Raw genomic sequence first — 48,785 nt, 5'->3', positions numbered from 1 at the left:
GCCGCCACTCCGCGCAGGCGCGCGGTGCTGACCGCGGCGCTCACGGTGGGAGCCCTCCTGCTCCCGGCCGCTACGGCTGCGGGCCCGGCCGCCTTCGCCGCGGACAAGGACCGGGCGCCGCGGCAGATCGAGGTCCGGCCCGAGCCCGGGTCCGGAAGCGTTGAACTCTCCCCCGAAGAACGGGAGAAGCTGCTCGAGTCGGCCGCCGCCGACGGTGCCGCCACCGCCCGCCGGCTGAAGCTCGGCGACCGTGAGAAGCTCGTGCCGAGAGATGTCGTCAAGGACGCGGACGGCACCGTCCACACCCGCTACGAGCGCACCTACGCCGGGCTCCCGGTGCTCGGTGGCGACCTGGTCGTCCACCGCAACGGCGACTTTGGAACCGTCACCAAGGCCACCTCGGCGCGGATCGCTGTGGACACGACCAAGCCCACCGTCACCATCGGCGCTGCCAGGAAGGAGGCACTGGCAGCGGGCAAGGAGAAGGGAACCGCCGAGGCCGCCGTTCCGCGGACCCCCCGCCAAGTCGTCTGGGCGGGCTCCGGCGAACCCGTCCTGGCCTGGGAGACCTTCGTCACCGGCGTCCGGCGGGACGGCACCCCGAGCCGCCTCCAGGTGGTGACCGACGCCGGCACCGGTGAGCAACTGCACAGCGCGGAACAGATCCGCGCCGGTGAGGGCCAGGGCCAGTACAGCGGCCCCGTGCAGATCGGGTCGGTCTACAACGGCACCGCGTACGAGTTGACCGACCCGGCGCGCGGCAACCACCGGACCTACTCGTTCGCCCAGGACAACACGCAGAGCCTGCTCACCGACGACGACGACCACTGGGGCGACGGCACCGCCGCCCACGAGCAGACGGCTGCCGTGGACGCCGCTGTACGGCGCACAGAAGACGTGGGACTTCTACCGGGACCGGTTCGGCCGCAACGGCATCGCCGACGACGGGGTGGGAGCCCGCTCCCGGGTCCACTACGGCAGCGGATACGCCAACGCCTTCTGGGACGACTTGTGCTTCTGCATGACCTACGGTGACGGCATCGGCGACGCCCGGCCCGTGACCTCCATGGACATCGTGGCCCACGAGATGAGCCACGGCGTCACCTACGCCACCGCGAACCTGTCCTACTCGGGCGAGTCGGGCGGCCTCAACGAGGCGACCAGCGACATCATGGCCGCAGCCGTGGAGTTCTACGCGGACAACCCGCTGGACACGCCGGACTACACCGTGGCCGAGCTGATCGACCTGCGCGGCACCGGCCAGCCGATCCGGTACATGGACCGGCCCTCCAAGGACGCCTCCTCGAAGGGGACGTCCCAGGACCACTGGACCTCCGAGACCAGGAAGCTCGACCCCCACTTCAGCTCCGGGGTGGGCAACCACTTCTTCTACCTGCTCGCCGAGGGCAGCGGCCAAAAGACCATCAACGGCATCACGTACGACAGTCCCACCTACGACGGCAACCCGGTCGCCGGCATCGGCATCGAGAACGCCGCCGCCATCTGGTACCGGGCCCTGACGGTCTACATGACCAGCCGCACCGACTACGCGGGCGCCCGCGTCGCCACGCTCCGGGCCGCGGACGACCTGTTCGGCATGGCCGACGGCGCGTACACGGCCGTCGGCAACGCCTGGGCCGCGGTCAACGTCGGCCCCTCGTACGTCAACAACATCGCGGCCGTCGTTCCGCCGGCTCAGAAGTCCGCGGTGGGCCAACCCACCGAACTGCGGATCGACGCGGTCTCGACCCGTCCCGGCGCTCTCGGCTACGCCGCAACCGGCCTGCCCGCCGGACTGGACATCGACACCGCCACCGGGGTCATCAGCGGAACCCCGACGGCGGCGGGCGACTTCTCCACGGTCGTCACCGTCACGAACTCCGCATCGGAGACCCGCGAACTCTCCTTCACCTGGTCCGTGCTGGCCTCCGGCGGGGACTTCTTCACCAATCCGGCCCGGGTCCACATTCCCAACTGGGTCACCGTTGAGTCACCCATCACCGTCACGGGGCGGACCGGCAACGCGCCCGACGACCTCAAGGTGACCGTCGACCTCGTCCACGACTTCATCGGCGGACAGGTGATCAACCTCGTCGCCGAGGACGGCACGGTGATCCTGGTGAGGGACTTCGTCTGGGACGAGGGCACAGAACTCCACGCCACGTTCACCGTGGACGCGTCGGCCGTGCCCGCCAACGGCACGTGGAAGCTGCGCGTCACCGACAACACTCCCGGCATCTTCACCGTCGACCCCGGATACCTGGACGGCTGGAGCCTGACCTTCTGAGACTTCCGTCCACCGCGGCGTGACCTCGAGGAGCCCGCTCGTCCCTCGGCCGGCCGGGCCCCGCCCCGCCGGCCGAGGGCAAGGCGGCACGGTGGCGTCCTGTTTCTCGGAGCGTGCCAGGGCAAGGGCGCCGTCGATGTCCACGGTCACTTGGCCCGTCCGCGCCCGGCGCCGTATCACCGGTCAACAGTTCTACATGCTCATGTTCGCGTACTTCGGCACGGTTCCCGCGGCTCGACGTGGCGGCCCTCGGGGTCCGGCAGGTCTGCCGCTCGGCAGAGGGAAACACGGAGGGTGCCCCGTTTCACGTCGTTGCCGAGCAGGCAGACGGGACCAGGCTGCTGCACGCCCGCCAGAAGATTGAGGTACGGGTCGAGTGACACTCGGAGTCACTGATCACCTGGCCTGTTATTACGCTCATGACCAGGAGAATCACCCGCCGAAGCGGACGACCGGCATCTCGCGAGGTGCAACGGCACTGGCCGATCCGGCGGTGGCGGTCGCCACCGCCACCCACTGTTCGGTTTGAGGGTCATATAGGGCCCAGCGCCTCTCCGGGTGCGGCTGTCAGCTCGAGGGTTTCGAGCACAGCGAGCAGTTGCCGCTCCTCGTAGCGGAAGTGGTTTTCCATGATTGCGGCAATGCCTTCGAGGTGGTGATCGAGCTCCTCGGGCGGTGCGGCGCGGTCGACGGCGTCACGCAGGCTGCCCAGCAGGTGGGCGATCATCGAGTGATCCTGCTCGAGCGAGCGCAGCACCGGGCGCAGCTCCGGGTGCGCAGCTGCGACGGCCGGGAACAGGGTGCGGTCTTCGCTCTGGTGATGGCCGTCGAGAGCCGTGCAGAAGCCATGGCAGTACAACAGCAGCTCACGAGTGGCCGCCTCGCCGGAGGTGCCGTCGGCAAGGGAGTCGCGGGTCACAGACAGTGCTTCTCGCAGTCGGCTGTGCACCCGGCGGAGTTCTTGGCTCCAGGCGACGAGCCTGGTCGTCTCGCGCTCAGTCACGCGAGAGCGAAGGGTGCGACGAACGCATCGTCGGTCTCCTTCGATCCGGCGCCTCCATGCCTGGCACGGTCTGCCACCAGCACGCGACGCTTCCCACACACTACTATGCCCGTTACCGGCCGGCGCCACTGCCGTCCCGCACGCCGAGCGTGGCCCGCTCCGAACAAGCGCCATGGTGAGCCGTGGAGCCGCACCGTTCCTGCTGCTCCGGCAGCCACCACCTCCCCGGGCTTTTCCACTCGCCCGGTCCGGACACAGGTGCCGGCCCAGTCGGCATCTTCTTCCTCGCGCCGACGAATACGGACAGTGTGGTCGAGGCGATGACGGAGTGGTAGAACCGCCCGCTGGACCGCGTCCGCCCGGTCGTGTCCATCGTCTGCGTGCACGTGAGGATCCGCGACGGCCAAGTCGCGAACCGGCCCGTCCACATGGCGCCGGCCGTCGCCGGGGAGGGCGCGAGGGGCTCCCGGCCTGTGGGCCGGTGAGGGGCGAAGTACTGGCAGCAGGTCCTCACCGAACTGGAGAACAGGGGCGTGCGCGATGTTCTGATGCTGGTCCGCGACGGTCCGAAGGAACCGCCTACGGCGGTGAACGACGTGTGGCCCCGGACCGTGATCCGGACGTGCGTCGTTCATCTCCTGCAAAACATTTTCCGTTACGCGGGCAGGCAGGACCGGCAGGAGATGGCCGAGAACCTCAAGCCGATCTGCACGCCGCAGGCCGGGGCCGCCGCGATCGAGCGGTTCGCGAAGTTCCGGGAGGAGTGAGGGCCGGAGTGTCCCGTGGCCGTCCGGCTGTGGGAGAACACCCTACGCGCAGTGCAGCACCATTGCGATGTGTCGGCTTCGTGTCAGTTGCAAGTTGTCGGCCGCTCCCATGGGACGGAGCGTCCGCAGGTGGCCGACCGACATGAAACCGGTCCTCACAATTAGCCTGTGGGTATGTCGGAGCGTGTCATGTCCGGTCGCACGGACGGCCTGATCAGCTTGGTTGCCGCGGAGGCTCTGTGGGCCGATCTGACGGCCGACAGTGCTGTACCGACCTCTTCTGGGGTATTCACCTGTCCTCCTGCCCGTGTCCGGGCGGGGTACGTCCTGCTCGGCGACCACGTGGTGGCGACGGTGAGGGCGAGCGGCGGTCAGTGGAGTGTTGTGGAGGTTGAGGTGCGTCGGGCGGCCGCGGAACTGAACGCGGTGGGGATGGATCGGCAGGACCTGGTTCGCATCGGCCCGTTTCGTGGGGCGCCCGGACAGAAGTGCGACGAGGGAACGACGCTGCGTTGGCGCCGGCGCATCATGGGGGAACTGCAGGAGCCGGGCGGCCCTGAGCCGGCCGCACACCGTGAAGTCGGCCGCCCGTACCATCTGGCGGGGATCGACTGGCGACAGGTGCTCGTGGAGCAGACCCGCGACGGGACACAGCGCACGTGGTGGCTGCCACGTGCTGTGGTCAGGCTGCTGGACGCGGCCGAGCACGCCGAAAAACAGTGGGTGCGAGCCGCGCGGACCCGCCGGGCGAGCGCAGCCGTCACCGACCCGCCCTCCCACCCCCGACGGACCCGAGATGCCGGCGGGCGGCAGACGACGGGTCCCGGCAGCCCCACCGCCTCACTGCGCCCATATCACAGAGAACTGGAAGGCCAGTTGTACTCGGTGCTCAGCAGGAAGCCCGGCACCTCCCGCAAGGTGGCCGAGTGGGCGTGCGCCGTCTGCCGCACCGCGCCCGCCACCGTGCTCGACCACTGCCACGAACACGGTTACGTCCGCGCCCCCCTCTGCCAGTCCTGCAACACACAGGAACGCCCGGACCACCTGTACAGCAACGACATCCGCGTGGCGAACCGCTACACACGCCTCTTCCACACCGACACCGACGACTGGCTCCGCCACTGGCACCGCTGCCCCGGTTGCCGCGCGCGCACCACCCTGCCCCTGCCGCACCTCGCCGCATGGACCGCCCACATAGCCTGCCGGTCACTGCGCCCGACCCACCGTGCCCCCCGCGGGCGCAAGCCCTGCGGTGTCCTGCGCGTGTCCTGGACGGGCAGTCAGAACGCGCCCCGTTCCTGCCTGCTCACTGTCGCCGTCGATTTCTGTCCCTCCGGCGAGCACCGTGTCCTGGCGCACGTCCCCTACCGCGAGGCCGCCGAGCGGTTTCGCGTCTGGTTGGCCGAGACGGCCCCTGCCGTGGCCGCTGCGGCCGGTCCTGACCGCCTGGACGGCCTCCCCGCACAGTTCCGGCCCGTCATCGCGGACACCAGCGGCGAAGACCTGGAACTGTTCTGAGCAGGCACCGCGATTCCGGCCACGTCGATGCGGGTGGTGTCGGCGGATGAGCAATCGAGCCGGCGGGACCGGGCGTCTGAGTCAGGTCATGGTGGGCCGCGCGTCTTCCCTGTGCCCACCGCAGCGGCGCCCTCGGGCTCCGTCGTCACGCTCCCGACGCACGATCCGCTCTCCGGCACGTCGTTCACCTCGTGTACATGCGAGGCCGGGGGCACCGGTCGGTCGGCGGCTGCCGTGCCGGCACGAAGAGGCCCCACTCTCTCGCGGAACCCCCACCCCCTCGCAGAGGAGACCGAGTCCCTGGCCGAACACGATGCCTTCACGGCACACGTGACAGCGACAGAGGAGTGCATCGACCACGTCCTGACCCATCCAGCGGCAGATGACCCGCAACGCGCTGCAGCGCCTCTTCCCCCGCGACGGCCCCACCCTGAGCATGCACGAGTTGAGCACCCGGCTCATCGACTACCCCCGGCTCGGCCTCGATGACCACGACCGCGCCTGTCAGCAGATCCACGTCATCGGGAGCGCTCTGCAGGGCTTGGAGGCCGGCTTAAAAAGCGGACAGGCACCCCTCGGCCACCCGAAGGTGAGCGAGGAGGACCTCACCAGGGCCCGTGACCGCCACCGGTATGCCGAGCAGTACGTCGGTGACCTGCAGGGAAGCCGCAGCCACCCCGCTCGTGCCCAAAGTCCTGACCACGGTGGCCGGTCCTGAGCCCCTGCCCGGCTCGGCGGCCGCGCGCCGTACGGATCGCAGCCCAGTCCCGCCAACGCGCTCAACCGGCCCGCTGAAGGATCACCCCGCCCAGGCGCAGCAGCACGTACAGCCTGCCCACCCGCCCCGGCACAACCCTGCTCTGCTGTTCGGCCCACCTGTCCCGGGCGTCCCCAGTCAGGCAGCCGACGCACGCCTGCTTCCCGGACAGGGCCCGCCCCTCGTCGGTGAGGCGGTCCAAGCAGGTCTCCTCGGTGGCCGTGACGGTCACCTGTTCGAGCGCGGACGCTTCCATGTGCCCGGCGTTGATGACCAGCCCTCCTTCTTGTACGGAGCAATGAAGTAGGTGCCGATGTTCTCGACAGGTGCCTCCTGCGACGGCGCAGCCTTCTTCGAACCCCGTGCCACAAGGCCGGGCCACACGGCGTCCAGCTGCCGCCGGGTGCCGGCTGGATCGGCGAAGGCCGGGGAGTTGTACTTTCTCAGTGGGCTCCCATACCACTTGCACAGGGGGTCAGCAGGGCGGCGGGAGCGGCCACCTTGCGCTCCTCCTCGGTGGCAGCACGCACAAGACGCTCACGGGGCATGCCGAACCCCGCCTCCGCCTTGCTCCCGGCCGAACCGGCGGCCACAACGGCCGCCCGCAGATTTTTTCAGCACGGTTTCTGACCGAAGCACCGCCGCAGAGGGCGAGGCGGGGGCGGGCGTCCAACACGGTGTCCTTCTGCCTCCTCCGCCCGATGAGGCTGCTGGCGACCAGCCGCTCCAGGGGGTTGCGCACAGCGTCGGCGTCACGGACCCGCTCGGGATACTCCCGCTCCAGGTCACTGACGACCTCGCTCGCGGTGCGCGGCTGTCCGCGTGCTTGCCCGGAACGGCCAACGGCAGCTCATCCAGAGGTGGCTCGCCGGTCCTGGCCGTCACCGCCGTCGTCTTCTTCACCGCCGCTTCCTTCGCCACGGCCTTCCTGAGTGCTGCTTTCTTCTCGTCCGTCTTCTTCGTCCTTGTAGGTTGAGCCGCTCCGTTAGCAGTGAGTCCTGCTGGGACTCTGGATTCCATGTTGCGTTACTGAGCTTGTCGGTGTGATGTCGCAAGGCTGACAAACGACGGTTGTCGCGGTATGCCGGAAGTGTGAGGTGTCCGCAAGGCGGTGGCCTGACCGCCGAGCGGCGGGCGTTTCGCGAACGCATCCGCATGGAGGCGGCCGAGATGTTCGCCGAGGGACAGGACAATGCGACGGTGGCGAAGGAACTGCGGGTCAGCGTGCGCTCGGTGCAGCGCTGGCGTCGTTCCTGGCAGGAAGGCGGACGGCAGACCCTGCACTCCAAGGGACCGGCTGCCCGTCCCAGGCTGGACGAGGCCCTGTTCGCGGTTCTGGAGCAGGAGCTGGCCAAGGGGCCGGTCGCCCACGGCCGGCCGGACCAGACCTGGACCCTGGCCAGGATCAAGACGCTGATCGGGCGCCGGTTCCACCGGACCCTCACGCTCCCGGCCATCGCGCGGATGCTCCGGCGCCACGGGTGGAGCCACCAGGTTCCGGCCCGACGGGCACCGGAGCGCGACGAGGACGCGGTCGTCGGCCGGGTGAAGGAGACCCGGCCCCGGGCAAAAGGACCGCGGCGGCGCTCGGCGGCTGGATCCTCTTCGAGGACGAAGCCGGCTTCTCGATGACGCCGCCCACCTCCCGCACCTGGGCAAGGCGCGGGCACACGCCCGTGATCCGAGTACGGGGACGCTCCCAGCGCCGGTTCCCGATCGCCGCCCTGGCCCGCTGCAAGCAGGGCGAACGCTCACGCCTGGTCTTCCGGCCCAAGCGGCACATCGACCACAAACGCGGCGGCCGGCGCAGCTTCACCTGGACCGACTACCGCGACCTGCTGACCGCCGCCCACCAGCAACTCGACGCCCCCTTCGTCCTCATTCGGGACAACCTCAACGTGCACCTGGACACCCGGCTGCGGGCCTTCACCGACACCCACGACTGGATCACCGCCTATCAGCTACCGCCTTACGCACCCGACCTGAACCCGGTCGAAGGCATCTGGTCACCGGTCCGACGCACGGGCCGGAACAACACCGCCTTCACCGACCCCGACCACCTGATGCACGTCCCGCGCCGCACCCTCCGCGAACTCCAGTACCGCAGCGAAACCATCGACGGATGCCTCGCCGCAACCGGACCCACCCTGACGACATCACGCCGACAAGCCCAGTAACGCAGACCTGGAACCTACAACCCTCGCGGCTGGCGTCCCCACTGGCCTCTGGGAACCCGTGTAGAGTGTCCTCATCGACGCGGGGTGGAGCAGCTCGGTAGCTCGCTGGGCTCATAACCCAGAGGTCGCAGGTTCAAATCCTGTCCCCGCTACAAAATGAGAGGGGCCCGGCATCCGCCGGGCCCCTCTCACGTTCCTCCGCCCCAAGAAGTGCGAACCCACCTCGCCGATTCCGCTGAAGGACACGGCCTGACACCTGAGCACCTCTCGGCCGGTGCGATGACCTTGGCGGTCGTGAGCCGTCCCTCCTTCGCAGCACAGCGCATGCGGTGCTCACCGCATCTGCATAAAGTGCCCCTCAGGCCCGCTCGGACAGGACGGCGGGACTTGACGGCCCCGCGCCCGTCGCACGCCGCGCGGGGCCGCCCCGGCGCAGCTGTCCCCCATCCGCCCCGCGGGGAAGACGCCCGGCAACGGTCTTGCCCGCCAGGCCTTCAAAGGGATCGGCAGGCAGTCGGCTGCCGATCCGGCGTACGGCCTCACAAGGCGATCGGTCGATAGGCCGGAACCCGGTCGACTACCTCATCAGCGGACAGCTCCCTCCCCGGCGGCCAGAAGATCAGATCGCCGATACGCCGGACGGACATCCCAGGGCTTCGTCGAGCCTGTCGAGCCGGCCGTCCGCCTCCTCGTCGCAGGTGTGGTCCGCATCCATGATCCGCTGCACCAGCGCCACTGCGTCCGCGCGGCTCATCTGCGCTGCGCTATCGGGCCATTTCACCACAGCCGCTTCAGCAGGATCTGAGGTGTTCCAGTCGGGCTCCCTGATCGCTTGCATGCGGCCTTTCCTCTTCCTCGGTGGCCCTGGTGTGCAGCCCCGACCGGGGTGGTGACCGCATCACCCCGGAGGGGGAGCTTCCGCTGCCCCCAGATCCTCGATCAGGGCAAAGAGCAGTCACATGCCCTGACTATCCACGATTCCCTGAATTCAGGAAACTGTGTACTGTCTTGGTGTGCTGACTGTTGCCTCCGGCATCGAGGTGCTGGCCCGGTTCGGCCGCGCGCTCGCCGACCCGATCCGCTGCCGTATCCTCCTCGCCCTGTGTGATGCCCCCGCTTATCCGGCCGACCTCGCCGACGCTCTCGGCGTCTCGCGAACCCGCCTGTCGAACCACCTGGCATGCCTGCGCGACTGCGGCCTGGTCGTCACCGTCCCCGACGGCCGCCGCACCCGCTACGAGCTCGCAGACGACCGCCTCGGCCACGCCCTGGACGATCTGCGCACCGCGGTGGTCGCCGTCGAGACCGACCGGACCTGCACGGACGCCGACGAGAAGGAGTGCTGCTGACCATGGCCGCGGAGATGTCCATATCCCTTGGCCCCACCCCGGCCCGGCGCGACGCGCTCACCAAGCGGATACGGCTGCTGGTCGCCGTCACGATCACTTACAACGTCATCGAGGCGATCGTCGCCATCACCGCCGGGACGATCGCCTCCTCCACGGCCCTGATCGGCTTCGGTCTGGACTCGGTCATCGAGGTGTCCTCCGCCACGGCGGTGGCCTGGCAGTTCTCCGCCCACGAGCACGCCGTGCGCGAAGCCCGGGAAAGGACCACCCTGCGGATCATCGCCGTCTCCTTCTTCGCGCTCGCCGCGTACGTCACCTTCGACGCCGTCCGCGCCCTGACCGGCACCGGCGAAGCCGAGCGCTCCCTCCCCGGCATCGTGATTGCCGTGCTCTCCCTGGCCGTGATGCCGTTCCTGTCGGCCGCCCAGCGCAAGGCCGGCCGCGAACTCGGCTCCGCCAGCGCGGTCGCCGACTCCCAGCAGACTCTCCTGTGCACCTACCTGTCCGCCGTGCTGCTGGTCGGCCTGGTGCTCAACGCCACGCTCGGCTGGTCCTGGGCCGACCCGCTCGCCGCCCTGATCATCGCCGCCATCGCGGTGAAGGAAGGCCGCGACGCCTGGCAGGGCAAGGGCTGCTGCACAGTCCCCGCCGCGACGGTGCCGTCCACCGGCGCCGACGCGGGCGCGTGCGGCTGCCGCCCCGGCTGCGACTGCTGCTGACCTGCCCGGAATCCGCCGGTTGCCAGCGAATGCAGGCCCGGGAGGTGCGGTGCGCCGTGGGGGTGTGTGGCTTGTCGGGGTGTCGCGTTGGACTCGTGCGACGATGGCTGCGTGACCTCCACCGTGCTGCCGCAGAGCCGCCGCCCCGCCGGGCGGGGACTGCTGCTGCTCGTGCTGCTGGCCGGCGTGCTCGGCATGCACGGTCTTCCCCCCGCCCCGGCACCTGCTCGGGCCGCTGGGCATGCGATGACCGCGCCCCACCACGAGGTGAGCGTGACGGGGCCGGGGGAGGACTGCCTTCACACGGGCGGCAGCTCCGGTCATGCGGAGCACGCGGATGCGGCCTGTGCCGCGAGCGGCATCTCCTCGGCCTACGTTCCGCCGGCGCTGACGGCCACCCCGGCAGTGCCGGGCGCGGCCGACGGGACGGCCGCAACGGTGCCCGAGGGCGCGGTCGGCGGCCGGGCGCCGCCGGACCTGTCCGAACTGCAACTTCTGCGGATCTAGAGAAGCCCACGCGGCCACCGCTTCACCCGATCACGTTCGCGCCGGGAGCGGGCCGTGCCCTTCGGCGTCTCTCGTCCCTCATCCACGCATGTCCGCACAAGGGGTCTGCGCAGCAAGGAGTTGCACCACCATGACCGTCAACCATTCCTTCTTCCGCCGTACCGCCGCCCTGGTCGCCGCCGGATCCGCTGCCGTCGTGCTGGCCGCCTGTGGCGGCAACGGCTCGACCGGCCACAACGGCCACAACAGCGCCTCTTCGTCCGCGGCGCCCTCCGCACCCGCCTCGCAGGGACAGCACAACGCGGCCGACGTCACCTTCGTCAAGGGCATGATTCCTCACCATCGGCAGGCCATCGAGATGGCCTACCTGGCCCCCTCGCGGGCCCAGTCGGCGGAGGTGAAGAAGCTCGCCGCGGACATCAGGAAGGCCCAGGACCCCGAAATCAAGACCCTGTCGGGGTGGCTGGCCTCCTGGGGTGAGCAGGTCCGCGCCGAGGGAGTCATGGATCATTCCGCCCACGGCATGGACGGAATGATGACCGAGCAAGAGATGGAGAAGCTGAAGGACGCCTCGGGCAAGGCGTTCGACACCGCCTTCATGGAAATGATGATCAAGCACCACGAAGGTGCCGTCGCCATGGCCAGGACGGAGAAGGCGCAGGGCTCCTACCCCGAGGCCAAGATGATGGCGGACGCGATCACCACCTCGCAGTCCGCCGAGATCGAGCGGATGAACAAGCTCCTCGGCAAGAGCTGATCCATCTGATCCCGGCCCGGGGCGGCCGTCACCCGCGCCGCCCCGCGCCCTCCCTCTCGGACCCGATGCGATCACCCCTGCCCTCCCACACACGCCACCACATGGCGGCCGCCACGCTCACCGCGGCCGGCCTGCTGCCTGCTTCACCGGCCCGTCGCTCGCATCACCCGCATCACCGGGCGACGTGACGCCGGACCCGGGAACCGGGCGCCTGCACGGCCTGGGCATCGACCCGGCCGACAGCACCGTCCACGCAGCGGGTTGCCACGGCCTTCTCCGCCTGGCCCGCGGCACGGCCCACCGGGTGGCCGGCCGCTGTCAGGACACGACGGGTCTCACCGCCACCGGCCCGAAGACGTTCCTGGCTTCCGGCCACCCCTCACCCACCGGCCCCGACACACGCTTCCCGCACCTGGGCCTGATCCGCTCAACCGACGCCGGTCGCACCTTGCGGACGATCTCCGCCGAAAGCGAGACGGACTTCCACTGCTCCTTCAGGCCGGCACCATCGTGTACGGGTTCGGCAGTAGGAGCAGCCGGGTCCGGGCCAGCCTGGATGGCGGCCGCAGCCGGGACAAACGTGCCGACCAGCCGCTGTTCGACCTCGCCGCACACGTCTTCCGCCTCCAGCAGGTACGGGCGGCCACCGCGCTGGCCTGGCCCGCAGGGAGGACGGCGCCACCACCTTCGCGTCCGCACCCGGCGCCCCGGCCGCGGTGGCGGCGGAGCAGCCCGAGCCCGGCCTGCTCCTGGTCCTCGACGCGGACGGACGCGTCCTGTCCAGCCACGACGGTGGCCCCTGGGAGGAGCAGGCGCTGTCCCGGACCGGACGGCGGAAAGCCGGTGCTGCTGACCGCGGTCACCGCCGACCGCCTGCCGGCGTCCGACAGCGGGCGACGCCGTGTTCCGGTCGGCCGACGCGGGCCGCACCTGAAGCATGCTGCGCCGGCAGACGACGCCAGCGGAACACCACTGGAGGAATACCCCTAGGGGGTATAAAGTCAGTGGTGTGGGCAACCGACAGCGGCCCCTGCGCAGAACGGATCGGGGTTGAGGATCGATGAAGCACAGCATGCACCACCACACCGCGGCGCACGGCCACACCGCCCACCAGGACCATGGTCTGCGTTCCGGCGGTCATCACGGGGGAGCGTCCTGGTCCACGGCGGTGAAGGCGACGCTGCACTGCCTGACCGGGTGCGCCATCGGCGAAATCCTCGGCATGGTCATCGGCACCGCTCTGCTCTGGGGCAACGTCGAGACGATGATCCTCGCGATCAGCCTGGCCTTTCTGTTCGGCTACTCCTTCACCCTGTTCGCCGTCGTGCGCGCCGGACTGTCCCTCAAGGCCGCGATCAAGGTGGCCCTGGCCGCCGACACGGTCTCCATCGCGGTGATGGAAGCGGTCGACAACGGCATCATCGCCCTCACGCCCGGCGCCATGGACGCCCACCTCGGCGACGGACTGTTCTGGGGCGCCCTGCTCGGCGGCTTCGCCATCGCCTTCCTGATCACTACCCCCGTCAACAAGTTCATGATCGGCCGCGGCAAGGGTCACGCCGTCGTCCATGCATACCACTGACATCGACAGTGGTGCGCAGGTTCCGGTGGCCATGGCTCACCACTGACTGCGCGCCGACGGGGGGTCAGCGTTCGTCGGCCTCGTACTGCTCCCGCCACTTGTCGATCAGTGCTGCCATCTCGCGCTGCATGAAGCCGTAGAAGTCCTGCATCTCGTCCAGTCGGCGGCCGACGACGCTGTCATGACCCGCTGCCTTGAGGCCTTCGGCGGCAGCGTTCCACATGCTGTCGAGCAAGGCGTTCTGGTTGCCCATCAGGGTCGCCCACGCGTGCTCTCGGAAGCGGTAATGGTCGCGGCGGCTGCCGGGTGCCGGTACTCGTTCGATCATACCCGTCGGGATCAGCTGGTTCACCGCGCCGGACACCGCACCGCTGCTGATGTGCAGTTCCTTGCAGAGATCGGACGCCGTCATCGTCTGCTGCTGGGTGAACAGCAGGGCAGTCATGACGCGAGCGGTGGTCCTCTGCATGCCGCTTTGGGCGAGTGTCAGCGCGAGGCGCTCCGCGCACTCGCGTAGTTGGGTGTCCTTCTCGTCCATCAATGCCCTCCTCTTGACGAGTTCTTATCATACCGACCGCCTCGAAAACTCAAAGCATTTACAGATCTCTGAACATTCGATAGATTGCGCACCATGGAGAACGTAATCGAGCTCCGGGAGCTCACCAAGACCTATGGCACGCGCCGCGGCCTGGTCGACCTCAGCCTCGACGTTCGGCGGGGGGAGGTCTTCGGCTACCTCGGCCCGAACGGGGCCGGCAAGTCCACCACGATCAGATTGCTGCTGGATCTCATCCGTCCGACATCGGGCCGGGCGTCGGTGCTCGGACTCCGGCCACGGGAGGACGGTGTGGAACTGCGCCGGCGGGTCGGCTACCTGGCCGGTGACTTCGTCTGCGACGGTCGGCAGAACGTCCGCAGTTACCTGCGCTTCCTGGCTGCCCTGCGGGGAGGTGTGCCCGAGGCGCGCATCGATGAACTCGCCGAGCGGCTCGGCCTCGACCAGACCGCCAGGATCAAGAAGCTGTCCAAGGGCAACCGCCAGAAGGTCGGCCTCGTACAGGCCTTCATGCACACGCCGGAACTGCTCGTCCTCGACGAGCCCAGCTCCGGACTCGATCCGCTGGTGCAGCAGAGCTTCCTCGACATGGTTGCCGAGGCCCGGGCCGCGGGTCAGACAGTCTTCATGTCCAGCCACATCATGAGTGAGGTCGAAGCGGTCGCCGACCGTGTCGGCATCATCCGCGACGGACGCCTCGCCGCCCTCGACACGGTGTCCAACCTGCGCACCGGCGCCGTCCGCGACATCGAGGTCACCTTCGAGACGCCGGTGCCGTCGACGGCGTTCGCCGCGCTGCCGGGTGCGGACCGACTCCACCTCGACCCGGCCGGAACCACGCTGACGGGCCAGATCTCCGGCAGTCCGGACGCCTTGGTGAAGGCCCTGGCGCAGCACACCGTCACAAGTCTGCGCGTCACCGAACCGGCCCTTGAGGAACTGTTCCACAGCTACTACGCGGAGGCCGAGAGCGCGCCCCGCACGGAGACGGCGCGCGCCGTCTGACGACGCAGCCGTCGCCGCCAGAGAACCGTACCGAAGGGACAAGGGACAACCGATGAGCGCCGCTATCCTCACCAAGTACCTCTCCGACAGCCGACGGAGCCTGACCGGCTGGGCGGTCGGGACAGCGGTGGTCGGCATGGTGTACGCCAGCACCTACCCCTCGCAGCGCGAGAGCACGGCGAATCTGCCCGAAGCCCTGCGCGAGGGGCTCAACATCGACCAGACCGCCGCGGGCTACATGCACGCCAGCGTGTTCGGCACCATCCTTCCGCTGCTCGCCATGATCTACGGCGTGACCGCGGGCACCCGTGCAGTGGCCGCCGAGGAGGAGACCGGCCAGCTCGACCTGCTGCTCGCCCATCCCGTCACCCGCACACAGCTCGCGATCGAGCGCTTCGGCGCGCTGATCGCCGGCGCGTTCGGCATCTCCGTCCTGGTGTGGCTCGGCCTGCTGGTGGTCCGCAGCGGCGCCGAGCTGACGAGCATCACCCCCGTGGAGTTCCTCGCCCAGTGCCTCAACCTCGCTCTGCTGGCAGTCCTCTTCGGAGCGCTCACCATCGGCCTCGGAGCGGCGATCGGCCGTAGGGCGGTCGTCCTGGTGGTGAGCGCCGTGATCGGTGTCGTCTCCTACACCGCGCACACCTTCGCCGGCCAGATCGGGGCGGACTGGCTCGCCTACGTCTCGCCCTTCCACTACTACATCGGGGGTGAACCGCTGCGGCACGGCTTCCAGTGGGCGGACGCGCTGGTTCTCCTCGTCGCCGCGGGGCTGCTGTTCGGGCTCGGTGTGCGCCGTTTCAACCAGCGGGACATCAACAGCTGACTTTGGCGGAACCGAGACCCCCGAGGCTCTGGGGTGGGTGCTGGGGGAGACCCCAGTGTGCGCCCCGGGGCCTTCTCGCAAGGCTGCATCGACCGACCCGTCCTGCAAGGAAAGGGTGATGGGGTGTCCACGACAGACATCGAGATCCCGCCGCAGCCGAACGTGAACGACCCGGCGATCTACGACTGGTACCGCATGATGCGCGACGAGCATCCCGTCCACCGGGACCCCGCCACCGGGTGGTGGGTGGTGTACCGCTATGCGGATGCCCGGCACGTCCTCACCAACCCCGGGATTTACTCGTCCGAGATGCACCGGATGGGCTTTCCCGAGTCCGGGCTGGAGAGCCTGCCGCAGATGGATCCACCGCGACACACCCGTGTGCGTCAGATACTGAGCACGGCGTTCACGCCTGCGTCGATCGCCGCGTACGAGCCGCAGATCGTGCAGCGGACGCACGAGATCGTGGACGAGATCGTCGGCCGAGACCAGGTGGACCTGGTGGCGGATCTCGCTTATACTGTGCCCATTGCCGTCATCCTCGAAATCCTCGGCCTGCCGGCCGAGGATCGCGTGCTTTTCTACGACTGGGCCCGCAAGGTCATGAACGTGACCCCGGAGGAAATGGCGCAAGAGGGGTACCTGGAGGCGCTCGGCGAACTCCAGCAAGAAGCCATCTCGTACTTGCGGGATCGGGTGCGTGAACGGAAGAACAAGGACTCCGACGACATGCTCACGCGTCTGGCCAACGCGGAGCTCGACGGTGACCGGCTGACCGAGGACGAGACGGTCAACTTCGCGAATGTGATGTTCGCCGGCGGACACATCAGCACCACCATGACCATCGCCAATACGGTCGATCTGCTGGATCTCAATCCGGATGCGCAGGCCGAGTTGCGTCAGAACCGTGACCTGATCCCACAGGCGGTCGAGGAGGTGCTGCGGCACCGGCCTCCGATCACCACCGGCCTGCGCGCGTCGACGCGGGAGGTGGAGCTGGGTGGCGTCACCATCCCGGAGAACCAGCACGTCGCGGCCAGTTTCTGCTCCGCGAACCGGGACGAGCGGCAGTTTCCCGACCCGGAGGCCTTTGACATCCACCGTCGCAGCGAGGGGCGCCACTTCGGCTTCGGATTCGGTACGCACCACTGTATCGGCAACGCCCTGGGCCGGTTGGAGACCAAACTCGTCCTGAACGTCCTGTTCGACCGGTTCAAGGAGATCGTGGTCGACCGGGACGGTGACCTCGCCTGGGCCGTCCCACCGCAGATGGTGGGTTTTGACAAGTTGCCGGTCTTCCTGCGACCTGCCTGACGGCGACCGCACGGATTGAGCCACCCCTTGTCGGCCATGGCTGACGAGGGGTGGCCATGTCGCTCTCTGGGCACTCGATCGAAGTCGCAGGACGTTCCCCTTTTTTAACGCCTTCCTAATGTGGTTCGATAGAGGAGCCGTGGCGGTGTCATGTGTTAAGTTCCGGTGGGTGCTGTCGAGCGCGGTGATGTGAGGACGGGGGATGCGTCACGACTGCCAAGGCTGGAATGGAGAAGCCGCACACCGAAAAGGAGCGCAACTCTGTTGTGCTTTCCCTTTCCTGGAATTTTCCCGGTCTCTTTGACTTTCCATCAAGGGGTGTGGCGCATGCGGCAGGAATTCCTGCTTCTGCAACGTGATCGTGAAATAGACCTCATTCGGACGGGTGTGCGGCAGGCGCAAGGTGGCGACGGCGCGGTCATCATGTTCGAGGGAAGCCACGGGGCGGGCAAAACCAGCCTGCTCACGGCGGCACGCCAGGAGGCTGAGAAGTCCGGTTTACAGGTGTTCCAAGCCCGCGCAGGAGAGCTGGAGCGCGGCTTCGCCTGGGTGGTGGTACGTCAACTCTTCGAGCACTGTCTCAACGCCGAGGACCGTATGCCCTGCGACGGATTGCTCGCCGGTCCGGCGGCACTCGCCGGCAGCATCTTCGACTACGCCGACCCGGACCGGATCAGTGAACCGCCCCAAGGGGACGCCGGACTCTACCGGATCCTGCACGGCCTCTACTGGCTCTGCAAAAACCTTTCTTCCGCTGCTCCCCTCATGCTGCTCATCGACGACGCCCACCATGCCGACACCGCTTCCCTGAGGTTCGTCAACTACCTGGTCAACCGACTGGAGGGCAGCGGTGTCCTGCTTGTGCTCACGCACGCGCCCGACGTGCCCGTCACAGCGCAGGAACTGCTCCTCTCCGTCAGCCGGTCCCCGCTGGCCCGCCACGCGGTGCTCGACCCGCTCGACCGGGAATCGGTGCGCGAAGCCATCACCGTGCGGCTCGGCGGCACCCCACACGAAGACGTGACGGCCGCCTGTCTCACCGCCAGTGACGGCAATCCCCTCCATCTCATGGAACTGCTCGACGAGATGGGCCGACGCGGCATCGCGCCGGAGAAGCCGGCCGCTGACACGGTCCCGAGCCTCACACCCGCCCGTATCGCCAAGGAGGTGACGCGTCTGCTGCACCGCCTGCCGTCATCCGCGCAAGCCCTCGCCTACGCGGTGGCGGTTCTCGGTGACGACGCGGATTCCGGTCACTGCGCGGCGGTGGCAGCGCTGGACGACAACGCCGTGCTTCAGGCGGCGGACGCACTGCGCGAAGCCGACATCCTCAACCCCGGTGTCCCGTACGGCTTCCGGCGTTCCGTCGTACGGCAGATCGTGTACGCCCAGATGTCCTCGGAAGCTCGCAACGGCGTCCACGGCCGGGCCGCCCACTCGCTGCACGCCGCCGGTGCCGACCTGACCACGGTGGCCGAGCACCTGTGCCGCACGGAGCCCGGTCGTGACCCCTGGGCGGTCAGGACCCTGCGGGCCGCCGCGGTCGAAGCGATGCGTCGGGCCGAAGCGGCGAAGGCGACCCGGTACCTGCGCCGTGCACTGGCTGACTCCGCCGCCGAGCGCGACCCCTGGATACTGGGCCAACTGGGATCAGCGGAACTGCGTGCCCGGCAGGCCACGGCGATCGAGCACCTCCGTGAAGCGTTGCGCCGCACGCACGCCCCGGTCGTCAGGAGCCGCCTCCGCCTCGAACTCGGGCTGGCGCTGACCGCCTCCGCCCGCTACGAGGAGGCACTAGCGCTGCTGGCGAACACGGGCTCCTCGGGCCCGGGGCCCACCTCCACGGAGTCAGTGGAGCAGACCGCGCGTACCGCGGCAGCGGTGGTGTCCCGCATCATCCCGGGGCGCCGCCGGGCCGGACTGCGGATCGGCGGCACCGCGCCGCGGTCGCACGTGGCCATAGAGGCGCTGTCGCGAGGGCGGCCGTCTCACCGCGTGGCCCGGCTGGCCGCTGCCGCTCTTGCCGACGGGGTGCCGTCGTGCGATGAGGACACGGAGCTGACGGATGCCATTGTCGCCGCCTGGGCCATGAACCAGTGCGACGGCGCCGAATCAGCGGAGCGCGTTCTGCGTGACACCGCGCGCAAGGCGTTCGACGCCGGCCAGTTGCTCGCCTCGGCCACCGCCTGGAGCATGCTCAGTGGGGTGCTGCTGGACACCGGTCGGCTGATGGAGGCCGAATCGGCCGCGCGTCAGTTGTTGCGGCAGCAGGGCGACTGCTCGCTGATGCTCGCGTGCGTACCGTTGGCTGCCGCAGCCCTCACGCACTGCCTCATCGAAACGGACCGGTTGCCGGAGGCGGAGAACATACTGCGCGACAACGCTCTGTCCGAGGGCCTGCCGCAGACAGCCCTCTTCGTACCCCTGCGGATCGCGCGCGTCCGTCTGCACCTGCGCCAGGACCGCTTCCAGGTCGGACTGCGGGAGTTGGCCGAGTGCCGTGACCAGGCGAGACAGGAAGGCTGGCTGTATCCGTCCGCCCCCTGCGAGTACCTGTCGGACGCCACCAGGGCCCTCTCCATCACCATCGGGCCACGAGCAGCCCACAAGCTCGCCGTCGACGTCACCGAACGTGCCCGGGCCTTCGGCGCCGCCCGGCCCCTGGCAGCCGCCCTGCGCACACAGGGTGAAATCGTCGGGGGAGAGGAGGGACTGGAGATGCTGGAGAACGCCGACCATCTCCTCATGTCCACGCCCTACCAACTGGAACGGGCGCGCATACTCGTCGCGCTCGGCGCGGCACTGCGGCGCCAGGGGCGGCGCGGCGCCGCCCGGCGACGCCTCAAGGAGGGCATGGACATGGCCCACCGCACTGGCGCGTCCGTGCTGGAGGCCACTGCCTCGGCCGAACTCCGCCTCGCCGGCGTGCGGCAGATCAGGAGCGCACAGCAGCCTGCACCGCTGACACCCGCAGAGGAGCGAGTGGCGCACAAGGCGGCTGCCGGGCTCAGCAACAGGGAGATCTCACAGGCGCTGTTCGTCACGGTCAAGACGGTGGAATGGCACCTCAGCCAAGCGTACGCAAAGCTGGGGATCGCGAAACGGGGCGAGCTGTCCCGAGCACTGGCCACCGGATCGTCGCCATCTGACGACGACATCTGCAGTTCTGCTTGAACCGACCTCCACCCACCTTTCACAGCACCGCGGGCGCCCCAGTGGGCGCCCGTCGCCGTGACCGGAGCCCACGTGGTTGAACGGCCCTTCGGCTCACCCGAGCTGGGGTTGCTGCTGGGGAAGTTCCGGGGGCGCACACAGGCCCCCGTCCACCAGGCTTGCCGCCGGACCCACCAGGCGAACACGCTTTCTGATTGCCTGCCGGGCCGACCGCATGCCGATTCGAAGGGCGGGACCGTGACCAGCACGACGGACAAGAGCTACGCCACGCTGACCGGGGCCGAACGGATGTTCGTGGACGAAGTGGCGCGGCACTATCACGAGGCGCACGGTGTGACCTGGGAGAAGGGCCGGGCCATGGCATGGATGATCATCAGTGACCCGATCGAGCAGACGCTGCCCCAGATATGCGCCGCGGTGGACGCCGCCCCGGAGGACATCGAGCAGCTCATCGAGCAGCTGACGCTCGCCGGCCTGTACCAGCGCATCGAGACGCCCGGTGAGGCGACCCGCTACCGGCTGGTCGACGACGGCTACCCCAAGGCGGTCTCCGACACCTTCGCCAGCTGGCCCGAGTACCACCAGATCTTCCGGTTCGGTCTCGAAGTCCTCGCCGACGCAGACGACACCCGGCGCCGGCGGATCGCGGAGATCGAGGAGCTCTTCGGGCACATCGTCGGCGACCTGGCGGACATGTCCAGGCGCTGGGAGGAGCACCGCCGTACCGCTGCTGCCTGACCGACCGCCGGACGCATCGAGAGGAGAGCGCACCATGACCGAGCAGACCGCTCCCGCCATCCTGCCTGAGGGTGAGCAGGCCTTCGTCGAGAAGGTCGCCCAGTACTACTTCGAGAACGACGGAATGCCCCACGACCGCGGTCGTGTGGTCGGTTACATGATGATCTGCGACCCGCCGGAACAGACCGCCGCCGACATCGAGAAAGTCCTCGGCGTACCCCGGGCCGCGATCGACCGCATCGTCGACCAGCTGACCCCGGAGAACGACCCGGTCAGCGTCTTCGAGCGCACGGGATCCCTGGGGGAGAACTACACGATCCGGCTGCGGGAGAACAGTTGGGGCCCCAAGGTCCGGGGCATCTTCTCCGAGTTCCCCGACTTCCACCGCATCGCCGCCGACGGACTCACTGCCCTCCGGTCCGAGAACGTGCCCGAGGAGCGCCTGAGGCGGCTGGCCAACATGGAGCGTTTCCTCGGCTTCGTCAGCGCCGAGATGCCCGCCATCCTCGAACGCTACGAGCAGCGCAAGGCCGGCTCCGCCGGCTGACCCCGGCCCGGCCGGCGAGGACCGGCCCGGTCAAGGCCCGGACACCGGGCCGCACACCAGGAGCGGCCGAACGCGGTACAGACAGGACGGGGCACAGATGACCACATCGCTCGTGCGGGCCGACCGGACGGCCGAGGAGCGTGGCGACATCGGCGCGAAGGACCTCGGTAGCGCGGCGTTCCGCGCCGATCACGGTGTGCGCTACGCCTATGCCGCAGGCTCGATGTACAAGGCGGTGGCATCCGAGGAACTGGTCATCCGGATGGGCCGGTCCGGTCTGCTGGCCTACTTCGGGGCGGGAGGCCTGCGCGCCGACCGGGTCGTCGCCGCCGTCCGGCGCTTCGAGCGGGAGATCGGTGACGGTCCGTGGGGGGTCAACCTCCTGGCGTCGCACGAGAACCCGGCCAGGGAACAGGAACAGGTGGAACTGTTCCTCCAGCACCGGGTCCGGCGGGTCGAGGCGGCTTCGTTCATCGTTCCGACGCGGCCCCTGGTCCAATACCGGGTCAGCGGCCTGCGCACGGCACCCGACGGCTCCGTCCACGTCCCTCACCGGGTCATGGCCAAGGTGTCGAGGCCCGAGGTGGCGCAGCACTTCCTCGAACCTCCGCCGCGCCACCTCGTCGACGCCCTGCTGGCGGACGGAGCCGTCACTGCGGACGAGGCGGCTCTGGCGGAGCGGATCACCCTCGCCGACGACCTGTGCGCCGAGGCCGATTCCGGCGGCCACACCGACCAGCGACAACTGGTGGTGCTGCTGCCCGACATGGTGCACCAGCGCGGCCGCGCGGCCGCGCGGTTCCCCTCGGCCGCGCGGGTCCGGGTCGGGGCGGCAGGCGGGCTGGGAGTACCGGAGGCGGTGGCGGCCGCGTTCGTTCTGGGCGCCGACTTCGTGCTCACCGGCAGCATCAACCAGTGCACCGCCGAGTGCGGTACCAGCAATCGTGTGAAGGACATGCTCCAGCAGGCCGAAGTGCACGACATGGCCGTCGTGCCGGCCGGCGACATGCTGGAGACCGGAGCCCGTGCCCAGGTGCTGCGCCGTGGCCTGTTCTACCCGGCGCGCGCCAACAGGCTCTACGAGCTTTACCGCCGTCACGACTCGATCGACGACCTCGACGACCGCACCGCCGACCAGCTCCAGCGCCGTTACTTCCGACGGACCTTCGACCAGGTGTGGGAGGAGACCCGCGCCTACTACGCGCAGGCCAATCCCGCATCGCTGCACCGTGCCGAGCAGGATCCCAAGCACAAAATGTTGTTGATCTTCAAGGCCTACTTCGTGCAGTCGATCCGGCTCGCCATGAGCGGTTCCGAGGAACACCAGGTCGACTACCAGATCAACTGCGGCCCCGCGCTCGGTGCCCTCAACTCCCGTCTGCGCGGCACGCCGCAGGAACACTGGCGCGAACGCCACGTCGACGAGCTGGCCGAGCTGCTGATGCGGGGGGCGGCCGACGTCCTCACGCAGCGGCTGGCCGGCCTGACCACCGCCACACCCCACGGGAGCCGAACGTGACCGTCGCCCACCTCTTCGCCGGACAGGGATCCCAACGCGTCGGCATGGGAGCCGAACTGTTCGCGTCCTATCCCAATCTGGTCCGTCAGGCGGACGCCGCGCTCGGCTACTCGATCTCCGATCTGTGTCTGAACGGCCCGGCGGAACGGCTGTCGGACACCCGCTTCACCCAGCCCGCCGTATACGTCGTCGACGCCCTCGCCTACCTGGACTCGGTGCGCCGGACGGGCGTCATCCCCGATGTGGTGGCAGGTCACAGCCTGGGCGAGTACGCCGCGCTCTTCGCCGCGGGCGCCTTCGACTTCCGTACCGGTCTGGAGATCGTGGCGCGGCGCGCGGAGCTCATGGCCGACGCCGGGCCCGGTGCCATGGCGGCGGTGATCGGACTGGAGGAGAACGCGGTACGGGACGCCCTGGCGACCGAGGACTGTGGCGTCGACATCGCGAACCTCAACGCGCCCGACCAGATCGTCGTCTCGGGCACGCCCGACGACGTGCGCAGGGTCTCGAAGGTGCTGTCGGAACAGGCGAGCGCGGTCGTCCCGCTCGCTGTGAGCGGGGCCTTCCACTCGCGGCACATGCGCCCGACGGCCGAGCGCTTCGAGCGGTTCCTGCGGGCGTACGTGTTCGGGCGATTGAAGATCCCCGTCATCGCCAACACGACCGCTCAGCCCTACGGCGAAGGCGACCTGCCCGCTTTGCTCTGCCGTCAGCTGTGGTCCCCCGTCCGCTGGACCGAGACCGTGCACCACCTGCTCGTACAGCCAGGCTCCGACCTGCGTGAGATCGGCCCGGGCAATGTGCTCACCGGTCTGACCCGGCGCATTCGCGCGGCACGCGAGGCCGCGGCGGCGAGCAATTGACGGGCGGTCCCGGTCGGGGACCGGATGCCCGGCAGTGCCGAGAACCGGACTGGAGGAGCAACGGAGCATGAAGCCCAACGCCGTCACGGGTGATTTCCGCGTCACACGAGCCGATGTCGCGGCCTTCGCGGAGGCCGGCGGGGACAGGAGCCCGTTGCACGTCGACGAGGCATACGCGCGCCGAACCCCCTTCGGGCAACCAGTGGCCCATGGGGCGCTGTGTGTGCTCCAGGCACTGGCCCTGCTCCCCGTCCGGTCCGGGCTGTGCCTGACACAGTTGCGGGCGCGGTTTCCCGGACCGGTCTACCCGGACCAGGCCTACCGATGGGAGGCGCACGTCGCCCCGGACAACTCGGCCGGTACGGTAAGCATCCTCGACGGCCGGCGTGCCCTGGCCGAGATCGAGGTCCGGTACGCGGAAGGGACCGTGCACGCCGCGCCGGTCAGGCCCGCGCGGCGACGGTTCGCCGCCGAGGCCGCGGGCCTCACTGTGGACGATCTGGTGGTCGGTGCGGAGTCGGGCGTCCGCTACCGCCCCGACTGGCCGGCGTTGGGCCGCTTCGTCGACGACCGGGGGATCGGGGACCGGGGGGTCGGTGTGGAGCATGCGGCCGTACTGGCCTGGGCGAGCCAGCTCGCCGGCATGGAAACACCCGGTCGCGCCGCCCTGGTCGGCGGAATCGACGCCGACTTCGAACAGTGCGCCGGCAAGCGTGGGTTCTCGGCACGGGCGGTGCTCGCGGACGTGGACCCGCGTTACCGCTCGGTGCGGCTGACCGGCGACGTGACCGCCGGACACACCACGGCACGCGTCGAGGTCCGCGCGTTCGCCCGGCGCGAGACCAGGGCGCCGGACCCGGACAGGCTGCGTGGCCTGCTCGAGAAGGGCGGTGCCGATGCCCGGCCGCTGAAAGGCCGGACGGCCGTGGTGTGCGGCGGCAGCCGCGGACTCGGCGCCGCACTCGTCCAGGCCCTCGCCGTGGCCGGAGCCACCGTCCATGTGGCCTACCGTGACGGCACGGCCGAGGCCGAGGCCCTCGTCGCAGGGCTCGGACCGGACGGCACCCGAGTGCACCTGCACCGGGGAGACGTCGGTGACCCCGCCTGGTGCACCGAGCTGAGGCGGGCCGTCCACGACAGGAGCGGAACCGCCGATCTGCTGATCCTCAACGCCGGTCCGCCCGCCCGGCCGATGGACGTGCATCCGGACACGGTCGTGCGTTCCGGTGAGCACGTGGCGGAGGCGATGCGGCTCGCCCAGGCATCCCTCGCCGCGTTCGCCGATCACCTGACCACAGGCGGCCTGGTCGTCACCGTCTCCTCGGCCTACGCGCACACTCCGCACCGTGGTCTGTCCCACTACACGGCCGCCAAGCGAGCGGTGGAGGGTCTCACGGAGGCCGTTGTCGCCGACGCCCCCGGCCTGGCAGCACTGGTCGTCCGGCCGCCGCGTCTGGCCACCACCTTCGCCGACAGCGTGGCCGACGACACGGCCCTCGACGTCGAACCCGTCGCCGCTGCCATCACTCGCCGCATCGCCGCCGGAGTCGCCGCGGGCACCACCCGGGTACTCTCCGACTTCGACGTGCCAAAGGTGCCAAGCCTGCCGGAACCGCCGGATGCGGCGGGCGGGGAAACCCCGGACCGCCCCAGGTGCGCGGGGACGAACGGATCGGCCGCTGAGAACGCTCGAGCCGGTGACCCGGCGGACAGCCTCGTGGTGGCGGCCACCTTCACCACGGACCCGCTCCACCCGTCCCTGGCCCACTGGTGCGAGCGGCTCGGCCTCGATCTGGCCGTACGGCCGGCCGCGTACGGCCAGGTGTTCCAGGAACTCCTCGACCCCGCAAGTGCGTTCGCGGCCAACCGGCGGGGCTGCAACGTGGTCCTCCTGCGCGTCGAGGACTGGCCGGAAGGGGCCGAGGGCGAGCGCACCGTCGACGAGTTCTGCGCCGCGGCGCGCACGGCCGCGGCCCGCCTGCCGGTGCCGCTTCTTGTCGCCCTGTGCCCGCCCTCGCCGCCGGCCGTCGCCCGCCGCGGAGACGACCTCGAGGCGCTCGAGGAACGCCTGCTGCGTGCACTCGACGCGGTCGGCGGAGTGCATGCGGCCCGGCTGACGGACCGCGGCGACGGCCACTGGGTGACCGATCACCACGATGCGGCGCGGGAGGAGCACGCGCACATTCCCTACACTCCCGAGGCCTGCACCGCTCTGGGCACCGCGGTGGTTCGCCTCGTGCACGCACTGCTCGCCCGCCCGTACAAGGTGCTCGTCCTCGACTGCGACAACACCCTCTGGCGCGGAGTGTGCGCGGAGGACGGCCCGCTCGGAGTGGAGCTTGGAGAGGCCCACCGCCGCCTGCAGGAGTGGGCCGTGCGCCGGCACGACGAAGGCGTGCTCGTCTGCCTGGCCAGCAAGAACACCGCGAAGGACGTCGACGAGGTGTTCCGTCTGCGCCCGGAGATGCCGTTGCGGCCCGAGCACATCGCGGCCCGCCGCGTCGACTGGAACGCCAAGGCCGCCAACATCGAGGCCCTCGCCCGCGAACTCGGTGTCGGGCTCGACTCCTTCGTCTTCCTCGACGACAACCCGGTCGAGGTGGCCGCCGTCCGTGCGGCGACGCCTCAGGTGCTGGCCCTGGGCCTGCCCGCCGGTGAGACCGACTGGGACGCCTTCCTCGCCCGGTTGTGGGCCTTCGACCGCACCGAGGTGACCGATGAGGACCGGCGGCGCACGGAGATGTACCGGGCGGCCCGGCACCGGGCGGAGGCCCGTGAGGAGGCACCGTCGCTGGCGGGCTTCATCGAAGGACTCGGTCTGCGCGTCGACGTCCACGAGGCCCGCGACAGCCAGCTGGCCCGTGTCGCCCAGCTCACCCAGCGCACCAACCAGTTCAACCTCGCCCCGCTGCACAGGACCGAAACGGAACTGCGCGGCCTGCTCGCAGGCGGCGCACGGTGCTGGGTGGCCGAGGTCGCCGACCGGTTCGGCGACTACGGGCTGGTGGGCGCCGCGCTCACCCGAGAGGAGGGCGACCGGATCCTGCTCGACACGTTCCTGCTGAGCTGTCGGGTCCTCGGACGGGGCGTGGAGCACGCGTTCCTGTCCGCCGTCGCCCGCGCCCTCACCACCGAGGGCGGCCCTGCGGTCCTGGCCGCACGGCACCGCCCCACCGACCGGAACGCGCCCGCCCGCTCCTTCTTCCGAGCCGCGATGGGGGAGGAGTCGGACCAGCAGCCCGATGCGGACGGGGCAGGGTGGCACCAGGCACCGCTCCACCGCCTCGCCGAGCTGATGTTCCGGCCCGACGACGGGCCGGAACCCGAGGACGCAGACCTGGAACGCCGCGCCGTGCCCTCCGGTGCCGATCGAGTCGGGGACGCCGGCCGGCGCGCCGCCCTCGCACTTCTGGCGACCGGGCTGACCGACACGGCGGCACTCCACCACGCCGTCACGGGTGAGCCGTCCGCCGTGGAGGTGACCGCCGCGGTCCCGGCCGGTCCGGACGACCGCGCGTCCGGTCGTCCCGAGTCGTTCGACGCCGTACGGGCCGTGGTGTCCCGGATCAAGCGGGTGCCCTTCGCCGAGCTCACCCCGGACACCACACTGGAGTCCCTGCGACTGGAGTCCCTCGAGATCGTCGATGCCACCGTCGCACTGGAGAAGGACTTCGGACGGCTGCCGAAGACACTGTTCTTCGAGCACCGCACCCTCGGTTCCGTCGCCCGCTCCCTGGCGTCCTCGCCCGCCGTTCCGCCTCCGACGGCCTCCGTTCCACGCCCCGCACCCGTGGCCGGGCCGTCCCCCACCCGGGCCGTCGCACCGACGCCGGCCCACAGCGCCGCCATCGCACCCGACGACGGCATCGCCGTCGTCGGCATCGCGGGCCGCTACCCCGGAGCGGACGATGTCGCCCAGTTCTGGGAGAACCTCAAGGCGGGCATCGAATCGCTCACCGACGTCGCCGTCCGCTGGGAGCACCGGAATGTCGTCGATCCGCGCGGCGGCCCCGCCCGCACCTACACCTCGGCCGGCGGACTCATCAGCGGTGCCGACGAGTTCGATGCCTTGTTCTTCCAACTCGCACCGAGCGAGGCGGAGACGATGGACCCGCAGCAGCGCCTTTTCCTCCAGACCGCCTACCATGCCGTGGAGGACGCCGGACACACCCCTGCCGACCTGGGCCGCGACGTCGGGGTCTACGTCGCTTCCATGGGGCCGGACTACGCCGTACTGAGCGCCAACGCGGCCCTGGACGGCCACAGTCGGTATCCGAACAGCGACCTTTACCAGATCGCCAACCGTGTGTCGTACTTCATGGACTTCACCGGACCCAGCATCGCGGTCGACACGGCCTGCTCCGGGTCCGGCGTCGCCCTGCAGCTCGCCTGCGACGCGATCCGTGCCGGAACCGTCTCGGCCGCCCTCGCCGGCGGAGTCAACCTCATCCTGCACCCCGCGCGGCGCATCCAGTACGCGCAGCTCGGCATGGTCTCCCGGTCCGGTCGGTGCAGGCCCTTCGGTGCGGACGCGGACGGCATGGTGACCAGCGAGGGCGTCGGCGCCGTGCTGCTGAGGCCTCTTCGCGACGCGCTCGCCGACGGCGACCACGTCTACGGTGTCATCAGGGCGATCGGTGCCAACAGCGACGGACGCACCAACGGTTTCACGGTGCCCAACCCGCAGGCCCAGGCGGACCTCATCGCGCGGACCCTGCGCCGGGCAGGCACCGCTCCGTCCACCGTCGGATACGTCGAGGCCCACGGCACCGGCACTCCGCTCGGGGACCCCATCGAGATCCGAGGCCTGAGCAAGGCGTACGTCGGTGCCCGTCCCCCCGCGCCGATCCCCGTCGGCAGTGTGAAGGGGAACATCGGCCACACCGAGGCGGCGGCCGCCCTCGCGGGACTGACCAAGGTGCTCCTGCAACTGCGGCACCGCACTCTGGTCCCCTCCCTGCACTCGCAACGCCTCAATCCCGACATCGACTTCACGGCCACGCCGTTCCGCGTCCAGCAGTCCACCGCCGCGTGGCCTGCCGCCCGGGACGGGGCCCCGCGACGCGCCGCACTCAGCTCCTTCGGCGCGGGCGGCGTGAATGTCCACCTCGTCGTCGAGGAGGCACCGGTCCCGTCCCGGGCCGTCCCGGCGTCCACCGGAGCCGAACTCGTCGTCCTGTCCTCGCGTGACGAGCAGGGGCTGCGCCACGCCTGTGCCCGGCTCGCGAACCGGCTGCGCACCGCGGGAGCGGAACTCCGGCTCACGGACGTGGCGTTCACCCTGAGGGAGGGGCGCGAGCACTTCGGTACCCGCCTTGCTCTCGTGGTCACCGGGCTCGACGAACTGGCGGACCGTCTGGAACGGCTTGCCGGGCCCGGCGGAGAACTGGACGAGGACGCGTGGGAGATCACCGGTGCGGTGCTGGGCCGGCTCGACGACGGAAGCCGGCTCGACGACGTCTTCGACGGGACACCGGGCGCCACCGATGTCCTGCGCGCCTTCGCCGACCGCGGTGAACTGGACAAGCTCGCCCGGCTCTGGTGCCAGGGCGCCCGGCTGGACTGGTCGGAGGTCCTGCCGTCCGCCGGAGCCCGGCGGGTGTCACTGCCCGGTTACCCGTTCGCCCGCACGCGGCACTGGCTGCCCCGGCCCGACACCGGCGCCCGGCCGGTTGCGCGGACGGCCCCGCCCCGGCGCGCCGAACTGTACGTTCCCGACTGGATCCCGGCCCCCTCCCCGGCTGCGGCAGCAGTACCCCGGCAGGACACCAGGGTGATCGTGGTGGGCGATGCGCCCGAGTGGTCCGAGGGTGCGGACCATCGGGTGGCGCGTCCGCACGACGTGTCCGGACTGGTCGGCGGTGACCGTCACACGGTCGTGGTCGACCGCCGTGGCCTGGACCGCGCCGTCGAACCACCGGCCCGGAAGCTCCAGGAGACGGCGGACACGCTGGACGTCCTCACGGTCCTCGCCGACGAGGGCCGGTCCCTCACCTACGTCACCCTGGTCCGGCCCGACCGGGACGACCCCGCGGCAGCTCTGACCACTGGGTTCGGGCGGGCCCTGGAGCGAGAGGCGCCGGGCTTCCGCTCGGTGCGGATCGAGACCGACGCCGACGAACCCGACCTGACGCAGGTGCTGTCCCTCGTCGCCACCGGCGCGCCGGAGATCCGGGCGGGCGGTCCAGACCGCTTCGTACGGGCATGGGCCGGGGCCACCGTCCCCGCCGGGGAGGCCCCGCCGCTCCGACGGGGCGGGCACTACGTCGTCACCGGAGGCGGCGGGGGCGTGGGGCGCCTGCTGACCGCGTACCTCGTCGAGGAGTGGGCGGCCCGGGTGACCTGGGTGAGCCGCTCCGGTGAGGAGACCGCGCCCGGCGGCACGGTGCGGTGGACACGCGCCGACGCGACGGACCCCGACGCCCTTGCCGCCGCTCTGTCGGCCGCGAGAGAGGCGTACGGACCCGTCAACGGCGTGTTCCACGCCGCCGGAGTCCTGAACGACGGTGCGGCCCGCACACGCACCCCGGACGAGGTACGCGCCGTGCTGGCGCCGAAGACCTGGGGCTGCCTCGCTGTGGACGAGGCCACCGCCGACGACCCACTGGACTTCTTCATGCTGATGTCGTCGTTCGTCGGGACCCTGGGCAACGCCGGGCAGACGTCGTACTGCGCCGCCAACCGCTTCCTCGACGCGTTCGCGGAGCACCGCGCGGCCCAGGTGGAGCGAGGAGCACGGTCCGGCCGGTCGGTGTCCGTGGCCTGGCCGTTGTGGAGCGACGGGGGGATGGACATGCCGCCCGCCGTGCGTCGCCTGACCGAGACCACGCTCGGGCTCGTCCCGATCGACACCTCGGCCGCGCTGACTGTCCTGGAGGAGGCGCTGGTCCTCGGCCGCCCTCGTGTCCTCGTGGGCTTCGGCGACCAGGAGAAGATCAGTGCCGCGCTCGGTGTCCGTCCGGCACCACCGCGACCGGACGGTGGGGCCCGGACCGCTGCGGCCCCGGGCGACGTCCGGGCACGGCTGCGCGACCTGCTGCGCGGCGAAGCCGCGGGCCTCGTGAAGGTTCCGGCCGAACAGATCGGCGACACCACCGAGTTCGGCGACTACGGTTTCAACTCCCTGCTGTTCACCGACTTCGCCAACCGCCTCAACGACCGGCTCGGGCTGTCACTCACCCCGGTGGTGTTCTACCAGCACTCGACCGTCGTCGCGTTGACCTCGGCGCTCCTCGACCGCGCCGCACCCATCCTCACGGAGCCGGACGGATCCGCCGTACCCGCCGTACCGGTTGAACATGGCGCCCCTGCACCGGCCGAACCCGCTGTCGTCGTGACTCCCACCCCGGCCGCGGCCCCCGGCCGCGGGAAGCACGGCACCATGCCTCCGGTCGCCGTCATCGGCATGGCGGGCCGCCTGCCGGGATCGCCGGATCTGGACGCCTACTGGACCCACCTGATCGAGGGGCACGACCTCGTCACCCCGGGCCCGGCGGAACGCTTCGGTGTCTCTGTGCCGGCCGGCGGGTTCCTCGACGACATCCTCGGCTTCGATGCGGAGTTCTTCGCCGTCTCCCCCCGCGAGGCGCGGTTGATGGACCCTCAGCAGCGGCTGTTCCTGGAAGCCGCGTGGCATGCGGTCGAGGACGCCGCGCTCCGTCCCTCGTCGCTCGCCGGCAGCCGCACGGGTGTCTTCGTCGGAGCCACGCTGTCCGACTACGCCGACCTGCTCGGCAGGGCGGGTGAGGAAGTGGCCGCCCACAGCATCACGGGGCACGTCCAGAGCGTCATCGCCAACCGCCTGTCGTACCTGCTGGACCTGCGCGGCCCCAGCGAGGTCGTCGACACCGCCTGTTCGAGCTCCCTCACCGCGCTGCACCGGGCACTCGGCGCCCTGGAGGCCGGGGAGTGCGACCTCGCCGTCGCCGGCGGCGTGAACGCCCTGTTCTCCCCGGCCTGGTTCGACTCGCTGGGCCAGGCCGGGATGCTGTCGCCGACCGGCCGGTGCTGGACCTTCGACGAGCGGGCCGACGGGTTCGTGCGCGGCGAGGGCGTCGGCGTCGTCGTCCTCAAGCTCCTGGACCGGGCCCTGGCGGACGGCGACCCGATCCGTGCCGTCGTCCGGGGCAGCGCCGTGAACCACGGCGGCCGGGCCCACTCCCTGACCGCGCCCCGCCCCGAGGCCCAGGCCGAGGTCGTCACTGCCGCGCTGAACAGGGCCGGAGTCGCCCCGCGCACCATCTCCTACGTCGAGACGCACGGCACCGGCACCCGCCTCGGCGACCCCATCGAGATCGCGGGTCTGACCACCGCCTTCGAACGCTCGAGCGAGGAGGCGGACGGCCCCTGGTGCCACCTGGGCGCTGTCAAGGCGAACATCGGGCACCTGGAGTCCGCAGCGGGCGTCGCCGGTCTGCTGAAGGTGCTCCTGGCCCTCGGGCACCGGACACTGCCGCCCAACGCCGTGGGGGAGCGGGCCAATCCGCACCTACGGCTGGACGGCACCCCCTTCCGGGTGCTGCGCGAGCCCCAGCCGTGGCGGCCCCTCGACCCGTCCGGGACGCCCCTTCCCCTGCGCGCCGGAGTCAGTGCCTTCGGCTTCGGCGGGGCCAACGCCCATCTGGTCGTCGAGGAGCCGCCCGCCGTCGAACCCACCGCCCGGCCCGAACCCGGCCGGGACCACGTGCTGGTGCTGTCGGCCCTCGACGACGCCCGGCTGCGGACCCACGCCCAGCTGCTGCGCGACGAACTCCGACGCGACCGACACACGTTCGCCGACCTCGCCCACACTTCGCGGGTCGCCCGCGATCCGATGCCCGCCCGGCTGGCGCTGGTCGCTCCCGGCAGCCCCGAGGCCGTGGCCGCGCTCGACGCCTACCTCGACGGCCGTACCGCCCCGGGACTGCACACGAGCGCCACCCGGCCCACGGCATCCGGTGGCACGGACCTGCATGAGGCGGCCCGCCGCTGGGTGGCCGGCGAGGACGTCTCCTGGCCGGCCGAACCGCACCGGCGCCGAGTCCCCTTCCCGGCCCGCCCTTTCGACCACTCCATGCGGTACGGCCCGCACACGCTTCTGCAGGCAGCGGGCATCGACGGACCCGCGCGGACTCCGGATACCGGTGGCATCGCTCCGGGCACCGGCGGACTCACGCCGTACACCGACGGTACCGCTCCGGACCTGGACGCACCCGCCACGCGCACCGGCGCAGGAGTACAGCGTCCGGAATCCCTCCGGCTTCTCGCGCGGGCCTGGACGCCCGCACCGGCCCCTGCGCCACGGACGGGCCGGCCCAGCAGGCCCGCGGCCACCCTGGTCCTGGTCGGCGCGGAGGCCGGGCCCGGACTGGCGGAGGAACTGGCGGGACTCGACGGACACGACCTCGTCGTCCTGCGCGAGCCGTCCCCACTGCCGCTGCCGTGCGCCCGCACGGTGGAGGCCGACCTCGACGACCGCGAGGAGACCCTGCGCGCGGTGAACGGGGCACTGGCCGTCCACGGACCGTTCGACGTGGTCATCGACGCGGTCGACGCCCTCGCCTCCGTGGAAGGCCCGCCCCGGCACGCGGGCCGGCTGGCGCTGCTCCAGGAACTGCTGTCCCGGGCCAGGGAGCACCCCGTCACCGTGGTGCACGTGCGTCCGACGGCCGCGACCCGCTCCGCCGACCAGGGGAACGGGGTCCTCGCAGCGGCGCGCACGGCCGGCTGCGTACGGGCCCTGGGCGCGGAGTACTCCGCCGTCACCGCCGTCACCGTCGAGTACGACGCGCTGCCCGACGGCGTGCCCGGCCCGGTGGCCCTCGCCGCCGCCGAACTCGCCGCCGACCCCGCGGCGGAACCGGCCGAGATCCGCTACACCCACGGCACGCGCCGGGTGGGCAGACTGGAGCCGATCGCGGCACCGGCCGCCGGACTCGAGGGGACCCTCGGAGCCTTCGCCGTCACGGCGGAACGCCCCTACGTGATCACGGGCGGGACCGGAGGTCTGGGCATCGCCGCCGCCGAACTGCTCGTCGCGCGCGGAGCCCGGAGGCTGGCCCTCATCGGCCGCCGCGCTCTGCCGCCCCGGGAACAGTGGGCAGGGGCGGGCCCGGACGCATGGTGGAAGGCATGCACGGACGCCATCACCCGTATGGAAGCGGCCGGGGCGATGGTCCTGGTGGGCCACGGCGCCCCGGACCGGCTGGCCGGGTTCCTCGACGAGGTGCGCGCTGCCTTCGGCACACCCGCAGGAGTCCTGCACTGCGCTGGTGCGGTGTCTCCCACTCCCGCCTTCGTGCGCAAGGACCCGTACGAGTTCGACCTCACGTGGGAGCCCAAGGGGCCGGTACTGGCGGCACTCGACCGGGCGCTCGGGGAGGACGAGCCGGACTTCGTAGTGCTCTACTCGTCCGTCTCGGCACGGATGCCGCGACTCGCCGTCGGCCTCAGCGACTACGCCGCCGCCAACGCGGCCCTCGACGACTACGCCGAGTTCGCCGAAGCCCGCGCCCGTCATCAGGGCAGCGCCACCCGCTGGCTGTCCCTCGCCTGGGGCAGCTGGTCCGGCGTCGGCATGGGCGAGGTCACCACTCCTCGCTATGCCGAGCTGGGACTCGTCCCCATGAGCCGCGAGGAAGGGCTGGCGCTCCTGGACGCCGCGCTGGCCACACAGGAGCACACCACGCTGGCGGCCGTCGCCACCCGGGCTTCCGAAGTCGGGCACACCCCCACGGTCGAGTCGGCACCCGGCCCGGCCGTCCGCTCCGGAGCAGCGCACGCAGCGCCTAGGGATCGGGACGTCGAGCGGCCGGAAGGAGGCGACGACCGGCTCGTCGACCGCTGCGCCGACCACATCACGGACGTCCTGGCCGAGGTGCTCGGGACCCCCCGGGACCGTATCGCGCCCGGTCGGCCGTTCGCCGACCTCGGCGTCGACTCGATCCTCATCGCGAGCATCGTCGTCCGGTTGGAGAAGACCACCGGAGCCCCTCTCGACCCGTCCGTCGTCCTGGAACATCCCACGGTCGAACGGCTCGCCCGCCACCTGGTCCGCGTCCACCGCGAGGGCCTCGCCCGCTGGGCGGCCGAGCCCTCCGCGGAGCGGTCCGCGTCGGCCGCGCCGAGCGTCTTTGCCAGGTCCGCACCGCCACCGGCCGAGGGCCGGCCCGACGCTGAGCTCCCTCTTGAGTCGACCCCCGACGGCTCCGGGAACCACACCTCTTCCCACCCGGCACCCGTGCCGTCTCCCGCAGACGTACCCGCCCCGGCCCCCGGCACAGGCGTGCCGCTGGCCGTCATCGGCATGGCCGGCAGGTTCCCCGGTGCCGCGGACACGGCGGCCTTCTGGGACCTGCTGTGCCACGGCCGGTCCGGCATCCGCGAGGTCCCGCGCAGCCGGTGGGACGTGGCCTCCCGGTACTCGCCCGAGTACGCGCCCGGCATGAGCATCAGCAAGTGGGGCGGTTATCTCGACGGCATCGAGGACTTCGACGCCGCCTACTTCGGCATACCGGAGGCGGACGCCGCACACGTCGACCCCCTGATCCGGCTCTTCCTGGAGACGGCCGAGACGGCCATCGCGGACGCCGGGTACCGGGGTGAGGAGCTGAACGGCCGCGCGGTCGGTGTCTTCGTCGGCTCCGGCACCAGCACCTACGCGTCCCGCATCGCGGTTCCCGGCCGGGCGACCGCGACCGGGCTCAACCAGAACTTCATCGCCGCCCACCTCGCCCACCTGCACAATCTGCGCGGCCCCAACCTCGTCGTGGACACGGCCTGCTCCTCGTCGCTGTCCAGCCTCCACCTCGCCCGGCAGGCACTGCAGCTCGGCGAGTGCGAGATGGCGATCGTGGGCGGTGCCGACCTGCTGCTGGACGAGACGCCCTACCTCGCGCTCAGTGCGGCCCATGCCCTGTCGCCCGACGGCAGGTGCCACGTCTTCGACGCGTCCGCCAACGGGTTCGTGCCCGGTGAGGGCGTCGGCGCGGTCCTGATCAAGCCGCTGGCCGCAGCCCTCGCCGACGGTGACCGGATCCTCGCGGTGATCGAGTCGACGGCCATGAACAACGACGGCCGCACCATGGGCCTGACCACGCCCAGCCCCGACGCCCAGCAGGCGGTCGTCCGCGAGGCGCTGCGCCGGGCAGGTGCGGACCCGGCGAGTGTGTCGTACGTCGAGGCACACGGCACCGGGACCATGATCGGTGACCCGATGGAACTGCGGGCGCTGACGAGCGTGTTCGCGCAGGCCACCGACGAGCGACAGTTCTGCGGCGTCGGCAGCGTCAAGTCCAACGTGGGGCATCTGCTGATGGCGGCGGGCATGGCCGGTCTCCAGAAGATCGTGCTCTCCCTCCAGCACCAGCAGCTGCCGCCCACCCTGCACTGCGACCGCCCCAATCCGCGCTTCGCCTTCGAGACGTCACCGCTGCGCGTCCAGGACCGGCTGGAACCCTGGCGGCCCCGGCACGGAGTGCGCCGGGCCGGCCTGAGCGCGTTCGGCTTCGGCGGAACCAACTGTCACGTCGTCCTCCGCGAGCCCGTGGGCCCCGAGGAGACGGGCCGACAGGCTCGGCGGACGCCCCTGCCGCCGCCCGTGTTCCAGAGGCGCCGGCACTGGGTGGAGCGCACCGGCCCGGACGATCCGCCGCGCAGTGCGCCCCGTCCCCTGCTCGAGCTGGAGGAACTGATCTAGTCATGCCGGACAACCGATCCGTCCAGCGTCCCCACGACCTGCTGCGCCCGCTCGCCGGCCGCCGTTCCCGCACCGGGGTCGTCGCCGACGACCCCGCCCTGCGGGACCACCTGGTCCACCAGGTGCCCGTCCTGCCCGGCGTCTTCCTCCTCGACCTGGTGCTGCGCACCGTACGACGCGCCGGGGTCGATCCGGCCCATGTCGCCCTGCGCCGCATCGTCTTCCACGTTCCGGTCGTCGGCTTTGGCGACCGGACCCCGGTGGAGGTCGTCCTCGGCGACGCGGAGCCGGGACAGCCGGTGCCCGTCACCGTGCGCAGCCGCCCCGGAGGCGCCCCGGAGGCGCCCTGGGAGACCAACTGCACGGCAGAGCTCCACCCCGCCGACGAACAAACGTGGCGACGGATCGATCCGGCCGCTCTCACCGCGGAGGCCCGGCGCACCGTCGACGCCGACGACCTCTACGGCTTCGTCCGCGCGCTCGACATCCACCACCGGGGCTTCATGCGGGCCTCCGGCACCGTGCACGTGGCATCCGGACACGCACTGGCGCGCATGCGGCTCGCGGACGAGGCGGTGGCTCACCTCGGCGGCTTCCACGCTCACCCGGCGGTGCTCGACTTCGCCACGCTGGTGCCGATGCTGCTCTTCCCGGACCAGGACCTCGGCACGCCCCACCACGCCTACATCCCCCTGTACGTCGAGTCGTTCAGGGCCCGTACGGGAGTGGGTGCCGAGAACCTCGTCCATGTCCCGGGACCGGTCACCGGCGGATTCGACAGCGAACTCTTCCAGTCCGACATCGACGTCTGCGGTCCCGACGGCGAGGTGGTGGCCGAGTTCGTGGGCTTCCGTGCCAAACGCGTCCGGTCCGCCACGCTGATCACCGACCGGACCCGGCCGTCCGCCGGACGCGGCGGTGAACCGGAGCGCTCCGTTGCGACACCGGGTCCCGCTGCCGAGCCGAAGCCCTCCGGTCCGCCGCCGGTCCCCGCCGCCGGAGGCTTCGAGGAGCGGATCGCCGCCCTGGTCGCGCGGCGCGTCGGCGTCGAACCTACCGCCGTCGACCGGGACCTCGGGTTCTACGAGTGCGGTCTCGGCTCCGTCGACCTGCTGAGTCTGGCCGGCGACCTCGAGGACATGCTGGGCACGGAGCTGTACCCCACCCTGCTGTTCGAACACCCCACGGTCAGGCGGCTCGCGGACCACCTGAGAGCCGAGCATCCCGACGCCGTCCCCGCAGCCGAGGACCGGCCCCGCGCCACCACCGCACCGTCGGCGCAGGCCGCAGCCTCCCCCCGGGCACTGCCCGGCCTGACCCTCGCCTCTCCGCCCCCGGCCGACGCGCGGCCGCTGGCCGTCGTCGGACTCGCCGGGCGCTACCCCGGGGCCCGGACGCCCGGGGAACTGTGGGACGTACTCGCCGAAGGCAAGGACCGGGCCGGCCCCATCCCGCCGGACCGCTGGGACCATGCGCCCTACTTCGACCCGAACCCCGGCACTCCGGGGCGGACGTACTCCCGCTGGGGGGCGTTCTGTGACGGCGTGACGGAGTTCGACGCGTCCTTCTTCCACCTGAGCGAGCGCCAGGCGGAACTCATGGACCCGCATGAACGGCTCCTGCTGCAGACAGCGTGGGAGGCGATCGAGGACGCCGGGCTCACCCCCGAAGAGCTCGCGGGCCAGACCGACGGGGCCGTCGGCGTCTTCGCCGGTGCCATGTGGAACGACTACCAGCTGCACGGGCTGGACCGGCTGCGCGACGGAACCGCCCAGGCCGCCGGCTCCTGGTCCTCCGCCTTGTCCAACCGGCTGTCGTACTTCTTCGACTTCACCGGGCCCAGCATCACCGTGGACACCGCCTGCTCCGCGAGCCTGGCGGCCCTCCACCTGGCCGGCGAAGCCATCAGGCGTGGCGAGTGCCGGGCGGCCCTGGTCGGCGGGGTGAACCTGTCCCTGCATCCGTACAAGTACCTGCGGCTGGCAGAGCTGGGCCTGCTGTCGCCGAACGGGCGATGCCGCCCGTTCGGCGAGGAGGCGGACGGGTACGTCCCCGGCGAGGGCGTCGGCGTCCTGCTCCTGCGCCCGCTCGCCGACGCGCTCGCCTCGGGTGACCACGTCTACGGGCTGGTACGGGGTTCTTCACTGCTGCACAGCGGGCGGACGGGCGGCTACTCCGTGCCCAGTCCCGAAGCCCAGGCCAGGGTGGTCTCCGCCGCACTGTCCGACGCGGACGTTCCGCCGGGCTCCATCGGCTATGTCGAGGCGCACGCCTCTGGCACCGTCCTCGGCGACCAGATCGAGATCGAGGCGCTCAGCTCGGTGTACGCGCGGCACACCGACGACCCCGGTCACTGCGTGATCGGCTCCGCGAAACCGGTCGTCGGACACCTGGAGGCCGCGGCGGGCATGGCCGGCCTGACCAAGGTGCTGATGGCGCTGCGCCACCGCACCCTTCCGGCCATCGGGGACATCGGTGCGCCCGCTGCGGGAATCCGCTGGGAACGGACGCCGTTCCGGCTGCCCGCCGCCCCCGGGCCCTGGCCCGCCCCGGTCGACCCCGACGGCGGCCACCCGCTGCCGCGACGGGCGGCTGTCAGCGCGTTCGGCGCGGGCGGAGCCAACGCGCACGTCGTCATCGAGGAGTTCACGGGCGGGGACGCCCCCGCGCGGCCCGTGACCGACCGTCCTTTGGCCGTCCCGCTGTCCGCACGGTCCACGGACCGGCTGCGCGAACAGGCCGGAAGACTGGCGGCACATCTGCGGGCCGGGCCCGACCTGCGCCTGGCCGACGTGGCCCACACCCTGCGCACGGGGCGTCGTGCCATGGAGCACCGTCTCGTCGTGGTGGTGGCGACCACCTCCGAGCTCGTCGCCGCTCTGGAGGCGTTCGCGGACGGACTTCCGCCTGCCTGCCCGGCGTTCGCGGGGACCGACTCCCTCGGCACCGGGACCGACGTACTCGGCTCGGGCGACGGGCCGGCCGAGGCGGCGACCGCCCGGCGGTGGGCCGCCGGCGGTCCGGCGGACTGGCCCGCTGTCGAGGGAGCCGGACGGATCCCGCTGCCGACCTACCCCTTCGAGCGGCACCGGTACTGGATCGGTGAGCCCCGGCCCGGGACACCGCCCCGGACGGACGACGAGCCCCGGCTCCGGCAGTCCGCCCCCTCCGGCCGCACCGCCACCCTGTTCTACGTCCCGGACACACGCCCCCTGCCTCTGCCGGACGAGGTGGCCGGGCCCGTGCCCGCAGGGCCGCTTCTGCTGCTGGACACCGACGCCGACCGTGTGCGGGAACTGCGTGCACTGCATTCCGACGTCGTCCAGGTCAGGCCGGGAATGTCCTATCTGCGCACCGCGCGCGACGAGTTCGAGATCGATCCGGGCGAAGCCGGGCACTACGCCCGGATCGTGGACACCCTGCGCGCGGAGGGCCGTGCCCCGGGAGCGGTCCTCCATCTCTGGCCGCTGTCCGGCCGGGACAGCACCGGTGACACGAGCGGTGGCGGCGTCCTGAGCGCCCTGCTGCTGTGCCGGGCCCTGACCGTCGGCCTGACCCGGCCCCTGCCGGTGGTCTACGCGTACGCCGCCCGCGGCGCGAGCCCGGCACACGCAGCCGTGGGCGGCCTCGCGCGCAGCGTGCGGCTCGAACAGCCGAAACTCCTGCTGAAAACGGTGTGGAGGCAGAGCCCAGCCGTCTCCGCACACGCCCTGCTCGCCGAGGCGTACGCACCGGACGACGCCTACGGCACCGAGGTCCGGCACACCGAACAGGGCCGTCTGACCGAAGTCTTCGTCCCTGCAGGACCGCCCTCCGCGCCCGTCCGACTGGGCCGGTCCGGCGGGGTCTACCTGATCACCGGTGGCGCCGGCGGACTCGGGATGCACACTGCTCGCCGCATCGCCGCGGCGGGCGACGTGCGCATCGCGCTGCTCGGGCGCGCGCCGCGCGGCGCGCGCACCGACGCGGCCGTGTCGGAACTGAAGGACCTCGGCGCACAAGCCGTCTACCTCACCGCCGACGTGACAGACCAGGAGGCGCTGGACGCCGCCGTGCGGGAGGTCCGTGAGCGTTTCGGGCGGCTGACCGGTGTGGTGCACGCCGCCGGCGTCCTCGAGGACGCACTGATCGTCAACAAGGGCCGACAGGCAGCGGAACGGGTCCTGGCCCCGAAGCTCCTCGGCACCGCCGCTCTCGACTCCGTCACGAGAGGCGACCGGCTCGAATACCTGCTGCTCTACTCGTCGCTCGCCGCGGCGGCGGGCAGCGCGGGCGGTGCCGACTACAGTGCCGCCAACCGTGCTCTGGGCGCTTTCGCGGCGTGGCGCGAGGAGCAGCGGCGAGACGGTGAGCGGCACGGTGTCACTGTCGCGGTGGACTGGCCCCTGTGGCTCGACGGCGGGATGCGCATCGCCCCCGCCCTGCAGGAGCGGGTCCTCGCCCGCACCGGATCGGTTCCCCTCGACACCGACATCGCCCTCGACGCCCTCGACACCGCACTCGCCCTCGGTACCGAACGCGTCGTCGTCCTGCACGGCGACCCGGCCCGCCTGACCGCGGCACTGGAGACCCCGGCCACGGGGGCGGAGTCCGCCGCCGACCCGCGCGAAGCGCTCGACGCCCGTCTGTCCGCCGTGGTCGGCGCCGCCCTGCACCGCGCAAACGGATCGGCGGCACCGTCTTCGGTGCGGTCCACCGGATTCATGACCCTGGGCCTGACGTCGGTGGAACTCGCCGGCCTCACGACGGAACTGGGCTCGTGGCTCGGCGTCGACCTGCCGGCCACCACACTGTTCCGGTACCCGGACACCGACCGCCTGGTGAACCACCTGCTCGACGCCCACCCCGACGCCGTGCGCGCCGCGCTGTACCGCACCGCGGCCCCGGCCGGCGACGTTCCCGCAGGCACGTTGGAAACGCGGGCCGCCGCCGACCGGGACACAGCCGCCACCGGTGGCCGGCACGGCGAACCGCGACGGGAACAGCCCGTCGCGGTCATCGGCATGGCCGGTTACTTTCCCGGCTCCGACGACCTCGCGGGCTTCTGGGCCGATCTCCTCGACGGACGGGACCTGGTGACCGCCGTACCCGCCGACCGATGGGACCACGGGCTCTACCACGACCCGCGCGGCGGGCGGCCGGACGCCACCGACTGTGGTCACGGGGGCTTCCTCGACGACGTCACCCGCTTCGACGCGGCCTTCTTCGGCCTCACACCGGCCGAGGCGGAGGGTCTCGACCCGCAGACCCGCCTGCTCATGGAGGTGTTCCACCGCACCGCCGAGGACGCCGCGGTCGCCGGCCGGCTGCGCGGCTCCTCCACCGGCACCTTCGTCGGCCGCTGCTTCAACGACTACGACCAGGTCATGACCGCCGCCGGACGGCGGATGGGCGCCCACGACGTGACCGGCACGTCCGCGACCATGGCGGCCAACCGGATCGCCCATCACCTCGACCTGGCCGGGCCCTCGCTCGTCGTCGACACGGCGTGCTCCTCGTCCCTCTACGCCCTGCATCTGGCGGTCGCCGCCGTCCGCCGCGGCGAGTGCGACATGGCGTTCGCCGCCGGGACCAACCTCGTCCTGGACCCTCAGCACTACGTGCGCAGTTCGGCGCTGGGGGCACTCTCGCCGTCCGGGCGCTGCCACACCTTCGACGACCGGGCCGACGGTTACGTGCCCGCCGAGGCCGTCGTCGCCGTCCTGGTCAAGCCCCTCGAGCGGGCCCTCGCCGACGGCGACCCGATCCACGCCGTCGTCAGGGAAGTCGGCGTCAACCACGGCGGGCGTGCCGGATCGGTCACCGCGCCCAGTCCCGACCGGCAGACCCGGCTGCTGCTCGACACGTGGGAACGGGCCGGGATCGACCCCGGCGCACTGGGCTATCTGGAGGCACACGGCACCGGCACCGCCCTGGGCGACCCGATCGAGATCGAGGGAGCGGTGTCGGCCTTCCGGCGCCACACGACCCGCACGGCCTTCTGCGCGGTCGGATCCGCCAAGGCACACCTCGGGCACGCCGAGGGCGCGGCGGGACTCGTCGGGGTGATCAAGGCCGTGCTGCAGATGCAGCACGGGATGATCCCGGCCATGCCCGACTACCGGACGCCCAATCCGCACTGCCGGTTCGACGGCTCCCCGCTCTTCGTCAACCCGCGTCCCCTCCCCTGGGACACGACCGACGGGCGGCCCCGACTCGCCGGAGTCAGCTCCTTCGGTTTCGGGGGCTCGTACGCGCACGCCGTCATCGAGCAGGCTCCGGTGCGGGAGGCGACCACGGTCACGCGCCGCCCCCGCCTCTTCCCGTACTCGGCCCGAGACCGCGTGGCTCTGCACCGGCTCGTACGCCGCCACCGCGACTTCCTCGCCGCGGCGCCGGGCATCCCGCTCGACGGAGTCGCGGCGACGCTCCACCACGGCCGCGAGACGATGGGGCACCGCCTCGCCCTGGTGGCCGACTCCCACGAAGGCCTGCTGACGGCGATGGACGCCTACCTCGCCGATCCGGAGGGCTCGGACGGCGTGCACGTGGCAGCCACCGAGGATGAGCCGGGCGCCGTCCTGTCCGACGCAGCCAAGGCCTGGGCGGCGGGCGACCCGCTGCCCGTCACGGTCGCGCCGGACCCGGGAACGGTGCGGCTCAGCCTGCCCGCCTACCCCTTCGCCGGCGCACGCCACTGGTTCGCCGACGACGTGACGGCCGCCGAAGCCGTCGCGCCCGTGCCCTCCGGACAGCCGGCCCCCCCGCCCGAGGTGCGTGACGCGCAGCGGCACATCCGGCACAGCGGGTTCCCCGGCCGCCGAGCCGCCCGGGGGATGGAACGGCTCAACGACCTGCTCAGGCGCTGGACCGCGCGGTTGCTCACCGACGAGCAGGGCAGGCCACCCACCGCGCAGCGCCTGCGCGCCCTCCTGGCGGACGAGGACGCCCACGGACGTCTCGCCGACGCGCTGGCCGCGATGACGGCCAAGGTGTCCGACGCGTCCGGCGCCACCCCGGACTTCCGGTCCGAGGCGGCGGTCCTGGCCGAAGAGCACCCGGAACTGGCTCCCTGGCTGAAGCTGGCCGACGTCTGCCTGCCCCGCCTGCCCGACATCCTCACCGGCAGGGCGGACGCGCTGGAGGTGTTCTTCTCTGCGGACCACCCGGACCTGCTCCTGGGCATCTACGACGGCAACACCGTGGCCGACCACCACAACGAGATCGTGGCCCGTCTGGTGGCCGGCCGGATCCGCGCGCTGCGGGCGTCCAGGCCCGACCGGCCGGTCACCCTGATCGAGATCGGCGGTGGTACGGGCGGCACCACTGGCCGGCTGCTGGACGCGGTGGCCGAGCATGGGGCCGCCGTGCACTACCGGTTCACCGACGTCTCCCCGGCCTTCCTGCCCGCGGCTCGCGCCCGGTTCGCCGACACCCCGGTGGACTTCACCTGCGCGGTCCTCGACCTCGACCGGGATCCGCGGGAGCAGGGCTTCGCACCGGGCGGCGCGGACATCGTCGTGGCCGCCAACTCCGTGCACGCCACCCGCCATCTGACCGAGAGCCTCGGACGGATCCGCGACCTGCTCGCACCCGGCGGTGTGCTCGTCCTCGAAGAGCTGGTGCGCAACCACGACTGCATGGCGGCCATGATCGGCCCCCTGCCCGGCTACTGGTCGGCCGTGGACGTCGAGGCGCGGCTGCCGCACTCCCCGTTCTTCGACGTGCCGCGCTGGCGTGCGGCGCTGGCCGAGCAGGGCTTCGAGGCGACCTGGGCGCTGGGCGCGCCGGACCTGCCGGAGACCGAGTTCGACAACGCGGTGATCTTCAGCCAGGTGCCGGCGGCCGCGCCCGCACCCTCCGTACGGGGCGGCGGTGAGCAGAAGGAACGCCCGAGGTCCTCCGCCTCGCCCGTGCCGCCCGCCGCGCCGAAACCGGCTTCGCGACTCGTGCCGGAACCTGCTTCGCCGGCCGACGCCGAGGAGATCCGCGACCGGCTCCTTCCCGTCTTCGCGCGCTTCTTCGGGTTGGCGGCCCACCAGGTGGACCCGGCCGCGCCCTTCGACCGCTACGGCATGGACTCGCTGAGCGCGATCCAGCTGGTGCGCACCCTGGAACCGGAGTTCGGCAGACTGCCCAAGGTCCTGCTGTACGAGCACCCGTCGATCGACTCGCTGGCGGCCCACCTGGCCGAGCATGCGCCGGTCGCGTCACGCGAGCAGCGGCCGGAGCCCGTGGCGGCGACCGACGACACGCCGGTACCCGCTCGGCCCCCGGTCACCGTGTACGAGCCGGCCGCCGACGTCCCGCGCCGGTCGGAGCGCGCGTCCGAACCGCCGCCCCCGCCCGGCGTCGGACGCGCGGTCACGACGGACGACGACCCGGTCGCCATCGTGGGCATGGCGGGACGTTACGCGCGCTCGCCCGACCTGCGGACCTGGTGGCGCCATCTGCGCGAGGGAACGCACCTGGTGGGGGAGATCCCCGAGGACCGGTTCGACTGGCGCGAGGTCTTCGGCGACCCGCACCGCACGCCCGGCACGGTCAACAGCCGCTGGGGCTCCTTCATCGACGGCGTCGACCGCTTCGACGCCGACTTCTTCGGCCTGACGCCGCTGGAGGCCGAACTCATGGACCCCCAACAGCGCATCATGCTGGAGACGGCCTGGCAGGTGGTGGAGGACGCGGGGCACCGTCCCGCGGACCTGCGCGGAAGCCGTACGGGGGTTTTCATCGGCGCCACCTCCCGCGACTACGACTGGCAGCTGCACCGGGCCGGCCGACACCGCGAGGGACACGTCGTCAGCGGCAACGGACACTGCCTCATCGCCAACCGCATCTCCTACCAGCTGGACCTGCGCGGCCCCAGCGAGGCCGTCGACACGGCGTGCTCCAGCTCGCTCACCGCGCTGCACCGGGCGGTGCGCGCGGTCCGGCACGGCGAGTGCGACGCGGCGATCGTCGGCGGGGTGCACCTGTTCCTCACCGCCGACCTCTTCGTCGCCCTCGGGCAGCTCGGCATCATGTCGCCCGACGGGCGGTGTGCCGCCTTCGACCGCCGGGCCAACGGCATGGTCCGCGGCGAAGGCTCCGTGGCCGTCCTGGTCAAGCCCCTGTCCAGGGCACTCGCCGACGGCGACACCGTGTACGCGCTGGTACGTGGCAGCGGAGTCTCGCACGGCGGCGGGGGACACATGGACTCCCTCATGATGCCCAACCCGACGGCCCAGGCGGACCTGATCGCCTCGGTCTACCGTGACGCCGGCGTGGACGCGCGCACCGTCACCTACGTGGAGGCGCACGGCACAGGTACCGAGGTGGGCGACCCGATCGAGGTGCGCGGGCTGCGCAAGGCGTTCGCCGCCGTCGACGGCAGGGCGGACACCGAACCGGTCGAGCCCTGGTGCCTGCTCGGCACGGTGAAGTCCAACGTGGGGCACACGGAGGCCGCGGCCGGACTCACGGGCGTCGTCAAGACGGTGCTCGCCATGCGCCATGGCATGCTGCCGCCTACGCTCCACTTCACCGAACCCAACCCGTTGCTCGACCTGGACGGCAGCCCGTTCCGGGTGGTAGACCGCCCGACCCCGTGGCCTGCCGGCGACGCCCCGAGGCGTGCGGGCGTCAGCGCGTTCGGCCTCGGCGGCACCAACGCCCATGTCCTGCTGGAGGACTTCCCCGACACCCGGGCCGGTGCTCCGGAGCACGACGGCCGACCGGTCGTCGTCCCGCTGTCCGCCCGCACTCCGGAGCGGCTGCGGGCCCGGCTGCGGCAACTACACGCCTTCCTCACCGAAACCGGACCGGGCGACGGGAGCACCCCGCCGGCTCTCACCGATCTCGCCCACACCCTCACCGTGGGACGTGACCCGATGGCCCACCGTGCGGCGTTCGTCGTCGGGACGACAGGACAACTCGCCGTCGCAGTAAGGCGCCTGCTCGACGGCGAGCACGGTCCGGACACCTTCACCGGAGCGGCCGACCGGAGGTCCGGCGAGCCGGCCGGCCCTCCGGTGCCGGACTCCGACCCGTACGCGGCGGCCCGTCACTGGGTGTCCGGGACAGGCCGGACGCCGGTGCCCGACGGACGTCGCATCCCCCTGCCCGCCTACCCGTTCGACCCACAGCGCCACTGGGCGGAACCCCTGGAGGTCCCGGACTCCGCCCCGGTACCGGATACGGGCGCCTCGCTGCCCGAACTGCTCCAGGCACTCAACGACGGCCGCCTCTCGGTGGACGAGGCGGAACGGCTCATGGAAGGTGTGCGGTGATCTCCAGGCAGAACCGGCGGGACATCCTCGAACGCGTCAGAGCCGGGGATCTGTCCGTCTCCGACGCCGCCGCCCTGTTGGGCGCGGCATACCCGGCCGGCGACCCCGGCTCGCACGAGGTGGTGGCCTACGTCTCCGACTGGGTGCGTGCGGAACCGGTCGCAGACCGGGCCGCCGCCCCCGGGCGCCCGCCGCTGATCGTGCTGGACCCGGCCGCGGCACGCCGGCCCGGCCTCGTCCGGCCGGGCGCCGGCAGGGTCGTCGAGGCCGTCACCGGACCTTTCACGGCGTCGCACCCCGAGACCGTCTCGCTCACCGACGACGCGTCGTGGGAACGCCTGTGGGCCGCACTCGGCGCAGCCGACGCCCTCCCCGACCGGATCGTCCTGGTCACGGCCGAGGGATCCGAACACTGCCTGGACCTGGTGTATCCGGCCGTGCGCACCCTGATCCGGGGCCGTGTGGGCGAGCGCCCGCGGATCGCCTGCCTCGCGGTGGGGGAGGACGCAGAGCGGGCGGCCGACGCGCTCGGCGGATTCTGCTCGGTCGCGGTCCTGGAGGACAGCCGTCTCCACATGGTCGCGGTGTCCGCGAACGGCTCCGCCGATCCCGTCGCCCTGGCCCTCGACGAGCTGGCGCAACCGGCCGCACCGCTGCATCAGGTCCGCCACGACCGCGCCGGACGTCAGGTGCGGACCCTGACTCCTGCCACGCTGACGCTCGGCGACGGGACGCCCCCGGCCGACGGGGTCCACCTGCTGTCCGGTGGCGGTGGCGGCATCGCCCTGAGCCTGGCCGAGCGGCTGGCGGTGTCGCCCGACGCCCGGCTGGTCCTGCTGGGCCGTTCCCGCCCCGGCCCCCGGGCCGAGGACCTCCTGCGCCGGGTGAACGCCGCAGCCGGGGAGCGGATCCGCTACGTACGCGGTGACGTGACATGCGAGGACGACGTGCGGCGCGCCGTCGCCGAGGCGCGCTCGTCCTTCGGCCCGGTCACCGACGTACTGCACCTGGCCGGGGTCAACGAGGACGCGTATCTCGCCAACAAGGCCCCCGGCGCCCACGCACGCGTGCTGGCCCCCAAGCTCGCCGGTGCCCGCAACCTCGACGAGGCGACACGGGACGAGCCGCTGCGCCACTTCGTGCTCTTCTCTTCGCTCGCCGGGTACGCCGGCCATCCGGGACAGGCCGACTACGCCGCAGCCAGTCGCGCGCTGGGCGGCTTCGCGTCCCACCGCGCGGCCCTGGTGGAGGAGGGCCGCAGGCGTGGACGGACGGTGTCGGTCGGCTGGCCGCTGTGGGCCGGCGGCGGGATGACCCTGAGCGACACCGACCGCGAGGCCGTCGAACTGCTCCAGGGCATGGTCGGGATGCCACCGGGCACCGGCCTGCGGGTGATGTCGGCCGCGCTGCGCTCCCCGGCACGCGAGATCGTCGTGATCCACGGTCACCGGACCCGCATCGAGGGCTTCGTCCGGGCCCGGCTCACCGGTGGCGCCGCACCCGGTGCCGCCACCCCCGGCGCCCCGCCCGTGGCGGCGGAGACGGAGGCGGTCGGCCGGGCCAGGGCTCTCCTGCTCGACCTCGTCTCCGGGCTCACCCGGATCCAGCCGGGCAGGCTCCGGCCCGACCAGGAGTTCTCCGCACTCGGTATCGACTCGGTCATGGTCAAGCGCCTCACGGTCGCCCTGGAGGACCGGCTCGGGCCGATGCCGGCGACCCTGCTGTTCGAACACCGCACGATCGACTCCCTGGCCGATCACCTGGCGGCCCGTCACGGTCCGGCGTTGACGGCCGCCGACGCCCCGTCCCCGTCGCCCGCCCCGACCGGCGTCACCCCGTCACCCGAGCCTTCGGCCGCGACGGGCGCCGACGCGTCGCCCCGGGGCCGGGAAGCCGT

The 48,785-nt window shown here is 71.5% G+C and carries 22 protein-coding genes, 1 tRNA gene and 3 pseudogenes (1 of these 26 only partly in view); 22 read left to right on the top strand and 4 right to left on the bottom strand.

Features of this window, described 5'->3' with window-relative positions; translation table 11 throughout:
• Nucleotides 1–2,287, top strand: a pseudogene (locus KYY02_RS22805) (M4 family metallopeptidase); the annotation flags it as partial.
• A gap of 532 nt (nt 2,288–2,819) precedes the next feature.
• Here KYY02_RS22805 and KYY02_RS22800 read toward each other — a convergent pair.
• On the bottom strand, nt 2,820–3,290 hold the full coding sequence (locus tag KYY02_RS22800; RefSeq protein ID WP_371240730.1) for a hemerythrin domain-containing protein: 471 nt from the start codon (nt 3,288–3,290) through the stop codon (nt 2,820–2,822).
• A gap of 293 nt (nt 3,291–3,583) precedes the next feature.
• Here KYY02_RS22800 and KYY02_RS34010 point away from each other — a divergent pair.
• The 3 genes and pseudogenes from KYY02_RS34010 to KYY02_RS22785 form a co-directional block, all read left to right on the top strand.
• Nucleotides 3,584–4,054, top strand: a pseudogene (locus tag KYY02_RS34010) (transposase); the annotation flags it as partial.
• A 531-nt stretch (nt 4,055–4,585) separates the two neighbouring features.
• A complete protein-coding gene (locus KYY02_RS22790) occupies nt 4,586–5,575 on the top strand; it encodes an endonuclease domain-containing protein (protein ID WP_371240728.1) in 990 nt (329 codons plus the stop codon).
• A gap of 382 nt (nt 5,576–5,957) precedes the next feature.
• Nucleotides 5,958–6,293, top strand: coding sequence for a hypothetical protein (locus KYY02_RS22785; protein ID WP_371240726.1), 336 nt, complete (start codon nt 5,958–5,960; stop codon nt 6,291–6,293).
• Nucleotides 6,294–6,354: 61 nt separating this feature from the next.
• Here KYY02_RS22785 and KYY02_RS22780 read toward each other — a convergent pair whose 3' ends face one another.
• Nucleotides 6,355–6,588: a hypothetical protein gene (locus KYY02_RS22780; protein WP_371240723.1), complete on the bottom strand. Its 234-nt coding sequence runs from the start codon at nt 6,586–6,588 to the stop codon at nt 6,355–6,357.
• A gap of 836 nt (nt 6,589–7,424) precedes the next feature.
• Here KYY02_RS22780 and KYY02_RS34005 point away from each other — a divergent pair.
• A protein-coding gene (locus tag KYY02_RS34005; protein ID WP_442538160.1) for an IS630 family transposase occupies nt 7,425–8,509 on the top strand; the annotation gives its coding sequence in 2 pieces (ribosomal slippage) (nt 7,425–7,884 and nt 7,884–8,509; 1,086 coding nt in all).
• A gap of 78 nt (nt 8,510–8,587) precedes the next feature.
• Nucleotides 8,588–8,661, top strand: a tRNA-Met gene (locus tag KYY02_RS22765).
• Between the two features lie 387 nt (nt 8,662–9,048).
• Here the strand turns inward: KYY02_RS22765 and KYY02_RS22760 are convergent.
• A pseudogene (locus KYY02_RS22760) lies at nt 9,049–9,263 on the bottom strand (bacteriocin immunity protein).
• A 259-nt stretch (nt 9,264–9,522) separates the two neighbouring features.
• Here KYY02_RS22760 and KYY02_RS22755 point away from each other — a divergent pair.
• From KYY02_RS22755 to KYY02_RS22735, 5 genes are all read left to right on the top strand, one after another.
• Complete coding sequence (locus KYY02_RS22755) at nt 9,523–9,858, top strand: ArsR/SmtB family transcription factor (protein ID WP_371240717.1); 336 nt, start codon at nt 9,523–9,525, stop codon at nt 9,856–9,858.
• A gap of 2 nt (nt 9,859–9,860) precedes the next feature.
• Nucleotides 9,861–10,577, top strand: coding sequence for a cation efflux transmembrane domain-containing protein (locus tag KYY02_RS22750; protein WP_371240715.1), 717 nt, complete (start codon nt 9,861–9,863; stop codon nt 10,575–10,577).
• A 111-nt stretch (nt 10,578–10,688) separates the two neighbouring features.
• Entirely contained in the window at nt 10,689–11,084 is a 396-nt protein-coding gene (locus KYY02_RS22745; RefSeq protein WP_371240713.1) for a DUF6153 family protein, read from the top strand.
• A gap of 130 nt (nt 11,085–11,214) precedes the next feature.
• On the top strand, nt 11,215–11,841 hold the full coding sequence (locus KYY02_RS22740) for a DUF305 domain-containing protein (protein ID WP_371240711.1): 627 nt from the start codon (nt 11,215–11,217) through the stop codon (nt 11,839–11,841).
• A 1,060-nt stretch (nt 11,842–12,901) separates the two neighbouring features.
• Entirely contained in the window at nt 12,902–13,423 is a 522-nt protein-coding gene (locus KYY02_RS22735) for a DUF4396 domain-containing protein (RefSeq protein WP_371240709.1), read from the top strand.
• 64 nt (nt 13,424–13,487) lie between these two features.
• Here the strand turns inward: KYY02_RS22735 and KYY02_RS22730 are convergent, their stop codons facing one another.
• Nucleotides 13,488–13,961, bottom strand: coding sequence for a GbsR/MarR family transcriptional regulator (locus tag KYY02_RS22730; RefSeq protein WP_371240707.1), 474 nt, complete (start codon nt 13,959–13,961; stop codon nt 13,488–13,490).
• 93 nt (nt 13,962–14,054) lie between these two features.
• On the opposite strand from KYY02_RS22730, the gene KYY02_RS22725 reads away from it, so the two are divergent.
• From KYY02_RS22725 to KYY02_RS22675, 11 genes are all read left to right on the top strand, one after another.
• Nucleotides 14,055–14,984, top strand: a complete 930-nt coding sequence (locus KYY02_RS22725; RefSeq protein WP_371240704.1) for an ABC transporter ATP-binding protein — start codon at nt 14,055–14,057, stop codon at nt 14,982–14,984.
• Between the two features lie 52 nt (nt 14,985–15,036).
• Nucleotides 15,037–15,807: an ABC transporter permease subunit gene (locus tag KYY02_RS22720; RefSeq protein WP_371240702.1), complete on the top strand. Its 771-nt coding sequence runs from the start codon at nt 15,037–15,039 to the stop codon at nt 15,805–15,807.
• 123 nt (nt 15,808–15,930) lie between these two features.
• Nucleotides 15,931–17,121 (top strand): cytochrome P450, encoded by a 1,191-nt coding sequence (locus tag KYY02_RS22715; RefSeq protein ID WP_371240701.1) that lies wholly within the window; start codon nt 15,931–15,933, stop codon nt 17,119–17,121.
• 327 nt (nt 17,122–17,448) lie between these two features.
• Nucleotides 17,449–20,295 carry an ATP-binding protein gene (locus tag KYY02_RS22710; RefSeq protein ID WP_371240734.1) on the top strand — a complete coding sequence of 949 codons (2,847 nt, stop codon included), beginning with the start codon at nt 17,449–17,451 and terminating at the stop codon, nt 20,293–20,295.
• A gap of 237 nt (nt 20,296–20,532) precedes the next feature.
• Nucleotides 20,533–21,033: a hypothetical protein gene (locus KYY02_RS22705; protein WP_371240700.1), complete on the top strand. Its 501-nt coding sequence runs from the start codon at nt 20,533–20,535 to the stop codon at nt 21,031–21,033.
• A 34-nt stretch (nt 21,034–21,067) separates the two neighbouring features.
• The gene (locus tag KYY02_RS22700; RefSeq protein WP_371240699.1) at nt 21,068–21,580 is read left to right on the top strand and encodes a hypothetical protein; all 513 of its coding nucleotides are present in this window, start codon (nt 21,068–21,070) and stop codon (nt 21,578–21,580) included.
• A 97-nt stretch (nt 21,581–21,677) separates the two neighbouring features.
• Nucleotides 21,678–23,099: a PfaD family polyunsaturated fatty acid/polyketide biosynthesis protein gene (locus tag KYY02_RS22695; protein WP_371240698.1), complete on the top strand. Its 1,422-nt coding sequence runs from the start codon at nt 21,678–21,680 to the stop codon at nt 23,097–23,099.
• The gene (gene fabD / locus KYY02_RS22690; RefSeq protein ID WP_371240697.1) at nt 23,096–23,962 is read left to right on the top strand and encodes an ACP S-malonyltransferase; all 867 of its coding nucleotides are present in this window, start codon (nt 23,096–23,098) and stop codon (nt 23,960–23,962) included. Before KYY02_RS22695 ends, fabD begins: the two co-directional genes overlap by 4 nt.
• 67 nt (nt 23,963–24,029) lie before the next feature.
• The gene (locus KYY02_RS22685) at nt 24,030–36,638 is read left to right on the top strand and encodes an SDR family NAD(P)-dependent oxidoreductase (protein ID WP_371240696.1); all 12,609 of its coding nucleotides are present in this window, start codon (nt 24,030–24,032) and stop codon (nt 36,636–36,638) included.
• 2 nt (nt 36,639–36,640) lie between these two features.
• The gene (locus tag KYY02_RS22680) at nt 36,641–46,888 is read left to right on the top strand and encodes an SDR family NAD(P)-dependent oxidoreductase (protein WP_371240694.1); all 10,248 of its coding nucleotides are present in this window, start codon (nt 36,641–36,643) and stop codon (nt 46,886–46,888) included.
• Nucleotides 46,885–48,785 carry the start of an SDR family NAD(P)-dependent oxidoreductase gene (locus KYY02_RS22675; RefSeq protein WP_371240692.1) on the top strand. It continues 12,274 nt past the right edge of the window, so the window shows 1,901 of its 14,175 coding nt (coding positions 1–1,901); its start codon is at nt 46,885–46,887; its stop codon lies beyond the right edge, outside the window. Before KYY02_RS22680 ends, KYY02_RS22675 begins: the two co-directional genes overlap by 4 nt.

Origin of the sequence: Streptomyces pimonensis, from assembly GCF_041380215.1 — a bacterium.
GTDB lineage: Bacteria > Actinomycetota > Actinomycetes > Streptomycetales > Streptomycetaceae > Streptomyces > Streptomyces pimonensis.
The sequence above is the reverse complement of the archived record's forward strand: the minus strand, read 5'-3'. Positions and strand labels throughout refer to the sequence as shown.

Excerpts from the sequence above, each read along its gene's own strand:
- KYY02_RS22780 (WP_371240723.1), bottom strand. The coding sequence starts at position 6,588 with ATGGAAGCGTCCGCGCTCGAACAGGTGACCGTCACGGCCACCGAGGAG.
- KYY02_RS22710 (WP_371240734.1), top strand. The coding sequence starts at position 17,449 with ATGCGGCAGGAATTCCTGCTTCTGCAACGTGATCGTGAAATAGACCTC.
- KYY02_RS22725 (WP_371240704.1), top strand. The coding sequence starts at position 14,055 with ATGGAGAACGTAATCGAGCTCCGGGAGCTCACCAAGACCTATGGCACG.
- KYY02_RS22785 (WP_371240726.1), top strand. The coding sequence starts at position 5,958 with ATGACCCGCAACGCGCTGCAGCGCCTCTTCCCCCGCGACGGCCCCACC.
- KYY02_RS22720 (WP_371240702.1), top strand. The coding sequence starts at position 15,037 with ATGAGCGCCGCTATCCTCACCAAGTACCTCTCCGACAGCCGACGGAGC.
- KYY02_RS22750 (WP_371240715.1), top strand. The coding sequence starts at position 9,861 with ATGGCCGCGGAGATGTCCATATCCCTTGGCCCCACCCCGGCCCGGCGC.
- KYY02_RS22740 (WP_371240711.1), top strand. The coding sequence starts at position 11,215 with ATGACCGTCAACCATTCCTTCTTCCGCCGTACCGCCGCCCTGGTCGCC.
- KYY02_RS22695 (WP_371240698.1), top strand. The coding sequence starts at position 21,678 with ATGACCACATCGCTCGTGCGGGCCGACCGGACGGCCGAGGAGCGTGGC.
- KYY02_RS22790 (WP_371240728.1), top strand. The coding sequence starts at position 4,586 with ATGGGGGAACTGCAGGAGCCGGGCGGCCCTGAGCCGGCCGCACACCGT.
- KYY02_RS22685 (WP_371240696.1), top strand. The coding sequence starts at position 24,030 with ATGAAGCCCAACGCCGTCACGGGTGATTTCCGCGTCACACGAGCCGAT.
- KYY02_RS22730 (WP_371240707.1), bottom strand. The coding sequence starts at position 13,961 with ATGGACGAGAAGGACACCCAACTACGCGAGTGCGCGGAGCGCCTCGCG.
- KYY02_RS22700 (WP_371240699.1), top strand. The coding sequence starts at position 21,068 with ATGACCGAGCAGACCGCTCCCGCCATCCTGCCTGAGGGTGAGCAGGCC.
- KYY02_RS22735 (WP_371240709.1), top strand. The coding sequence starts at position 12,902 with ATGAAGCACAGCATGCACCACCACACCGCGGCGCACGGCCACACCGCC.
- KYY02_RS22680 (WP_371240694.1), top strand. The coding sequence starts at position 36,641 with ATGCCGGACAACCGATCCGTCCAGCGTCCCCACGACCTGCTGCGCCCG.